This is a genomic window from Mycolicibacterium xanthum (assembly GCF_019710635.1).
Lineage (GTDB): Bacteria > Actinomycetota > Actinomycetes > Mycobacteriales > Mycobacteriaceae > Mycobacterium > Mycobacterium xanthum.
The window spans coordinates 1-55365 of record NZ_JAIFZS010000038.1 but is presented as its reverse complement, the minus strand read 5'-3'; the positions used below and the strand labels follow the sequence as shown (position 1 = coordinate 55365).

Annotated in this window: 55 protein-coding genes and 1 pseudogene; 32 read left to right on the top strand and 24 right to left on the bottom strand. The window is 68.8% G+C overall.

What is annotated here, in order from left to right:
* Positions 1–233: 233 nt before the first annotated feature.
* Positions 234–3170, bottom strand: a complete 2937-nt coding sequence (locus tag JDV09_RS15230; RefSeq protein ID WP_221369976.1) for an aminotransferase — start codon at positions 3168–3170, stop codon at positions 234–236.
* Positions 3167–4042: an alpha/beta fold hydrolase gene (locus JDV09_RS15225; RefSeq protein WP_221369975.1), complete on the bottom strand. Its 876-nt coding sequence runs from the start codon at positions 4040–4042 to the stop codon at positions 3167–3169. The genes JDV09_RS15230 and JDV09_RS15225 overlap by 4 nt, the downstream gene beginning before the upstream one ends.
* A 101-nt stretch (positions 4043–4143) precedes the next feature.
* On the opposite strand from JDV09_RS15225, the gene JDV09_RS15220 reads away from it, so the two are divergent.
* From JDV09_RS15220 to JDV09_RS27295, 12 genes and pseudogenes are all read left to right on the top strand, one after another.
* Positions 4144–4749 carry a TetR/AcrR family transcriptional regulator gene (locus tag JDV09_RS15220; RefSeq protein WP_221369974.1) on the top strand — a complete coding sequence of 202 codons (606 nt, stop codon included), beginning with the start codon at positions 4144–4146 and terminating at the stop codon, positions 4747–4749.
* Positions 4750–4825: 76 nt separating this feature from the next.
* Positions 4826–5120, top strand: a pseudogene (locus JDV09_RS15215) (VOC family protein); the annotation flags it as partial.
* A gap of 184 nt (positions 5121–5304) precedes the next feature.
* Positions 5305–6072 (top strand): MlaE family ABC transporter permease, encoded by a 768-nt coding sequence (locus JDV09_RS15210; protein WP_221369973.1) that lies wholly within the window; start codon positions 5305–5307, stop codon positions 6070–6072.
* A complete protein-coding gene (locus JDV09_RS15205; RefSeq protein ID WP_221369972.1) occupies positions 6069–6923 on the top strand; it encodes an ABC transporter permease in 855 nt (284 codons plus the stop codon). The genes JDV09_RS15210 and JDV09_RS15205 overlap by 4 nt, the downstream gene beginning before the upstream one ends.
* Positions 6924–6925: 2 nt before the next feature.
* A complete protein-coding gene (locus JDV09_RS15200) occupies positions 6926–8374 on the top strand; it encodes an MCE family protein (protein ID WP_221370068.1) in 1449 nt (482 codons plus the stop codon).
* Between the two features lie 48 nt (positions 8375–8422).
* Entirely contained in the window at positions 8423–9463 is a 1041-nt protein-coding gene (locus JDV09_RS15195; RefSeq protein ID WP_372452931.1) for a virulence factor Mce family protein, read from the top strand.
* A complete protein-coding gene (locus JDV09_RS15190; protein WP_221369971.1) occupies positions 9460–10812 on the top strand; it encodes an MCE family protein in 1353 nt (450 codons plus the stop codon). The genes JDV09_RS15195 and JDV09_RS15190 overlap by 4 nt, the downstream gene beginning before the upstream one ends.
* Positions 10809–12194 carry an MCE family protein gene (locus JDV09_RS15185; protein WP_221369970.1) on the top strand — a complete coding sequence of 462 codons (1386 nt, stop codon included), beginning with the start codon at positions 10809–10811 and terminating at the stop codon, positions 12192–12194. Before JDV09_RS15190 ends, JDV09_RS15185 begins: the two co-directional genes overlap by 4 nt.
* The gene (locus tag JDV09_RS15180; protein ID WP_372452930.1) at positions 12191–13345 is read left to right on the top strand and encodes a virulence factor Mce family protein; all 1155 of its coding nucleotides are present in this window, start codon (positions 12191–12193) and stop codon (positions 13343–13345) included. The genes JDV09_RS15185 and JDV09_RS15180 overlap by 4 nt, the downstream gene beginning before the upstream one ends.
* 3 nt (positions 13346–13348) lie before the next feature.
* Positions 13349–14851 carry an MCE family protein gene (locus JDV09_RS15175; protein ID WP_221369969.1) on the top strand — a complete coding sequence of 501 codons (1503 nt, stop codon included), beginning with the start codon at positions 13349–13351 and terminating at the stop codon, positions 14849–14851.
* On the top strand, positions 14815–15573 hold the full coding sequence (locus tag JDV09_RS15170; RefSeq protein WP_221369968.1) for an Rv1363c family protein: 759 nt from the start codon (positions 14815–14817) through the stop codon (positions 15571–15573). The genes JDV09_RS15175 and JDV09_RS15170 overlap by 37 nt, the downstream gene beginning before the upstream one ends.
* A complete protein-coding gene (locus tag JDV09_RS27295) occupies positions 15570–16349 on the top strand; it encodes an Rv1363c family protein (protein WP_221369967.1) in 780 nt (259 codons plus the stop codon). Before JDV09_RS15170 ends, JDV09_RS27295 begins: the two co-directional genes overlap by 4 nt.
* Before the next feature lie 7 nt (positions 16350–16356).
* On the opposite strand, the gene JDV09_RS15160 is transcribed toward JDV09_RS27295, so the two are convergent.
* The gene (locus JDV09_RS15160; RefSeq protein ID WP_221369966.1) at positions 16357–17160 is read right to left on the bottom strand and encodes an SDR family NAD(P)-dependent oxidoreductase; all 804 of its coding nucleotides are present in this window, start codon (positions 17158–17160) and stop codon (positions 16357–16359) included.
* Between the two features lie 24 nt (positions 17161–17184).
* On the opposite strand from JDV09_RS15160, the gene JDV09_RS15155 reads away from it, so the two are divergent.
* Positions 17185–18441 (top strand): WS/DGAT domain-containing protein, encoded by a 1257-nt coding sequence (locus JDV09_RS15155; protein WP_221369965.1) that lies wholly within the window; start codon positions 17185–17187, stop codon positions 18439–18441.
* Here the strand turns inward: JDV09_RS15155 and JDV09_RS15150 are convergent.
* On the bottom strand, positions 18438–19103 hold the full coding sequence (locus tag JDV09_RS15150) for a TetR/AcrR family transcriptional regulator (RefSeq protein WP_221369964.1): 666 nt from the start codon (positions 19101–19103) through the stop codon (positions 18438–18440). The two genes, JDV09_RS15155 and JDV09_RS15150, sit on opposite strands and share 4 nt — an antisense overlap.
* A 63-nt stretch (positions 19104–19166) precedes the next feature.
* Here JDV09_RS15150 and JDV09_RS15145 point away from each other — a divergent pair, with 63 nt between their 5' ends.
* From JDV09_RS15145 to JDV09_RS15135, 3 genes are all read left to right on the top strand, one after another.
* Complete coding sequence (locus JDV09_RS15145) at positions 19167–20603, top strand: carotenoid oxygenase family protein (RefSeq protein WP_221369963.1); 1437 nt, start codon at positions 19167–19169, stop codon at positions 20601–20603.
* A gap of 54 nt (positions 20604–20657) precedes the next feature.
* A complete protein-coding gene (locus JDV09_RS15140; RefSeq protein ID WP_221369962.1) occupies positions 20658–21179 on the top strand; it encodes a DoxX family protein in 522 nt (173 codons plus the stop codon).
* 172 nt (positions 21180–21351) lie between these two features.
* Positions 21352–23145, top strand: a complete 1794-nt coding sequence (locus tag JDV09_RS15135; protein ID WP_221369961.1) for a DUF3556 domain-containing protein — start codon at positions 21352–21354, stop codon at positions 23143–23145.
* Here JDV09_RS15135 and JDV09_RS15130 read toward each other — a convergent pair.
* From JDV09_RS15130 to JDV09_RS15120, 3 genes are all read right to left on the bottom strand, one after another.
* Positions 23135–23926, bottom strand: coding sequence for a FadR/GntR family transcriptional regulator (locus JDV09_RS15130; RefSeq protein WP_221369960.1), 792 nt, complete (start codon positions 23924–23926; stop codon positions 23135–23137). The genes JDV09_RS15135 and JDV09_RS15130 overlap by 11 nt on opposite strands.
* 143 nt (positions 23927–24069) lie before the next feature.
* Entirely contained in the window at positions 24070–25434 is a 1365-nt protein-coding gene (locus JDV09_RS15125; protein ID WP_221369959.1) for an aldehyde dehydrogenase family protein, read from the bottom strand.
* Positions 25435–25436: 2 nt separating this feature from the next.
* Positions 25437–26543, bottom strand: a complete 1107-nt coding sequence (locus JDV09_RS15120) for a phenylacetate--CoA ligase family protein (RefSeq protein ID WP_221369958.1) — start codon at positions 26541–26543, stop codon at positions 25437–25439.
* A 174-nt stretch (positions 26544–26717) separates the two neighbouring features.
* Here JDV09_RS15120 and JDV09_RS15115 point away from each other — a divergent pair, with 174 nt between their 5' ends.
* From JDV09_RS15115 to JDV09_RS15105, 3 genes are read left to right on the top strand one after another with little or no spacing between them, the layout of a single operon-like run.
* Entirely contained in the window at positions 26718–27863 is a 1146-nt protein-coding gene (locus JDV09_RS15115) for a thiolase family protein (protein ID WP_221369957.1), read from the top strand.
* A gap of 5 nt (positions 27864–27868) precedes the next feature.
* Entirely contained in the window at positions 27869–28663 is a 795-nt protein-coding gene (locus JDV09_RS15110; protein WP_255605424.1) for a crotonase/enoyl-CoA hydratase family protein, read from the top strand.
* 33 nt (positions 28664–28696) lie between these two features.
* Entirely contained in the window at positions 28697–29839 is a 1143-nt protein-coding gene (locus JDV09_RS15105; RefSeq protein ID WP_221369955.1) for an acyl-CoA dehydrogenase family protein, read from the top strand.
* Positions 29840–29852: 13 nt separating this feature from the next.
* Here the strand turns inward: JDV09_RS15105 and JDV09_RS15100 are convergent, their stop codons facing one another.
* Both JDV09_RS15100 and JDV09_RS26840 read right to left on the bottom strand, forming a co-directional pair.
* On the bottom strand, positions 29853–30617 hold the full coding sequence (locus JDV09_RS15100) for a fasciclin domain-containing protein (RefSeq protein WP_221369954.1): 765 nt from the start codon (positions 30615–30617) through the stop codon (positions 29853–29855).
* A 459-nt stretch (positions 30618–31076) separates the two neighbouring features.
* The gene (locus JDV09_RS26840; RefSeq protein ID WP_255605422.1) at positions 31077–31259 is read right to left on the bottom strand and encodes a TetR family transcriptional regulator; all 183 of its coding nucleotides are present in this window, start codon (positions 31257–31259) and stop codon (positions 31077–31079) included.
* On the opposite strand from JDV09_RS26840, the gene JDV09_RS26835 reads away from it, so the two are divergent.
* Complete coding sequence (locus JDV09_RS26835) at positions 31218–31352, top strand: hypothetical protein (protein ID WP_255605444.1); 135 nt, start codon at positions 31218–31220, stop codon at positions 31350–31352. The genes JDV09_RS26840 and JDV09_RS26835 overlap by 42 nt on opposite strands.
* A gap of 64 nt (positions 31353–31416) precedes the next feature.
* On the opposite strand, the gene JDV09_RS15090 is transcribed toward JDV09_RS26835, so the two are convergent.
* Positions 31417–32379, bottom strand: a complete 963-nt coding sequence (locus tag JDV09_RS15090; protein ID WP_221369953.1) for an SDR family NAD(P)-dependent oxidoreductase — start codon at positions 32377–32379, stop codon at positions 31417–31419.
* A 64-nt stretch (positions 32380–32443) separates the two neighbouring features.
* On the opposite strand from JDV09_RS15090, the gene JDV09_RS15085 reads away from it, so the two are divergent.
* On the top strand, positions 32444–32971 hold the full coding sequence (locus JDV09_RS15085; RefSeq protein ID WP_221369952.1) for a gamma carbonic anhydrase family protein: 528 nt from the start codon (positions 32444–32446) through the stop codon (positions 32969–32971).
* 134 nt (positions 32972–33105) lie between these two features.
* Positions 33106–33822: a CPBP family intramembrane glutamic endopeptidase gene (locus tag JDV09_RS15080; protein WP_221369951.1), complete on the top strand. Its 717-nt coding sequence runs from the start codon at positions 33106–33108 to the stop codon at positions 33820–33822.
* Positions 33823–33933: 111 nt separating this feature from the next.
* On the opposite strand, the gene JDV09_RS15075 is transcribed toward JDV09_RS15080, so the two are convergent.
* Positions 33934–34755: an enoyl-CoA hydratase gene (locus tag JDV09_RS15075; RefSeq protein WP_221369950.1), complete on the bottom strand. Its 822-nt coding sequence runs from the start codon at positions 34753–34755 to the stop codon at positions 33934–33936.
* 122 nt (positions 34756–34877) lie between these two features.
* Here JDV09_RS15075 and JDV09_RS15070 point away from each other — a divergent pair, with 122 nt between their 5' ends.
* Genes JDV09_RS15070 through JDV09_RS15060 form a run of 3 tightly spaced genes read left to right on the top strand, consistent with a single transcriptional unit; the run spans position 34878 to position 37769 of the window.
* Positions 34878–35972 (top strand): CaiB/BaiF CoA transferase family protein, encoded by a 1095-nt coding sequence (locus tag JDV09_RS15070; protein WP_221369949.1) that lies wholly within the window; start codon positions 34878–34880, stop codon positions 35970–35972.
* Between the two features lie 30 nt (positions 35973–36002).
* On the top strand, positions 36003–36755 hold the full coding sequence (locus JDV09_RS15065; RefSeq protein ID WP_221369948.1) for a 3-hydroxyacyl-CoA dehydrogenase: 753 nt from the start codon (positions 36003–36005) through the stop codon (positions 36753–36755).
* Positions 36756–36770: 15 nt separating this feature from the next.
* Entirely contained in the window at positions 36771–37769 is a 999-nt protein-coding gene (locus JDV09_RS15060; protein ID WP_221369947.1) for an NAD(P)H-dependent flavin oxidoreductase, read from the top strand.
* Between the two features lie 67 nt (positions 37770–37836).
* Here the strand turns inward: JDV09_RS15060 and JDV09_RS26830 are convergent, their stop codons facing one another.
* Positions 37837–37968: a hypothetical protein gene (locus tag JDV09_RS26830; RefSeq protein ID WP_255605412.1), complete on the bottom strand. Its 132-nt coding sequence runs from the start codon at positions 37966–37968 to the stop codon at positions 37837–37839.
* A 425-nt stretch (positions 37969–38393) separates the two neighbouring features.
* On the opposite strand from JDV09_RS26830, the gene JDV09_RS15055 reads away from it, so the two are divergent.
* The gene (locus tag JDV09_RS15055) at positions 38394–39026 is read left to right on the top strand and encodes a class I SAM-dependent methyltransferase (protein WP_221369946.1); all 633 of its coding nucleotides are present in this window, start codon (positions 38394–38396) and stop codon (positions 39024–39026) included.
* A gap of 7 nt (positions 39027–39033) precedes the next feature.
* Here the strand turns inward: JDV09_RS15055 and JDV09_RS15050 are convergent, their stop codons facing one another.
* Positions 39034–39747 carry an NAD-dependent deacylase gene (locus JDV09_RS15050; protein ID WP_221369945.1) on the bottom strand — a complete coding sequence of 238 codons (714 nt, stop codon included), beginning with the start codon at positions 39745–39747 and terminating at the stop codon, positions 39034–39036.
* A 36-nt stretch (positions 39748–39783) separates the two neighbouring features.
* On the opposite strand from JDV09_RS15050, the gene JDV09_RS15045 reads away from it, so the two are divergent.
* A complete protein-coding gene (locus tag JDV09_RS15045) occupies positions 39784–40149 on the top strand; it encodes an Rv1152 family transcriptional regulator (protein ID WP_221370065.1) in 366 nt (121 codons plus the stop codon).
* Positions 40150–40195: 46 nt separating this feature from the next.
* On the opposite strand, the gene JDV09_RS15040 is transcribed toward JDV09_RS15045, so the two are convergent.
* Together JDV09_RS15040 and JDV09_RS15035 are read right to left on the bottom strand one after the other, a co-directional pair.
* Positions 40196–41026: a class I SAM-dependent methyltransferase gene (locus JDV09_RS15040; RefSeq protein ID WP_221369944.1), complete on the bottom strand. Its 831-nt coding sequence runs from the start codon at positions 41024–41026 to the stop codon at positions 40196–40198.
* A gap of 23 nt (positions 41027–41049) precedes the next feature.
* Positions 41050–41568 carry a DUF1697 domain-containing protein gene (locus JDV09_RS15035; RefSeq protein ID WP_221369943.1) on the bottom strand — a complete coding sequence of 173 codons (519 nt, stop codon included), beginning with the start codon at positions 41566–41568 and terminating at the stop codon, positions 41050–41052.
* A 75-nt stretch (positions 41569–41643) separates the two neighbouring features.
* Here JDV09_RS15035 and JDV09_RS15030 point away from each other — a divergent pair, with 75 nt between their 5' ends.
* Both JDV09_RS15030 and JDV09_RS15025 read left to right on the top strand, forming a co-directional pair.
* Positions 41644–42087: a PPOX class F420-dependent oxidoreductase gene (locus tag JDV09_RS15030; protein ID WP_221369942.1), complete on the top strand. Its 444-nt coding sequence runs from the start codon at positions 41644–41646 to the stop codon at positions 42085–42087.
* An 18-nt stretch (positions 42088–42105) separates the two neighbouring features.
* On the top strand, positions 42106–42297 hold the full coding sequence (locus JDV09_RS15025) for a DUF5302 domain-containing protein (protein ID WP_221369941.1): 192 nt from the start codon (positions 42106–42108) through the stop codon (positions 42295–42297).
* On the opposite strand, the gene JDV09_RS15020 is transcribed toward JDV09_RS15025, so the two are convergent.
* The 3 genes from JDV09_RS15020 to JDV09_RS15010 are packed head-to-tail and all read right to left on the bottom strand — an operon-like array spanning position 42294 to position 45475.
* A complete protein-coding gene (locus JDV09_RS15020) occupies positions 42294–43592 on the bottom strand; it encodes an acyltransferase family protein (protein ID WP_221369940.1) in 1299 nt (432 codons plus the stop codon). The two genes, JDV09_RS15025 and JDV09_RS15020, sit on opposite strands and share 4 nt — an antisense overlap.
* A 48-nt stretch (positions 43593–43640) precedes the next feature.
* Entirely contained in the window at positions 43641–44834 is a 1194-nt protein-coding gene (locus tag JDV09_RS15015) for an MFS transporter (protein WP_221369939.1), read from the bottom strand.
* A 38-nt stretch (positions 44835–44872) separates the two neighbouring features.
* On the bottom strand, positions 44873–45475 hold the full coding sequence (locus JDV09_RS15010; protein ID WP_221370064.1) for a TetR/AcrR family transcriptional regulator: 603 nt from the start codon (positions 45473–45475) through the stop codon (positions 44873–44875).
* 252 nt (positions 45476–45727) lie between these two features.
* On the opposite strand from JDV09_RS15010, the gene JDV09_RS15005 reads away from it, so the two are divergent.
* The 3 genes from JDV09_RS15005 to JDV09_RS14995 all read left to right on the top strand — a co-directional run bounded on the left by JDV09_RS15005 (position 45728) and on the right by JDV09_RS14995 (position 48340).
* Positions 45728–47092 carry an aromatic ring-hydroxylating oxygenase subunit alpha gene (locus tag JDV09_RS15005; protein WP_221369938.1) on the top strand — a complete coding sequence of 455 codons (1365 nt, stop codon included), beginning with the start codon at positions 45728–45730 and terminating at the stop codon, positions 47090–47092.
* Between the two features lie 17 nt (positions 47093–47109).
* Positions 47110–47634 carry a hypothetical protein gene (locus JDV09_RS15000; protein ID WP_221369937.1) on the top strand — a complete coding sequence of 175 codons (525 nt, stop codon included), beginning with the start codon at positions 47110–47112 and terminating at the stop codon, positions 47632–47634.
* 103 nt (positions 47635–47737) lie between these two features.
* Positions 47738–48340, top strand: a complete 603-nt coding sequence (locus tag JDV09_RS14995) for a carboxymuconolactone decarboxylase family protein (protein WP_221369936.1) — start codon at positions 47738–47740, stop codon at positions 48338–48340.
* Positions 48341–48415: 75 nt separating this feature from the next.
* Here the strand turns inward: JDV09_RS14995 and JDV09_RS14990 are convergent, their stop codons facing one another.
* The 6 genes from JDV09_RS14990 to JDV09_RS14965 all read right to left on the bottom strand — a co-directional run bounded on the left by JDV09_RS14990 (position 48416) and on the right by JDV09_RS14965 (position 54808).
* Positions 48416–50047 carry a monocarboxylic acid transporter gene (locus tag JDV09_RS14990; protein WP_221369935.1) on the bottom strand — a complete coding sequence of 544 codons (1632 nt, stop codon included), beginning with the start codon at positions 50045–50047 and terminating at the stop codon, positions 48416–48418.
* The gene (locus JDV09_RS14985) at positions 50044–50394 is read right to left on the bottom strand and encodes a DUF485 domain-containing protein (RefSeq protein ID WP_221369934.1); all 351 of its coding nucleotides are present in this window, start codon (positions 50392–50394) and stop codon (positions 50044–50046) included. Before JDV09_RS14985 ends, JDV09_RS14990 begins: the two co-directional genes overlap by 4 nt.
* 257 nt (positions 50395–50651) lie before the next feature.
* A complete protein-coding gene (locus tag JDV09_RS14980; RefSeq protein WP_221369933.1) occupies positions 50652–52406 on the bottom strand; it encodes a sodium/solute symporter in 1755 nt (584 codons plus the stop codon).
* The gene (locus tag JDV09_RS14975) at positions 52403–52777 is read right to left on the bottom strand and encodes a DUF485 domain-containing protein (RefSeq protein WP_221369932.1); all 375 of its coding nucleotides are present in this window, start codon (positions 52775–52777) and stop codon (positions 52403–52405) included. The genes JDV09_RS14980 and JDV09_RS14975 overlap by 4 nt, the downstream gene beginning before the upstream one ends.
* Complete coding sequence (locus JDV09_RS14970) at positions 52770–53585, bottom strand: LytR/AlgR family response regulator transcription factor (protein ID WP_221369931.1); 816 nt, start codon at positions 53583–53585, stop codon at positions 52770–52772. Before JDV09_RS14970 ends, JDV09_RS14975 begins: the two co-directional genes overlap by 8 nt.
* On the bottom strand, positions 53582–54808 hold the full coding sequence (locus tag JDV09_RS14965; RefSeq protein ID WP_221369930.1) for a sensor histidine kinase: 1227 nt from the start codon (positions 54806–54808) through the stop codon (positions 53582–53584). The genes JDV09_RS14970 and JDV09_RS14965 overlap by 4 nt, the downstream gene beginning before the upstream one ends.
* Positions 54809–55365: the final 557 nt, after the last annotated feature.

The window sequence follows — 55365 nt, the reverse complement described above, 5'->3', positions numbered from 1 at the left end:
GCTCGGCGGCCCGCTGGGTGAGGCCGGCGGGCCGCTGGCGTTGGCGTGTGAAGGTGCCTTCACGTTGGGCGGCGAACGTGAAGATAGCTTCACGGGCGGCGAGGCGGCGGCACGGGCGGCGAGGCGGCGGCACGGGCGGCGAGGCGGCGGCACGGGCGGCGAGGCGGCGGCACGGGCGGCGAGGCGGCGGCACGGGCGGCGAGGCGGCGGCACGGGCGGCCGAAACGTGGCGACTACCACCCCTCGGTGAGGACCCGGTCGAGGGTGTCGACGTAGAAGTCGGCGGCCTCGATGTCGATGCACAGCGGCGGCTTGGTCTTCAGGATGTTCTGGTGGTCGCCGGTGGGCTGGATGACGACCCCCAGGTCGAGCATCCGTTCGCAGATCGCCGAGGTCTCCGCGGCGGCGGGCTCCAGCGTCACGGGGTCGCGGATCAGCTCCACCCCGAGGTAGAGGCCGAAGCCGTGCACGGTGCCGACGATCGGGTGCCTGTCGCGCAGCCCGGTCAGCCGGGCCTTGAGGTGCCCGCCGACGTGCCGGGCGTTGGCCTGAAGACCCTCGTCGCGCAGCACGTCGAGCACGGTCATGCCGATGGCGCACGACAGCGGGCTGCCGCCGGTGGACGAGAAGAAGTACCCCTGTCCGGCGAAGGCCTCGGCCACCGCGCGGCTGGTGATCACCGCGCCGAGCGGATAGCCGTTTCCGGTGGACTTGGCGACCGAGACGATGTCGGGCACCGCGTCCTGCTGCTGGAACCCCCAGAACCAGTCGCCGAGCCTGCCGTATCCGACCTGCACCTCGTCGGAGATGGCCAGGCCGCCGCTCTCGCGCACCGCCTGGTAGACCTGCCGCAGGTAGCCGTCGGGCAGCGCCATGCCGCCCGCGTTGCCGTAGACGCTCTCGCAGATGAACCCGGCCGGTGCCCGGCCCTCGGCGACGAGTCCCGCGATGGTGGCGACAGCGTCCCGGGCGTAGCGGAACGCCTCGTCCTCGCGGTACTTCCCGCGGAAGCTGTTGGGCGATTCGACGGTGTGCACCCAGCCCGGCCGGGTGGCGAGGGCGTTCGGGTTGTCCGCGGTCGACGTCGACACCGCGTCGGTGCCGTAGGTCCAGCCGTGGTACGCCTCGCGGACCGCGACGACGTCGCGGCGCCCGGTCGCCGCGGTCGCCAGCCGGATCGCCAGATCGCTTGCCTCCGAACCGGAATTGACCAGGAACACGGTGTCCAGTGGATCGGGCAGCAGGCCGGCCAGCCGCTCGCTGAACTCGACGACGGCCGCGTAGTTGAAGCGGGAGTTGGTGTTGAGCCTGCGCAGCTGATGCGCAGCGGTGTCGGCGATCCGGGGATGCGCGTGGCCGAGCACGGTGACGTTGTTGACCATGTCCAGGTAGCAGCGTCCCGCGGTGGACATCAGGAAGTGGCGCCGGCCGCGTTCGATCTGCGGTGGCGTGCGGTAGTAGAACTCCTGCACCGCAGCGAAACTGGCGTCGCGCCGCGACAGCAGATCGCCGGTGTCGCCGTGCTCGAGCGGCGCCAGCCCGAACAGGGGTCGTGGGTCACGGGTGCGCGCCGACCATCCGGGCCACAACTCGGCCGAGGTGAACGGCGGGGCCGCCGCGGCCCCCGCCGGACGCACGCCGACGTCCACCCGACCCGTGCAGCGCGCCACCGGCCGGCCGGCTTGCACCGTCCCGGTCGCCGCCGCGGTGACGCCGGTGAGGCTGAGCTCGAACTGTTCGCCGCGCAACGTGACCCGGCCGTCGTCGGCGGTGTCGACGGTGCCGTCCCACGGCGCGCTCAACGTCGTGTCGGTGGCCGACCACGCGCTGATCCCGGTGGCCACGACAGCGGGGGAGTCCTGGCTCAGCCGCGGTGCCCGGCTCAGCCGGGCCTCGCCGTAGCGGGTGACGACGAGGGCCGCTCCGCCGTCGAGCAAAGCCCGGGCCGCCCGGTCCTCGACGTCGTCGGGCAGCGCCCCGGACGGGTCGAAGGCCTCGTCATAGACATCGGAGACGGTCGACAGTTCGAGCGTGACGACGCCGGCCGGATCCACCGCCATCAACGGTGCGCGCACCGCGACCGCGCCGGTGGGCGCGGCCAGCCCGAGGTCGGAGCCGATGACCGCGGTCATCACGTCCAGCGGAACCGAGGTGGCGATCTCGAACATCCGCAGCTCGGCGTCGGACTGCTCGGTGATGTAGTCGTTGTCGGGATCCAGCACCGCCTGCTGGGCACCGCTGACGATCAGCACCGCCGTCCGCAGGACCAGCAGCGGCCACACGGCGTCGGCCTCGGCCGCCGACAGCGGCCGTACCGCATGAAACGCGCGGATCGTCGGCAACACCGAGGTCGGTTGCGCACCAACGTGTCCGAGCACCGAGGAGGCGGTGATCGCCAGTTCGGACACCGCCCAGGTGTGGCACAGGTCGCCGAAGTCGATCACCCCGTCGGGGCGTGGGCATCCGCCGTCGTGAGAGACCACCACGTTGGCATCGGTCAGGTCGATGTGCGCCGCCTGGCGCGGCAGCGCGGCATCCAACGGCGCGATCCGTGACCAGGCCTCGCGGGCCGCCGTCAGCAGTCGCCCGCGAAGCTCCGGGTCGGGCACGTATGCACCGAGCTCGTCGATGACCGCCATCCCGAAACGCAGGTCCCACTGCAGAATCCGGTCCAGGCCGGGGTGGCTGAAGTCCCGCAGTGCGCGGCTGACCCGGCCGGCCACCTCGCCCAGACCGGCCGCCGCGGCCGGGGGCAGATAACCCGCGCCGACCAGCGTGCCGCCGTCGAGATACCTCAACAACCGCACGTAGGCGGTCCCGTCCACCACGTCGGTGACCTCACTGCACATCCCGCCGTCGGAGTTGGGGAGTGGTACCGCCACCCGCAACGCGGGCTCGGCGTCGGCGATGAGCTGCGCCGCCGCGTCCTGTGCCTGCAGCTCTACCGCGGTGAAGGCCGGATTGGCCACCTTCAGCACCCCGATGACCGCACCGTCGGGGCCGCTGACGATGAAGTTCTTGTCCTGCTGGCTGCCCAGTGACCGCGCCCGCGCGACGAGGCCGTACCGGGTGGCCAGGATGTTCTCAGCGGCGGACTCGCTGACCTGGGGAGCGGGCAATCCGGGCTGTTCGAGAAAGTTGAAGCCCGTCGTACGGCCCGGTGTGTTCACCGCAGGACGAACTGCACGACGGCGTCGGAGAACGCATCGTTGTCGTCGCCGGCCGCGGTGTGGCCGGCTCCGGAGAGTTCGACGAATTCGGCGCCGGGCACCTTCTCGAGGAAGTCGGCGACCGCCTCCTCGCTGACCACGTCGGACAGCTTGCCGCGGATCAGCAGGATCGGGACCTGCAGCTCCATCGCCGCCTGTTCGAGTTGTTCGACCCGCACGAACGGGTCCTCGTTCGGTTTGGTCAGGAACGCCGGATCCCAGTGCCAGTACCAACGGCCGTTGCGGTGGCGAAGGTTCTTCTTCAGCCCCTCGGCGCTGCGGGGTCTGGTGCGGTGCGGCAGATACGCCGCGACGGCGTCGGCGGCCTGCTCGAGGGAATCGAAACCGTGCACGTGGCTGAACATGAACTCCCGGATCCGGGCGCTGCCGTCCTTCTCGTAGCGCGGCACGACGTCGACGAGCACCAGCCGGACCACCCGGTCGGGCCCGGCCTGGCGGGCCGCCAGGATGCCGGTCAGCCCGCCCATGCTGGCGCCGATGAGCACGACGGGCCTGCCGATCTGGTCGATCACCCGCAACGTGTCGGCGCACAGCGCTTCCACGGTGTAGGTCGCGTCCGGCGAGCGGTCGCTGTCACCGTGACCGCGGCTGTCCAGCGCCACCACGTGCAGGCCCCGGGCGGCCAGGACCTGCCCGGTCTTCTTCCAGGAGAACCGGTTCTGCCCGCCACCGTGCAGCATCAGCACCGACGGGCGGGACTCGTCGAAGCCCACCGTCGCAGCGGGGTCGTTCCACTCGTCGGCGACCAGTGCGAGGTCGTCGTCGGCACCACGAAACATCGTGGTCTTCGGCTCGCTGCGGGTTTTGCTCACAGGCGTCCTCTCGGCTGGCCCCGGGTTATCACGTTACTCAGTTCGGGATTTGTGGCCATCTGGGGTCCCGACCCGGTGCGGAGTCCCTAATATTCTGCTTCGTGCGGGCCGGATCCGACCACGAACGGGATCGACGCTGCATCATCGACGCGGCCTACAGCTGTTTGTTCGAACCGCATACCGGCCCGATCCGGGTGTCGGACATCCTGCGCCGGGCCGGGGTGTCGAGCAGGGCCTTCTATCGGCACTTCGGCTCGAAAGACGACCTGTTCCTGGCGCTGTTGCAGCGGGAGTGCGATGCGCTCGCCGCCCGGGTGGATCGAATCGCCGAGCGGGCGGCGGGCAACCCGTCGGATCAGTTGGCGGCGTGGATCGGCGAGCTGTTCGACCTGTGCGCCGACCCGCAGCTTCGCATGCACGTGACCGTGATCGACTCCGACGAGGTGCGGGCGGCCGCCGGCTACCGCGCGATCCGGGAGCGCTCGCACGCCGACCGCGAACGCTCCCTGGTCGAGATCCTCGCCAGGGGACGGGTCGACGGCTCGTTCCCGCTGGCAGATCCGGAACTGGACGCGGTGGCGATCAGCGCGGCCGTCGGCCGGGTGCTGGCCTCCGAGGTGTTCAACGACCTGCCGGGACTCGAGAAGTCCCGGGCCCGCGTCGTCGGCTTCGCGCTGCGTGCGGTGGGTGCGGTCGACCCGGGCTGACGCCGGGCGATGGCGTCCGCGGCTGCCGGCGGTCTTCTCTCGACCCGTGCCGATCCGACCCCGAGGAGGTCCGCGCATGCCGGCCATCACACCGTCGCTGTGGTTCGACGACGATGTCGAGGACGCGATCTAGCGTTTTCCCCCGCTCGTCGGTCGAGACGCTCACGCGCTACCCCGACGCCAAGCCGGGTAGACCCGGACAGCTGGTGTCCGGGTCGTTCGTCCTGGACGGACAGCGGTTCATCGGTGTCAACGGTGGACCACAGTTCCCGTTCACCGAGGCGGTCTCGTTGACCGTGACCTGCAGCGACCAGGCCGAGGTCGACCGCTACCGGGACCGCCTGCTCGACGGCGGCCAGGGGTCGGGGTGGCCATGTTCGACGATCTGCACGGTCAGAACCGCTGCCCGCTCCGTTTCGTTGGCGCGTCAGATTTTGGTGATATACGGTTCTTCGGCGCGCCCCCGTGTGTAACGTCAGCGACACCCGAACGGGTCCAGGCACGGCCTCGGAGGGCCCAATGACGGTGAGGTGCAAACGAGGGGGGACCTGCTAGATGGTCGCTTCCGGCGTAATCGCCAAGCCCGTGCGCGCTTTCGGTGGGTTCTACTCGATGGCGCTCGACACGTTCGTGGGCCTGTTCAGTCTCCCCTTCGCGTGGCGTGAATTCATCTCCCAGTCATGGTTCGTCGCGCGGGTGTCGATTCTGCCGACGCTGTTGCTGACCATCCCGTACACCGTTCTGCTGACCTTCATCGAAACCATCCTGCTGACCGAGATCGGCGCGGCGGACTTCTCGGGTACCGGGGCCGCCCTCGGCACGGTGCGGCAGATCGGGCCGATCGTCACCGTTTTGGTGGTGGCCGGCGCCGGCGCCACGGCCATGTGCGCCGATCTCGGCGCGCGGACGATCCGTGAGGAACTCGACGCGCTGCGCGTGATGGGCATCAATCCCATCCACGCCCTTGTGGTCCCCCGGGTGCTGGCGGCCACCGTGGTGTCGTTGGCCTTGTCCGCCACCGTGATCCTGGTCGGCATCTCGGGCGCCTATTTCTTCGTGGTGTACATCCAGCACGTTTCACCCGGCGCGTTCGCGGCCGGGCTGACCCTCATCATCGGGGCCACCGACGTGGTGATCGCGCTGGTGAAGGCGGCGTTGTTCGGGCTCTCGGCCGGCCTGATCGCCTGCTACAAGGGGATTTCCGTACGCGGCGGCCCAGCCGGCGTCGGCAACGCGGTGAACGAGACGGTGGTGTTCACGTTCATGGCGCTGTTCGCCATCAACATCGTCGCGACCGCAGTAGCGATCAAGATCACGCTATGACCGTCTCGAAGCCCCACTCCCAGTTCCCCTGGCTGAAAGCCGGGTACCAGGCGGTGGCCGCTCCGTGGGTGCACATCGGGACGCAGACGAAGTTCTACGGCCGCACGCTGCGCTCCGTCGGGTACGTCTTCACCCACTACGGCGTCGAGTTGATCCGCATCATCGCCCAAATGGGCCTCGGAGCAGGGGCGCTGATTGTCATCGGCGGAACGGTCGCGATCGTCGGCTTCTTGACCGTGACCACCGGCGCACTGGTGGCGGTGCAGGGCTACAGCGATTTCTCCGAACTCGGCGTGGAGGCGCTCACCGGTTTCGTGTCGGCATACTTCAACGTGCGGCTGATCGCCCCGGCCACCACCGCCATCGCGTTGTCGGCCACGATCGGCGCCGGCGCCACCGCACAACTCGGCGCCATGCGGATCAACGAGGAGATCGACGCGCTAGAGGTGATGGGTATCCGCAGCATCGCGTTCCTCGCCTCCAGCCGGGTGATCGCCGGTTTCATCGTGGTGATCCCGCTGTACTGCGTGGGTGTGCTGATGGCCTTCTGGGCGGCGCGCTTCGGCACCACCGTGATCTACGGCCAGTCGACCGGTGTCTACGACCATTACTTCAAGACCTTCCTCAACCCCACCGACCTCATGTGGTCGTTCGGTCAGTGCATCGTGCTGGCCGTGATCATCATGCTCGTGCACACCTATTACGGCTACACCGCACGAGGCGGACCGGCGGGAGTGGGGGAGGCCGTCGGGCGCGCGGTGCGCACGTCGCTGATCGTCTCGGCGTTCGTCCTGGTGATGCTCTCCCTGGCCGTCTATGGCCAATCCGGCAACTTCAATCTGGCCGGGTGACCATGGAGCAACAGGAAGAAGGCCTGCACCCCGGTTGGTGGACACTGATCCTCCTGCTGGTCACCGTGGGCGCGCTGTGGCTGACCTATTCGTTGTTCATCGGCTCGTTCAGGTCGTATGAGGCGGTCACGTTGACCTCTGATCGCTCCGGCCTGGTGATGGAGACGAACGCAAAGGTCAAGCTGCGCGGCGTCGTGGTCGGGCGGGTGGCCGCGATCCAGGGTGGCAGCCAGCCGGTGGCGTTGACGCTGGAGATAGACACCGACAAGATCAAGCACATCCCGGCGAACGTCGAAGCCCAGATCCGGGCGACCACGGTGTTCGGCGCCAAGTTCGTCGACCTGGTGTATCCCAGCGATCCGGTGGGACAGCTTCAGGCCGGTCAGGTGATCGAATCAAGGAACGTCACGGTCGAGGCCAACACCGTGTTCCAGAACGTGGTCGACGTGATCAAGCGGATCGACGTGGCCAAGCTCAACAGCACATTGTCCGCGCTCGCCGACGGCGTCCGCGGGCAGGGCGAGCGGATAGGCCAGGCCACCACCGACGCGAACCAGGTTCTGCTCGAGCTGAATCCGCGCAACGAGACGATAGCCGAAGACTGGCGGGTGCTGAAGAACTTCAACGACACCTACAGCGCAGCGGCGCAGGACATCCTGCACACACTCGACGCGCTGAGCACGACCAGCACGACCATCACGAGCGGCGCCGACCAGCTGGATGCCCTGCTGCTGGCCACCATCGGGCTCTCCAACAGCGGCATCAGCCTGCTCGCGCCGAACCAGGCCAACCTGATCAGGGCCATCAACGTACTGGAGCCGACGACCAATCTGCTCTACAAGTACAGCCCGGAATACACCTGTCTGCTCGTCGGCGCGAAAACGCTGCTGGACACCGGCGGCTATGAAGCGCCGGGCGGTAACGGGCGGACACTCGTACTGGACACCGGACTGGCACTCGGGGACGACCCGTACCACTTTCCGGACCATCTGCCCGTCATCGGGGCCAAGGGCGGGCCGGGCGGCAAACCGGGGTGTGGCTCGCTGCCCGACGTGGCCAAGAACTGGCCGGTGCGGAACCTGGTCACCAACACCGGATTCGGCACCGGGATCGACTGGCGGCCCAATCCGGGCATCGGTTTCCCGGCCTGGGCCAACTACCTCCCGACGACCCGAGCGGTGCCGGAACCGCCGAGCATCCGCAACCTGTTCGGCGGGCCCGCGATCGGGCCGATTCCGTATCCGGGGGCCCCGGCCTATGGTGCGGACCTGTACGCGCCCGACGGCACCCCGCTGTGGCCGGGGCTACCACCCGCGCCGCCGCCGATGGCGCCGCGCGAACCCGGGTCGACGCCGGGCTCTGAGCCGTTCATCGTCGCGCACCCGGCGGATATGCAGCCCACCCCGTTACCGCCGGTCCCGTTGCCACGGGAGGCGGCGCCGTCACCATGACCGCCACCGAGTCACCATGACCGCCACCGAGAGGAGAGGTGCCCAGCCATGCCAGGCCTGAATGCCAGGGTTCGACACGACGCAGTGCGTCTTGCCGTGTTCCTGACTGTGTGCCTGCTGGGCGTGTTCGGCTTGTTCGCCGTCTTCGGGCAGATGCGGTTCGGGGAGAAGACCTACGGCTACAAGGCCCTGTTCTCCAACGTGACCGGGTTGGAGAACGGCGACTTCGTGCGCATCGCGGGTGTGGAGGTGGGAAAGGTCGACAACGTCGCGATTCAGCCCGACACCTCGGCGCTGGTCGAGTTCAGCGCCGACGAGTCGGTGGTGTTGACCGAAGGCAGCAGGGCGGTCATCCGCTACGACGACCTGATCGGCGGACGCTACCTCGCGCTGCAGGAAGGGACCGGCAGCACGGCGACTCTCCGGCCGGGCGAGACGATTCCGATGGCCCGCACCGTGCCGGCGCTCGACCTCGACGCGCTGATCGGCGGATTCCGGCCGTTGTTCCAGGCGTTGGATCCCGAGCAGGTGAACGCGCTGTCCGGACAGCTGATTCAAGCCTTGCAGGGCCAGGGCCCGACGATCAACTCGTTCCTGGCTCAGACCGCGGCGCTGACCAGCACGCTGGCCGACCGGGATCAGCTGATCGGCCAGGTCATCACCAACCTCAACGTGGTGCTCGGATCGCTGGGCGATCAGAACGACCAGTTCGCCAAGGCAATCGACGCGCTGGCCGGCCTGATGGAGACGCTCGAGTCCCGCAGAGAGGACCTGAGCAGCGGTCTGGCGTATACGAATGCAGCAGCCTCCAGCATCGCGGATCTGCTCGTGCAGGCACGTCCGCCGTTCGCCAAGACGACTCAGGAAACCGACCGCGCCGCGGGAATCGTGGTGGCAGACCACGAATACTTCGACAACCTGATCAACACGCTGCCGGACGCCTATCAAGCCCTAGCGCGGCAGGGCATCTACGGTGATTTCTTCAGCTTCTACCTGTGTGACATCGTGCTGAAACTCAACGGCAAGGGTGGACAGCCGGTCTACGTGAAGGTCGCGGGGCAGTCCACCGGGAGGTGCGCGCCGAGGTGAGGTCCTTCAGTGAACGCAATCAGCTCGTCATCGGAGCCGTCGGACTGGCGGTGACGGTCGCTATCGTGGCCGGGTCGCTGAACTACGACAGGCTGCCGTTCCTGCAGGGCAACAAGTACTCGGCCTACTTCGCCGAAGCGGGCGGACTGAAAACCGGTGAGGGCGTGCAGGTTTCCGGCTTCGAGGTCGGCGAGGTCAAGTCCATCGAGCTGGATGGACCGCACGCGCTCGTCACGTTCACCGTGGCCAGGGACATCCGGCTCGGTGATCGGACCGAGGCGGCGATCAAGACCAAGGGGCTGCTGGGCACCAAGATGCTCGAGATCACCCCGCGCGGTGAGGACGGACTGGATGGTCCGATTCCTCTGGAGCGCACCACGTCTCCGTATCAACTGCCCGACGCGCTGGGTGATCTCGCGACCACGATCAGCGGTCTGAACACCGATCAGTTGTCGGACTCGCTCCGGGTGTTGGCGGACACGTTCGCCGACACTCCGCCGCAGCTGCGGGTGGCGGTCGACAACGTCGCGCGGTTCTCCCAGACACTCAACGAACGCGATGCCGAGTTGCGCAACCTGTTGGGCAACGCCGACAAGGCGACGACGGTGCTGGCCGAGCGCAGCAACCAGATCGTGGGCCTGGTCTCGAACAGCAACTCACTGCTGGCCGAGCTGCGGAACCAGAGCGCCGCACTGGATCAGATCTCCGGCAGCATCTCGGCGCTGAGCGAACAACTGCTGGGTTTCATCGCGGAGAATCGCGAAACCCTCAAACCTGCGCTGGACAAGCTCAACGGTGTGCTGACGATCCTCGACAACCGCAAGGAACGCCTGCAGAAATCGATCAACCTGCTGCAGCAGTACTCGATGTCGCTCGGTGAATCGGTGTCCTCGGGCCCGTTCTTCAAGACCTACGTCGCCAACCTGTTGCCGGGACAGTTCCTGCAGCCGTTCATCGACGCCGCATTCTCCGACCTCGGTGTGGACCCCAGTGTCCTGCTGCCGTCGGAGCGCACCGATCCGCAGGTCGGTCAACCGGGCACGCCGGCGTTGCCCGTGCCCTATCCGCGGACCGGGCAGGGCGGTGAACCGCGTCTGACCGTTCCCGACGCCATCACCGGCAACCCCGGCGACCAGGCGTGCGGGCCACCCGGTCTGCCGTTGCCCGGCCCCGGCTGCTACCCGTATCGCGAACCGCTGCCGGCGCCGCCGCCCGGCGGGCCGCCGCCGGGACCACCCGCCGAGGCGCCCCCCGGCCTGCAGTCGACGCCGCTACCGACGCCGTTGCCGCTGCTGGTCCCCGCCCCCGGTGAGACGCCCCACCTCGGCTCCGCGGAGGACGGACAATGACACGTTCCGCGCGGATCTTCCTGGGTCTTGCCCTCGCCGTGATACTGGTGGCCGGGGTGGTCGTGCTGTTGCGCACCACCGAGTCGATCAACCGCACACACGTCGTGGCGTACTTCGAGAACAGCAACGGCATCTATGCAGGCGACGACATCAGCATCGTCGGGGTGCCCGTGGGCAAGATCGAATCCATCGAGCCGCAGCCCATGTCGGTCAAGATCTCCTTCTGGTACGACAGCAAGTACGACGTTCCGGCCGACGCCAAGGCGGCGATCCTGTCGCCGACCCTGGTCACGGCGCGGACGATTCAGCTCACCCCCGCCTACACCGGCGGGCCGGTGATGGAGGACGACGCCGTCATCCCACGGGAACGCACGGCGGTCCCGGTGGAATGGGACCAGGTCCGCCAGCAACTGGCGGTGCTTGCCGACACACTGCAGCCGACCGAACCCGGCGGCGTCAGCCCCCTCGGTTCGGCCATCAACACCACGGCCGACAACCTGCGCGGCGAGGGCGCCAACATCCGTGACGCCGTCATCAAGCTGTCCCAAGCGGTTTCGGCGCTGGGAGATCGCAGCACCAACATCTTCTCCACGGTCAAGAACCTGGCCATCCTGGTGTCCGCGCTGCAGGACAGCACCGACGTCATGCGTCAGCTGAACCAGAACCTCGCATCCGTGACCGGGCTGCTCGCCGACGATCCCGGCGAGGTGGCCGGCGCGGTCCGCGACCTCGACAGAGTGGTCGGAGAGGTCCAGACGTTCGTGGCCGAGAACCGGGAGTCGCTGGGCACCACATCGGACAAGTTGGCCGGGGTGACCCAGGCGCTGACCGACAGCCTCGGCGACGTGAAGCAGTTCCTGCACGTGGCGCCCAACACGCTGCAGAACTACGTCAACATCTGGCAGCCCGCCCAGGGCGCGATCAGCAGCGTGCCGATGATCAACAACTTCGCCGATCCGATCTCCTTCCTGTGCGGCGCCGTCCAGGCCGCCTCACGCCTGGGTGCCGAAGAATCGGCGAAGTTGTGCGTGCAGTACCTGGCGCCGATCATCAAGAACCGCCAGTACAACTTCCTGCCGCTGGCGAACAACGTCTTCGTCGGAGCCAGCACCCGACCGAACGAACTCACCTACAGTGAGGATTGGCTGCGTCCGGATTACATTCCACCGCAACCAGTTCCGTCGGCAGGCCCGCAACCGGCCCCGTCGGCAGGTCCACCACCGGCCGCCGGCGCGCCGCTCCCGCCGAGCACGGGTCCACTGTTGCCGGCCGAGGCGATGCCCCCCGCCGTGCCCCCTGCCACGCCGAATCCGGCTGACGGTTTGCAGGGACTGATGGTGCCGGCCGGGCCCACGGGTGAGCCGGGGAGCGTGGGGCCATGATGCGCGTCAAGGTGTTCCGCGCGGCGACCGTCGCGGTGGTGCTGGCCGGGCTGCTGAGCGGGTGTTCCGGTTGGCGGGGGCTGAACTCCATTCCGCTGCCCGGCGTCGAGGGCACGGGCCCGGGGGCGTTCACCATCCAGGCGCAGATGCCGGACGTGGACAACATCGAGCCGAACTCCCGGGTCCGGGTCGCGGACGTCAATGTGGGCCACGTCAGGAAGATCGAACGCCAGGGTTGGCATGCGTTGGTGACCATGCAGCTCGACGGTGACGTCGAGCTGCCGGCGAACGCGACGGCCACGCTCGGTCAAACCAGTCTGTTGGGCTCCCTGCACATCGAGCTGGCACCGCCCACCGACGTCGCGCCCGAGGGCAAGCTGCACGAAGGATCGTTGATCCCGTTGTCGTCGTCAGCGGCATACCCGAGCACCGAGCAGGCGCTCGCCGCGGTGGCCATGCTGCTCAACGGTGGCGGCCTCGGCGAGGTTCAGGACATCACCCAGGCGTTGAGCGTCGCGTTCGCCGGACGCGAAGGTGATCTGCGCAGCCTGATCGAACAGCTCGACAAGGCGATCGGGTACCTCGACGATCAGAAGACCGACATCATCGCCGCGACGGAGAGCCTGAACAACCTGGTCGGGCAGATCGCCGAGCAGAAGCCCGTGGTGGACAGGGCGTTGCAGACGATCCCCGATGCGCTGGCCGTGCTCAGAGATCAGCGCAACAACCTCGCCGACGCGCTGACTCAACTGGGTAGGTTCAGCGCACTGGCCGCCGACTCGGTCAACCAGACCAAGGAGGCGTTGGTCGCCGAACTCGAAGACCTCGGAACGGTCCTGGAGAAATTGGCCGACGCCGGTCCTGCGCTGACCCGCGCGCTGAGCTTCCTGCCCACCTTCCCGTTCCCCAAGGAGACGCTCACCAACTGGATGCGCGGCGATTACGCCAACCTGACGCTGATCCTCGACCTGACGCTGAGCAGGATCGACTCCGGTTTCTTCACCGGAAGCCGCTGGGAGTGCGACCTGACCTGGCTGGAACTGCAGTGGGGCCGCACCATCGGCCAGTTCCCCAACCCGTGCATCGCGGGCGGCCCGGGCACCGCAGGCAACCCGTTGGTCGCTCCGTACCGCTTCGATCAGGGGCCTTAAGCCATGCGTCTGACACGTCGAATCCTCATCCAGATGGCGATCTTCATCGTCATAGCGGCGACCGCGCTGTCGATCATGGTCTTCGCCTACATGCGGCTGCCCGCGCTACTCGGCGCCGGGCAGTACCGGGTGACGGTGGAGCTGCCCGAGGCGGGCGGGTTGTACCAGAGGGGCAATGTCACCTATCGCGGCGTGGAGGTCGGCGAGGTGAAAAGCGTCGAGCTGACCGACACCGGTGTCGCGGCGGTCCTGTCGCTGAATAACGACGTCCCCATCCCCGCCGACGTCGACGCCGAGGTGCACAGCGTGTCCTCCGTCGGCGAGCAGTACGTCCAGCTGCTGCCCCGCAGCGGCGACGGCCCCGTGTTGAAGAACGGTGATGTGATACCGGTGGACCGCACGACGGTTCCGATGGACATCAACACCGTGTTGGACGCCACCAATCGCGGGCTGGAGGCGATACCGCAGGAAAACCTGCAGACCGTCGTCGACGAGGCCTACGTCGCGGTCGGCGGGCTGGGGCCGGACCTGCGTCGGCTGGTCAGCGGAAGCGCCACACTCGCAATCGACGCCCGCGCGAACCTGGACTCCTTGATCACCCTGGTCGACGAATCCAAACCGGTGCTCGATTCGCAGACTGAGACCGGGGACTCGATCCAGGCGTGGGCCCGGAATCTGGCGAACATCACCGGTCAGCTGCAGAGCCAGGACGCGGCTGTCGGCGGTCTTCTCGACAAGGGTCCGGGGGCCGCCGACGAAGTGCGGGCGCTTTTCGACCGGTTGCAGCCGACACTGCCGATCGTGCTGGCCAACCTGGTCAGCGTCGGCGAGGTGGCGGTCACCTACCAACCGAGCCTGGAGCAGCTGCTGGTGCTCTTACCGCAGGGCACCGCGGTCACCCAGGCCGTCGGCGTGCACAAGCGGAACACGAAGCAGGACTACATGGGCGATGCCCTGGTCTTCAACTTGAACCTGGCGATCCCGCTGTTGCCGGCACCGATACCGCTGCCACCGCAGCAGCTGCCGCCGCCCTGCACCACCGGGTTCCTGCCGGCTCAGCAGCGGCGGGTGCCGACGTTCGAGGACTATCCGGACAGGCCGCTGGGCAATCTGTACTGCCGGGTTCCGCAGGATTCCCCGTTCAATGTCCGCGGCGCACGCAACCTGCCCTGCGTGACCGTGCCGGGCAAACGCGCTCCGACCTGGCAGGAATGTGAGAGCGGCGAGGTCTACGTGCCGTTGAACGACGGATACAACTGGAAGGGCGACCCCAACGCGACGGCATCGGGGCAAGCGGTGCCGGACGTGCCCCCGGACATCCCACCTGCAGAATCAGTCCCTCCGCCGGCTCCACCACCGTCTCCGGTGGCGGCCGCTGAATACGATCCGGCGAGCGGCACGTACGTTGGACCGGACGGGCGTGTGTACACACAGGCCAACCTGGCGCCCGGTGCCGCAGAGGAGCAAACATGGCAGACGATGCTGCTGCCCCCGAAGGGGAATTGACGGAGCCGGACTCGGCAGCCGAGGAGACCTCGTCGGGCGGCGTCGAACCCGAGTCGAGCGCAGTCGAGCCTGCGGGCGTCGAGGATGCGCACCCGGCCGGCGAAATCGAGGACTCGGACGACGGAGAGGCCACCGAGGCCGTCGCTGAGACCGAGGACGCTGAGATCGAGTCCGACGAGACCGGGTCCGACGAGACCGGGTCCGACGAGACCGAGGACGCCGATCACGGGCGCGCCCCGATGTCGCACGTCAAGCTCGCGCTGATCGCCGGTCTGGTGGCGGTGCTGGCCCTGGCGGGCCTGACCGGCTGGCTGGGATTCCGCACCTACGAGTCGAATCGCGCCGAGGCGCAGCGCAACCTGTTCCTCCAGGTGGGCCGGCAGGGCGCGCTGAACCTCACGACGATCAGCTTCGAGACCGCCGACGCCGACGTGCAGCGCATCCTCGACTCCGCGACCGGCACGTTCTATGACGATTTCCAGCAGCGCGCCGAGCCGTTCGTGGAGGTGGTCAAGCAGGCCCAGTCCAAGTCGGAGGGCACGATCTCGGAGGCCGGTCTGGAATCGTCGAGCGACGACGAGGCCCAGGTGCTCGTCGCGGTCAGCGTGCGCACGTCGAACGCCGGTGCGCCCGACCAGGCGCCGCGGGCGTGGCGGATGCGGCTTCTGGTGCAGAAGGTGGATGACGGAGCCAAGGTGGCCAATGTGGAGTTCGTGCCGTGAGCAGTGAGAAGACCGAGACCGTGGACGAGACCGGCGCCGTGGACGACGACACCACAGACCCGAAGGACGTCGAAGACACCGGCACCGAAGACGCCGCAACCGACGACACCGCAGACTCGAAGGACGTCGAGGACACGGTCGTCGACGACGAGAAGCCGGCCGACGACACCGCAGAGTCCACCGACGGCGCCGAGTCCACCGAGGAGGCCGAGTCCACCGACGGGGCCGCGGACGCCGAGTCCACCGCGGACGCCGAGGACGCGGCCGCCGAGACCGGCAAGGCCAAGCGCCGGATCGAATGGAAGCGGGTCGTCGCGTTCGGTCTGTTGCCGGCGCTGGCGCTGGTGCTCGCGCTCGGTGCCGGTTTCCTCAAGTGGCGGGACAACACGGTCCGCGACAGCGAGCTGGCTGCGGCGGCGTCGGTGCAGGCCGCCAAGGACAGCACGATCGCGCTGCTGTCGTATGAGCCCGGCACCGTCGAGCAGCAGCTCGGTGCGGCGCGCGACCTGCTGACAGGCGAGTTCCGCGACGACTACACCTCGCTGACCACCGATGTGGTGATCCCGGGTGCCAAGGAGAAGCAGATCTCCGCGGTCGCCTCGGTGCCCGCGGCGGCGTCGGTGTCGGCGGACCCGGACCACGCCGTCGTGCTGCTGTTCGTCAACCAGACGGTGACCGTCGGGGGGGACGCGCCGACCGACACCGCATCCAGCGTCCGGGTCACCCTGGACAAGGTCGACGGCCGCTGGCTGATCTCGGAGTTCGACCCGGTCTGACCGCCCGTCAGGTCCTGGTGCGGCCCGGATGGCTACGCGCAAGTATCGGTAGCAGGAGCCATCGGGGTGCGAGCCGGTACAGCAGCGCGGCGACCCGGTTCGGCGCTCCGGGCACGATCACCGTCGCGCCGCGGGCCAGGCCCTCGACCGCGGTGCGGGCGACGTCGCCGGCCTGCTCCCACAGGAACTTCGGCAGCAGCTTCTCGGCTTCCTCGTCGGGGATGCCGGCCGCCTCGCCGAACCCGGTGCGGACCGGCCCCGGACACAACGTCGCCGCAGTCACCCCGGTGCCGCGCAGTTCCTCGCCCATGGCCTGGGTGTAGGACAGCACGAACGCCTTGGCCGCCCCATAGGACGCCTGCCAGGGCACCGGACCGAACGCCCCGACCGAGGCCACGTTGAGGACCGCGCCGCGGCCACGCGAAACCATGCCGGGGACGAACCGGCCGCAGAGGTCGACCACCGCGGCGACGTCCACCTCGACCAGGCGCAGTTCGGCGGCGGGGTCTACCGAGGCCACCGCACCCAGGTTGGCCAACCCGGCGTTGTTGACCAGCACGTCGACGGTCAGGCCCAGCCCGGCCACCCGGTCGGCCAGCCCGGCGCGCTGCGCCGGGTCGGCGAGGTCGGCGGCCAGCACGTCGGCCCGGCGCAGCGACGTGGCCAGCGCATCGAGGAGTTCGGCTCGCCGGGCCACCAGGATCACCCGATATCCGCGGCGGGCGAACTCCCGGGCGATCTGCTCGCCGATGCCCGAGGACGCGCCGGTGACGAGGACCGCTCCGGTGTCGGACACGGGCGGCAGCGCCATGAGGCAGAGCCTAACGTGGGAGCCATGACGCGCCGGCTCGCGGTGGTCGACGCCCAGATGTACTGGATGTCACGCGCCATTCCCAACGACCAGTTCCTGGTGTACGGCTTCGGCGACGGGTCGGCCGATCTCGAGCCTGCCCTGCGCGATGTCGCCGAACGAGCCCGCGCATGCCCGGAACTGCGACTGCGGATCTCCGATACCGACCCGTTGAGCTATCCGGAGTGGCGGCCCTGCGAGGTCGATGCCGACCGCTTCACCGTGCACGAGCTGTCCGACCCCACGTGGCAGGCCTGTCTGGACGCCGTCATCGCGCTGGCCGGCCATCAGCTCGACCCGCGGGTGATGCCGTGGCGGGTGCATGTGTTCCCGGGCGCCGGCGGTCCGCCGGGAGCGAGATGCAGCGTGGTGGCGGTGCTGCAGATCTCCCACGCGCTCGGCGACGGGCAGCGGTCCTCGGCGCTGGCGGCCCTGCTGTTCGGCCGGGCGGCCGCGGTCCCGCCGGTGCCGGCACCGGCGCATCCGGCGTGGGCGCTGCCGTGGCGCGCGTTCCGGGCGGCCCGGGCGCACCGTGCACTGGTACGTGACACCGGTGCCGGACTGGTTCCCGCCCAGGCGGTTTCGCGGCCCGCGCTGCGCAGCAACGCGCAGCCGATCGGCCGGCGCGCAAGCCGGACGGTGATCCGCGGGCGGCACCGGACATCGGGCGCGACGGTGACCGTCGACGTGCTGGCCGCGGTGTCGGAAGCACTGGCCGGCCATCTGGGTGACCTCGGCGAGGATGCTGCGCTGCTCGGTGCCGAGGTACCGATGGCCAAGGCCGGAACACGCAGGGCCAACAACCATTTCGGCAACGTCGGCATCGGCTTGCACCCCGAGCTGGCGGTGGACCGCCGGCGGGCGGCGATCGAAGCCGAGCTGCATCGGCGTCGTCGCCGCGCGACCCACCCGGCGATGCGTGCCGAGAGCGCGGCCTTCGCCTCGGTTCCGGCCCCGCTGTTGCGCTGGGGCGTCCGGCAATTCGATGCCACCCTCCGATCGGACACCGTCATCGGCAACACCGTGGTGTCCAGCGTGGACCGCGGCCCGAAGGATCTGCACTTCGGCGGGGCCGCAGTGGTTTTCACCGCCGGGTTGCCCGGCCTGTCGCCGATGATGGGGCTGACCCACGGAGTGCACGGCATCGGCGACACGGTCGCGATCAGCGTGCACGCGGCCGAGTCGGCGATCGGCGATATCGACGCCTATGTCGATCGTCTCGACGCGGCGCTCGGGCGCTAGCCGCCGTCGGCTTGAGCGTCGGTCAGCGCCTTCTGCAGTGACCGCACGGCGGCGTCGCGGTCATCGCCCATGCCCACCAGGGTGTCGAGAATCAGCGGGCCCACGATCTGGGTCAGCCCATGGCCTTCGTGGCCGAAGAAGCCCGCCATCTCCAGCAGCACCGCGCCGTGGTTGATGCTCCACAGTCGGCCCGCCACCGCCAGTTCGTCGTCTGTTCGGATGCGGCCCGCCGCCATCATGCGGTGCACACCGCGGCGCAGTGCATCGAACGATTCGGCCCACTCGGTCCGGTTGGTCGCGCTACCGGTGACGGTCAGGTCCGCGCGGAACCGTGCGATCGACGGCGGCGACGCGGCGCCGAACATCAGCTGGTAGCGCTGGGGGTTGTCCAGCGCGAAGCGGCGATAGGCCAGCCCCATCGCGATGAAGTCCGCCACCGGATCGTCGGTGTCGGGGATCTCGGTGAGTGCCCGGGTGAATCGGACGAACACGTCGACGGCGATGGCGTCGAGCAGGCCCGTCATTCCGCCGAAGTGGGTGTAGACCGCCATCGTCGAGGTGCCCGCCTCGGTGGCGACGTTGCGGGCGCTCAGCGCCGCAACCCCGTCGCGCTCCAGGATCGCCACCCCGGCCTCGGTCAATGTGTCGCGCGCGCCGGTCATGCTTGCCATCCTGCCATAACGGTGTTATACCTAACCGGATATAACGTTGTTATAGGGGTGCCAATGGACAATCGCTATCTCGAGGGGGCATTCGCGCCGCTCTCCGAGGAATTCACGCTGACCGACCTCGAGGTGACCGGGAACATCCCCGACCACCTCGACGGGCGATACCTGCGCAACGGCCCCAACCCGGTCGGTGAGATCGACCCGGAGCTCTATCACTGGTTTCTCGGCGACGGCATGGTGCACGGTGTGCGCATCCGCGACGGTCGGGCCGAGTGGTACCGCAACCGGTGGGTGCGCGGCCCGCAGACGGCGCGGGCACTGGGTGAGCGCAGTCCGGTCGGCGACGTCGGCGCGCTCCCGATCGGGGCGAACACCAATGTGATCGGCCACGCCGGCAAGACGCTCGCGCTCATCGAGGGCGGCGCGACCAGCTACGAGCTGACCGACGAGCTCGACACCGTCGGGATCTGCGATTTCGACGGGACACTGGCCGGCGGGTACACCGCTCATCCCAAACGGGATCCCGACACCGGTGAGCTGCACGCGGTGTCCTACAGCATGTTGCGCGGCAACACCGTGCAGTACTCGGTGATCGGCACCGACGGACGGGCGCGGCGGACCGTCGACATCGAGGTGGCCGGTAGCCCGATGATGCATGACTTCTCGCTCACCGAGAAGCACGTGATGATCTACGACCTGCCGGTCACCTTCGACGCCCGCGAGGCGGCGACGATGGCCGTGCCGCCCGCACTGCGCCTGCCGGTGCGGCTGATGCTGTCTGCACTGATCGGCCGAGTCCGGATCCCCGACCCGATCACCGCGCGCAGGCCGGTGGGCTCGTCGACCGACCGGCGGTTGCCGTACTCGTGGAACCCGCGTCATCCGGCGCGGGTGGGGGTGATGCCGCGCAACGGTGGCAACGCCGACGTGCGGTGGTTCGACGTCGAGCCGTGCTACGTCTTTCATCCGATGAACGCCTACGAAGACAGCGACACCATCGTGCTGGACGTGGTGCGGCATCCGAAGATGTTCGACACCGATCACCTGGGCCCCAACGAGGGGCCGGCGACGTTGGATCGCTGGACGGTGGACCTGGCCGACGGCAAGATCCGCGAATCCCGGATCGACGACCGTGGACAGGAGTTCCCCCGGGTCGACGAGCGCCTGGTCGGCAAGCAGCACCGGTTCGGCTACACGCCATCCTTCGACGGCGGCGACTCCACCGACACGCTGATCAAGCACGACCTCGTCGGCGACGCGTCGATCACCCGTCGCTTCGGCGCCGACAAGGCGCTGGGCGAATTCGTCTTCCACCCGTCTGCCGACGATGCCGTCGAGGATGACGGCGTGCTGATGGGTTTCGTCTACGACCGGCCGACCGACCGCAGCGAGTTGGCGATCCTGGACGCCCAGACCCTCCAGGACGTCGCGAGGATCAAGCTTCCGCACCGCGTTCCGGCCGGATTCCACGGCAACTGGGTGCCCGCCGGCTAGCTGCGCGAGGGGGCTGGGCGGCCGCCGCGTGACAGATGGCCTAGATTCTGTTGCATGACTGCCTACGACGTTGGAGTGCTCATCCTGCGGGTCGTGCTGGGCCTGACGATGGCCGCCCACGGCTACAACAAGTTCTTCGGCAAGGGTGGCCTCAAGGGCACCGCCGGCTGGTTCGACAGCATGGGCATGAAGCCCGGGATGTTCCACGCCCGGATCGCGGCGACCACTGAGATGGCCGCCGGCCTCGGGCTGGCGGTGGGTCTGCTGACCCCGATCCCGGCTGCCGGTTTCGTCGCATTGATGCTGGTCGCCGCGTGGACGGTGCACAAGCCCAACGGCTTCTTCATCGTCAAGGAGGGCTGGGAGTACAACCTGGTGCTGGCGGCTTCGGCCGTCGGCATCGCCACCATCGGGGCGGGCAAGCTCAGCCTGGACTACCTGCTGTTCTCCGGTACCGGCTTCTACGACCTGCTGCACGGTTGGTGGGGCCTGGTCATCTCGGCCGTACTGGGCCTGGCCGGCGGCATCGGTCAGCTGGTGATCTTCTACCGTCCGCCGGCCAAGACCGGCGCTTAGCGGTACCTAGCCGCGCGTCGTCGGGCGGGACCGTGCGCCAGTGTGCGGTTTCGTCCGCGGCACGCCGTGGCGAGGGCTATACGAGGGTATAAGAGCGCACACTGGCGGCGCGCTGTCCCAGTGGGTGTGGTTCTGCCTCGGCGTAACTGGAACGCGTTCTAGTCTGGCGGGCATGGGGTTTCTCGAGCAGGATGCTCCCGTCGTCGACTACGCCGAATGGAGCAAGGGGACCCGCGCCGAGAAGATCGTCCCGATGGCCCGGCACTGGGCCGAGGTGGGCTTCGGCACGCCGGTCGTCCTGCACCTGTTCTACGTCGTCAAGGTCCTGCTGTACGTGCTCGGCGCCTGGCTGGTGGTGCTGACCACCGCCGGGATCGATGGGTTCACCAACGTCGCTGGTTGGTATGCCGAGCCGATCGTCTACCAGAAGGTCGTGTTCTACACGATGCTGTTCGAGGTCGTCGGCCTCGGCTGCGGGTTCGGGCCGCTGAACAACCGGTTCTTCCCGCCGATGGGGTCGATCCTGTACTGGCTGCGGCCCAAGACGATCCGGCTGCCGCCCTGGCCGAACCGGGTGCCGCTGACCGCGGGTGACGAACGCACCCCGTTCGACGTGGCGCTGTATGCGGCGTTGCTGGTGGCGTTGCTGGTGGCACTCTTCTCCGATGGCACCGGGCCCATCCCCGAGATCGGCTCGCGGGTGGGTGTGCTGCCGGTGTGGCAGACCGTCGCGATCCTGGCCGTCCTCGCGGTGGCCGGGCTGCGCGACAAGGTGATTTTCCTGGCCGCCCGCGGCGAGGTCTACGGCTCGCTGGCGGTCGCCTTCCTGTTCACCGGTGCCGACATCGTCATCGCCGCCAAGCTGGTCTGCCTGGTGATCTGGCTGGGTGCCGCGACGTCGAAGCTCAACAAGCACTTCCCGTTCGTCATCTCGACGATGATGAGCAACAACCCGGTGTTCCGGCCGCGCTGGATCAAACGCAGGTTCTTCGAGCATTTTCCCGACGACCTGCGGCCGGGTCGGGCGTCGCGGTGGTTGGCGCACTTCTCCACCGCCGTCGAAGGGCTGGTGCCGCTGGTGCTGTTCTTCTCCCACGGCGGCTGGCCCACCTACCTGGCCGCGTTCGTCATGCTGTGCTTCCACTTCGGCATCCTGTCGTCGATCCCGATGGGGGTGCCGCTGGAGTGGAACGTCTTCATGATGTTCAGCGTGCTCGCGCTGTTCGTCGGCCACGCCGGCATCGGTCTCGGTGATCTGGGCAGCCCCTGGCCGATCGTGCTCTTCGCCGTGGTCGCGGGCACCGTCGTGATCGGAAACCTGTTCCCGCGCCGGGTGTCCTTCCTGCCCGGCATGCGGTACTACGCCGGCAATTGGGACACCTCGCTGTGGTGCATCAAGCCCTCCGCCGAGGCGAAGATCGCCGCGGGCATCGTCGCGATCGCCAGCATGCCCGCCGCCCAGATGGAGAAGTTCTACGGCAGCAAGGAGACCGCGGAGATGTACCAGTACATGGGATACGCGTTCCGGTCCTTCAACACGCACGGCCGGGCCATGTTCACCCTCGCCCACCGCGCGATGGCCGGCTCAGGCCAGATTGCCGGCTCAGCCGGCTCAGGTCAGATTGCCGGCTCAGCCGGCTCAGGCGACGAGGAGGACTACGTGCTCACCGACGGCGAGCGGATCTGCAGCACGGCGATCGGCTGGAACTTCGGTGACGGGCACATGCACAACGAGCAACTGATCACCGCCCTGCAGAAGCGCTGCCATTTCGAGCCGGGAGAGGTCCGGGTGCTGCTGCTCGACGCGCAGCCCATCCACCGGCAGCGCCAGGAATACCGTCTCGTCGACGCCGCGACCGGTGAGTTCGAACGCGGCTACGTGATGGTCGCCGACATGGTGACCCGCCAGCCCTGGGACGACACCGTGCCGGTGCACGTGACGTGGTCGGCGTCGGTCAGCCCATGACGTCGCGGACCTTGACGGTGTCCAATCCGGTCAGCAGCAGTTCGCGGGCGGTGTCGAGGTGCCTGCGCCAATGTGCTTCGGCGCCACTGGCGTCCCCGGCCCGCAGCAACTGCATCAGCTTGCGGTAGGACCGCATCAGCGTGTCGTAGTCGGACTTCGACACCGGTCGCCGCTCGTTGAACAGAAACTCGTTGTGGCGCACCGTGATCTCGTGCAGCATCCCCGCGATGATGCTCAACGTCGCGTTGCCGGACAGCTCGACGACCCGGCGGTGGAACTCGCCCGTGGTCTCGGCCAGCTGGCCCGACTGCCAGCCGGCGGCGATGAGTTCCTCCAGCATCGTCTCCAGCTCGGCGAAGGCCGCCTCGTTGCCGGACTCGGCGAGCAGCCGGGCGGCCCTCGGTTCGATGCCCGACCGGGCCGTCATCACGTCGGCGATGGTCGCCCCGGACAGCTCGAGCAGCAGGGCGGCCGGGCGGGCGACGATCTCGGGTCCGGGGACCCGTACCCTCGCCCCGGTGCGCGATCCGCGGCGCACTTCCACCAGGCGCTCAGACTCCAGCACCCGGACGGCCTCCCGCAACGTCGGCCGGCTGACTCCGAAGTGGGTCATCAGCTCGGCCTCGTTGGGCAGGAAGTCACCGTCTTTGAGTTGCCCGTCGACGATCATCCGGCGCAACGTCCCGGCCACCAGCTCGGCGGTCTTCGGGGAGCGCACGGCCGTGCGGGAGGCGCCGGCGCTCGGGCCGATCATCGGTGCCAGCGGGGTGTTTCGGGCCACGGCACCTCCTTGGAATGATCGAGCCGGTCTGCCCGACCGTCGTTTAGCTGTGCAACTCAGTAAACCATGTGAGATTGCCGCAACCCGGCCAGATGGTATCAATGCAGGTCGGCGCGGCGCCGCGCATCGCCGGCGACGCCGGGCTACCGGCTGACGAATCCTTTGTTGCGCATCAGGGCATCGGCCAAGAAGCCGTCGTGCGGGATCTGCGGCGTGCTGTGGTGGGTGGCGACGTCGCCGCGGTAGACGTTGGCCACCGTCGGGTCGTGCACCATTCGGTCGAGCAGCTGCTCGTCGGAGGTGATCGCGGTGATCACCAGGCTGTGCCGCAGCGGCGCCAGGCCGTCCGCGCGCGACCACGGCGCCACCCAGACGCACGGGAACGGCAGTTCGGCCCCCAGGATCCGGGGGTCGGGCCGCTCGAGCAGGTGCACCGCGGGGCGTAGTGCCGCATATCCGTCGCCGAGGTCGGCGACGACCCGGTCGGCGCCGAGCAGTGGGGTGGTGCCCACGGCCGTGGCGCCCAGGTATGCGGCGATGGCACGGGCGTTGTCGATCGGGGCGGTCGGCAGCGCCGCACCAGGGTCGGTGTTGGGCAGTGCCGGCAGCGTGTCGAGCCGGTCGGCCAGTGCCCGGGCCAGCGGCGCCGGGTCGCCCTCGTAGAGCACCGCGGTGGCGTTGACGCAGGCCATCCCGGCCAGCGAGGCGACGGAGTCGACCACCACGTCGAGGTGGTCGCGCCAGTCCTGTTCGGCGGTGATCAGGATCTTGCTGCGGCCGGGCCCGTTGACGAACACGGTCGGGTCCTGCGCGTATCGCTCGGCGACGTCGGTCCCGCCGTACACCAGGGCCAGGTCGGCCGCGCGGACCAGGTCGTCGGCGCCGGTGTGACCCGACGGCAGATAGAGGGCGTCGACGTCGCGAAATCCGGCCCGCCGCAGGGCGGTCACCACCCGGTGGGCGGTCAGCGGCTCGCGGCGGGACGGCCGGACCGCGACCCGGTAACCCAGCGCGAGCGCCTGCGGCCACAGGCCGTGCACCCCGGGGGCGTTGCCCGGCGCGTGCACGGCGAGCACTTCCCCGCGCCGTGCCCACACGCCGCCGCCGGGCTGATCGCGCCAGTCGAGCGTCACCCCGGCGGGCAGCGCGGCGCGTACCGCGTCGAAGGCCGTCGCCAGCGACTCCGCCACGACCTCGGCGCCTGCGCGCGCCACCGGCAGCGGCAGCCCGGAGGCCCGGCAGGTCAGATCCACGTAGCCGGCGAGGTCGAGCCCCGCGATCCGCGTCGAGGAGAAGATCTCGGCCGCACGGGTCAGCGCGGCCGCCCGCTCGGTGATCGGCAGTGGTGCGGCCCGGCGCTGTGCGGCCACCGATCTGGTGACGTAGAGCCGCGGCACCACGGCCAGGTCGACCAACGGGGTACCGCGCGGGTCGGTCACGAGTTCGCGGGTGCGCGTGCGGTATTCGCCGTCCGGGCCGAGTGCGTCGACGACGGGGACGCCGGCCACGGTCAGTACACGCCCTCGATCACCGGCGCCCCGTCGAACACCGCGACCGGCGCCACCTCGCTGACCGAGTCGCCGATCTGTCCGGCCGGGCCGGGCATCCGGATCGCGGTGTCGCGCTCCAGATTGTTGGGGATGAACATGCCCTTGCTGAGGTGGTTCATCACCACCCGGCCCCGCTCGCCGTAGTCGACCTGCCGTCCGGTGTCGGGGTCGACGACCCAGAACACCACATAGGGCGAGCGCGGGTCGAAGATCAGCGCGTCGCCGTGGATGCGGGTGGCGGCCTGGGACAGGATCATCGTGCTGCCGAACGCGACGGCGATGTCCGCCCCGGGAAAGATGCCGCGGAACAGGTCCATGGTGTCGGCGTCGACGTGCGCCCCGCTGAGCAGGATGTAGCGGATCCGGCGGTTGACCAGGGCGGTGAGCTCGTCGTCGCCGGCGATCGCCTCCAGCAGCGGCGGGGTGGCGTGCAGGTTGGCCACCGTCTGGGTGCGCAGGATGTCGCGGGCCTGGTCGAGCACGTGTCCGACGTAGTCCGCGATCGTCGCGACGGCCGCGGCGTCGCCGCGTAGCGCCAGCTTCTTCACCCACCGCGGGTCGAGGTCGATCGCGTGGAACACCGACCCGAGGCGCTCGGCCACCGCGCGGTCGAAGTGCCCGACACCGTGTGGGCCGCCGGGCATCATGCACAGCAGTCCGGCGCCGGCCACGAACCCGCCCGCGGTGAAGTCCTCGACCTGCCAGCGCGTCACCTGCTCGAGCCAATCGGGCAACTGGGCGGTGCGCTTCGCGGCGCCGGTCGTGCCGCCCGATTCGAAGACCCGGGGGACCGGCGGCGGGCTGCCGTACCCACGGGGCACGAGGTCCTCGACGGGGGCGTCGCGCAGCTCGTCGACCAGATTGGGGAACCGGCGCAGGTCGTCGTAGCTTCGGATGTCGGTGATCGGATCGAAGCCGAGCCTTGGCGCTGCGCGCAGCCAGAACGGCGAGCCGGTGTCCTCGCTGAAGTGCCAGGCCAGGACCGCCTCCAGGTAGGCCTGTGCGGCCGGCGGGTGCGTGCGGGGAACGTCGAGCAGACGATCGGATGGATCGGTGGACGACTCCATCCGGTCATCTTGACGCAGCCCCGCGGGCCGGGTCGTCGCCGCCGGTGAGCGTCAGTTTTCCGGTCGGTGAATTCGTGGGGGCGCCCGCAGTCACCGTCTACCAACCAGTAGGTTGACCTAGTAAACCTTGTTCTATTACGTTCGGGGTACACGACACGTCGAAGGAGAACTCCCATGGCTGAAGCCGTCATCGTCGAGGCTGTCCGCTCACCGGTCGGCAAGCGCAACGGCGGATTGTCGGGTGTACACCCGGCCGAGCTGTCGGCGCAGGTGCTCAACGGTCTGGTGGAACGGGCCGGGGTGGACCCGGCGCTGGTCGACGACGTCATCTGGGGCTGCGTCATGCAGGCCGGCGAGCAGGCACTCGACATCGGCCGCACCGCGCTGCTGACCGCCGGCTGGCCCGAGTCGGTGCCCGGCGTGACCGTGGACCGGCAGTGCGGTTCCAGCCAGCAGTCGGTGCACTTCGCGGCCGCGGGTGTGGTGGCCGGCCACTACGACGTCGTCGTCGCCGGTGGCGTCGAGTCGATGTCGCGCACCCCGATGGGCTCCTCGCTGGCCAACGGCGGCAACCCGTATTCGGCGGGGTTCAAGAACCGCTACAGCCAGACCCCCAACCAGGGCATCGGCGCGGAGATGATCGCCGAGCAGTGGGGCCTGGATCGCACCATGCTCGACCAGTTCTCCCTCGACTCGCACGAAAAGGCTGGCGCGGCACAGGATTCCGGCGCGTTCGACGATCAGATCGTGGCGATCAAGGATGCCGAAGGCGGCACGGTGCTCAAGGACGAGGGCATCCGCCGTGGCACCACGCTGGAGAAGATGGGCCAGCTCAAGCCGGCGTTCAAGGAGGACGGCGTGATCCACGCCGGCAACTCCAGCCAGATCTCCGACGGCTCGGCGGCGCTGCTGTTCATGTCCGCTGACAAGGCCAGGGAACTGGGTCTCAAGCCGCTGGCCAGGGTGCACACCGCGGTGCTCGCGGGCGCCGATCCGGTCATCATGCTGACCGCTCCGATCCCGGCCACCCAGAAGGCGCTCAAGCGTTCCGGCCTGACCATCGACCAGATCGGAGCGTTCGAGGTCAACGAGGCCTTCGCCCCGGTGCCCATGGCGTGGCTGAAGGACATCGGCGCCGATGAGAAGAAGCTCAACCCCAACGGCGGGGCGATCGCATTGGGTCACCCGTTGGGCGGCTCCGGCGCCCGCATCATGACGACGCTGCTGTACCACATGCGCGACAACGGAATTCAGTACGGGCTGCAGACGATGTGCGAGGGTGGCGGCCAGGCCAACGCCACCATCCTGGAGCTGCTGTGACCGAACTGGCTGACGTGGCCCCCGGCGCCCTCGTCGAGCGCCGGGGCAACGTCATGGTCATCACGATCAACCGGCCGGAGGCCCGCAACGCCATCAACTCCTCGGTGTCCATCGCACTCGGCGATGCGCTGGAGGAGGCGCAGCACGATCCCGAGGTCCGGGTCGTCGTGGTCACCGGCTCGGGGAACAAATCCTTCTGCGCCGGAGCCGATCTCAAGGCGCTGTCGCGGGGCGAGAACATCGGTCATCCCGATCGGCCCAAGTGGGGGTTCGCCGGGTATGTGCGGCATTTCATCGACAAGCCGACGATCGCCGCGGTCAACGGCACCGCGCTGGGCGGCGGTACCGAGCTGGCGCTGGCCAGCGACCTCGTCGTTGCCGGTGAGAGCGCGAAATTCGGTCTGCCCGAGGTGAAACGGGGTCTGATCGCGGCGGCCGGCGGTGTTTTCCGGCTCGTCGAGCAGATCCCGCGCAAGGTCGCGTTGGAGATGATGTTCACCGGTGAGCCGATCACCTCGGCCGACGCGCTGAAGTGGGGCCTGATCAACCAGGTTGTGCCGGACGGGACCGAACTCGACGCCGCGCTGGCCCTGGCCGAACGGATCACCGTCAACGCGCCACTGGCGGTGCAGGCCAGCAAGCGCGTCGCCGTCGGCGCCGACGACGCCGTGGTCGCCGCCGACGAGCCGGGCTGGACACGCACGATGCGCGAAGTGGCGGTGGTGTTCAGCTCCGAGGATGCCAAAGAGGGGCCGTTGGCGTTCGCGCAGAAGCGCCCGCCGGTGTGGAAAGCCCGGTAAGCCAAGTAGGCCAAGACAAGTGAGGAATCATCTATGAAGCGCACGATCTACGACGCCGAGCACGAAGCGTTCCGCGACACCGTCCGCGGTTACATCGAGAGTGAACTCGTCCCCAACTCCGAGAAGTGGGAAGCCGAACGCATCGTCGACCGGTCGGCCTACGTCGCCGCCGGCAAGCACGGGTTGATCGGGTTCAACATGCCCGAGGAGTACGGCGGCGGTGGGAGCGACGACTTTCGGTTCAACGCGATCATCGACGAAGAGATCGCGAAGGCGGGCGTGCCCGCGCCCGCGCTGAGCCTGCACAACGACGTCGTCGGTCCGTATTTCAAGGACCTGACCAACGACGAGCAGAAGCAGCGGTGGCTGCCCGGCATCGCCAGCGGCGAGACGGTCATCGCGGTCGCGATGACCGAACCCGGCGCCGGCAGCGACCTCGCGGGCATCCGCACCTCTGCGGTCCGCGACGGCGACGACTGGATCGTCAACGGCTCCAAGACGTTCATCTCCTCGGGCATCAACTGCGACCTGGTCGTCGTGGTGTGCCGCACCGACCCCGAGGCCGGGCACAAGGGCTTCACACTGCTGGTCGTCGAGCGCGGCATGGAGGGGTTCACCCGCGGTCGCAAGCTCGACAAGATGGGCCTGCACACCCAGGACACCTCGGAGCTGCACTTCGAGAACGTCCGGGTGCCCAGTGCCAACGTGCTCGGTAAGGAGGGCCGAGGCTTCTACCAGCTGATGCAGAACCTGCCTTCCGAGCGGCTCTCCATCGCCATCAGCGCGATCGCCGGGGCGCGCGAGACCTGGCGTCAGACGGTGCAGTATGCCAAGGACCGCAAGGCCTTCGGGCAGCCGATCGGCAGCTTCCAGCACAACCGGTTCCTGCTGGCCGAGATGGACACCGAGCTCGAGATCACCGAGTGCTACATCGACCGCTGCCTGCAGGGCGTCGTCGACGGCGAGTTGACCGCCGTCGAGGCCGCCAAGGCCAAGTGGTGGGCCACCGAGACCGCGAAGAAGATCGTCGACCAGTGTGTGCAGCTGCACGGCGGCTACGGCTACATGATGGAGTACCGCGTCGCCCGCGACTACGTCGACGGCCGCATCCAGACCATCTTCGGTGGCACCACCGAGATCATGAAGGAGATCATCGGCCGCGACCTGGGCCTGTAGCAGGGAAATCGCGTCAGGCCTCGGCGGTTTCCGCGGGCAGTGGCGTGGCCGACGTGGTCGGCGAGGCCGGTGACGACTCGGCCGGGGTTTCCGTCGACTCGGTCGGGGTCTCGGTGGCCTCGGTCGAGGTTTCCGTGGGTTCGGCGGAGGTCGTCGGCTCCGGCGTGATCGGTGCGGGCGCCTCGGCCGGATTCAGCACGTTGTCGATGATGTAGATCCGGGCGTTCTGTGCCGGAATGCCGCCGCACAGTACCTTGGTGGTCTCGTTGACCGAGATGTCGCCGCCTGAGCCGGTCACCTCGACCTCGGTGCCCTCCTGGGTCGGGCGCTGGCCCTTGACGTCGTCGGGGCCCAGCAGGCCCAGGAACTCGTGGTAGTACACCAGCGTGGTCAGCGCCGCCGGGTCGGTGCGCAGCATCTCGAGCTGATCGGGCGGCAGCGCGGCGAACGCCTCGTTGGTCGGCGCGAACACCACATAGGGGCCGTTGTCGAGCATCGCGGTGATGTCGACCGCCGGGTTCAGCCCACCGGAGATCGCGGAGTTGAACGAGCTGATCTGCGGAATGCTGGCCAGCGCCTGGCTCACCGGCAGGTTGGCCAGGCTCTTCCAGTTCGGTATGGACTCCTTGAAGGCGCCGCAGTCGGGACCCTGCGGGTCGGGGATCTCTGCGACCGGGGTGGTCGGCTCGGCATAGGCGCTGACGGCCAGCGGAACCGACAATGCGATCGCGGCGGTGCTCAGAGCCACGCCGATGGCCTTGCTGGTGCGGGTGTTCACGTAGTGCTCCTCACGCTCTTCAGGTCGCCTGGCATGGTAAGGGCACGAATTGATGACGGCCAAGTCGTGAGGCGCCCGTCACACCGGGGTGCGAGCACCCCGATTCGGCGGGCCGCGCTCATCATCGTGCTCGATCTGACTATCGCAACGGCGCATGCCGGCCGTTACCGGGCGCGGTGCCTCACACCTCCCCGGGCACCAGTGCGGCGACCACCTCCGCCAGCTCGTCGGCGGTCTCGCGGAACGTCGCCGATCCCGAACCGGCCCGCACCATAGCGCCCACCAGGCCGAACTCCAGCGCCTCGGCAACCTCCGGCCAGGCCCCCGAGCGCAGCACGGTGCGCACCCGCCGGCGCAGCTCGGCGTGGATCCGCCGGCGGATCGCCCGCACCGACGGCTCGCCGGTGATCAGCGCGCTCGAGCACGCCGCGGCCAGCCCGGGTTCGTCGGCCATCAGCATCACCAGCTGTTCGAACAGTGCGACGACCCGTGCCCGGGACGGCTGCCCGACATCGACGGACAGCGGGGCGTCGCGCAGCAGGCCCAGATACACCTCGGCGACGATCGCGTCCTGGACCGGAAATAGGTGCACAGTGCGGAATGGGGGACACCGGCCCGCTCGGCGATCCGGCGGGTGGTCAGGTCGGCGAACGCGGTGTCGCGCAGCAGCAGCACGGTGGCGTCGATTACCCGCCTGACCACGTCGTGGTCGTCGCGGTCACCGTAGGACCGTAGATAGACGACGTTCGAGGGCGGCCCACCGGATGGCTCGGCCGTGCCGCTCACCCGCGGGCCCCGTTCACATCGTCGAGCCTAGACTCGGCACACCGGGTGCGCAGAGCCGCTCGGAGCGCTCCCACAACGCCAGCGCACGGGACTCGTCGAGCGCATAGGGGGCGGCCCGGCCGAGCCGGCAGTCGGACAGGTACACCCCGCCTTCGCCGTCGAGCTCGTCCGTCACCGCCGCCCACACCTGTGTGGCAGCCCCCCGGTCGGGGGTGGTGAAGTCGCGGGCGACGTCGACCCGGGACGCCTCGGGGTCGCGTTCGGCGGTCCGCACGCCGCCCAGGGCGGTGAAATCTTCGGCGGTCATGTGGCGCGCCAGCGACGTCGCCACGATGCCCGGGTGCACCGCGAAGGCGCGCACCCCGTGGTCGCGCAGCCGCCGATCCAGCTCGACGGCGTGCAGCACGTTGGCCGTCTTCGACGCGCCGTATGCGGCGAACTTGTCGTAGCCGCGCTGCTGCCAGTTCGGGTCGGCGAGGTCGATGTCGCTCATCCGGTGCCCGTCCGACGACAGCACCACCACGCGGGCGCCGTCGGCGGCCATCAGCGTGGGCAGCAGCAGCCGGGTCAGTTCGAAATGCCCCAGATGGTTTGTGCCGAAGTGGGTTTCGAATCCCTCGGCGGTGTGGCCGAACGGTGTGAACATCACGCCCGCATTGTTCATCAGCACGTGCACGGTCGGCGTCAGGTCCGAGATGGCGGCCGCGGCCGCCGCCACCGAGGCCAGCGAGGTCAGGTCCAGGTGCACCGGGGACAGCCGCGCCCGCGGCACCTGCTCGCGCACCCAGGTCTCGGTGCCGGCGACGTCGGCCGCGTTGCGCGCGGCCAGGATGACGTGTGCTCCCGCGGTGGCCAGCGCCCGCACCGACTCGCGGCCCAGCCCCGACGACGCCCCGGTGATCACGCACGTCTTGCCGGACAGGTCGACACCCTCGACGACGTCCAGGGCCGACGGTGCTGATGGTGTTGACGTCATCCCGCGAGGATCGCATGCGCCCTGCCCGGCCCTCGCGGGTGCCCTCGGTCCTACCATGGCGGCCATGCCGGAGCCGCTGATCCTGTCCGTCGCCGGACGTACCCCGCAGTTGGATCCCGACAGTTGGGTGGCGCCCAACGCCACGCTGGTCGGACACGTCGTGCTGACCGCCGGGGCCAGCGTCTGGTACGGCGCGACCCTGCGGGCCGAGGCCGAGCCCATCGATATCGGCCCGGGCAGCAACGTCCAGGACGGCGTGACCATCCACGTCGACCCCGGCTTCCCGGCCCGGGTGGGTGCGGGCGTGACCGTCGGACACAACGCGGTGCTGCACGGCTGCACCATTTCCGACCATTGCCTGATCGGCATGGGGGCGGTCGTGCTGAACGGTGCCACCGTGGGAACGGGGTCGCTGATCGCCGCGGGGGCCGTGGTGTCCCAGGGCGCGTTGATCCCGGCGCGGTCGATGGTGGCCGGGGTTCCGGGACGGGTGCGCCGGGAGCTCACCGACGACGAGGTGGCCGGCATCCGGACCAACGCCGTGCTGTACCAGGAGCTGGTCAAGGTGCACCGTGACGCGGGCAACGCCTAGGCCGGTTGGGTTGCCGGCTCGTCGGGGTACTGACCTACCGTGAATCCCGTGCGCACACTGGTCGCCGGAGCCACCGGCTGCATCGGTTCGCGCCTGGTCACCGTGTCCGGTCTGGTCCCGAAGGTGAGCCCGGCGTGACCCCGCCGCGGCGACCCGGCCTGCCCTCCGAGCTGTACGGGATCGCGCGCAACCGGGCCGCACCGCACGACGAGGCGCCGTCGGTCATCCGGCGCCGCAAGGTCGTCGTCTTCGCGGTGCTGTTGGTCGGCGGTGCACTGCTCGGCTACTCGTTGAGTCGCTCGCCGGGCGATGAGACGTTCATCTGGCTCACGTTGGCGCTGGCGGCGGTCTGGTCCATCGGGGCGTTCGCGTCAGGCCCACTGCATCTGGGATCGGTGCGATTCCGGGACCGCAGCCAGCGGCCCGTCATAACCGGCACGCTCGTCGGGCTCGGGCTCGGCGCCGTCTTCGTCGCCGGCGCGCTGGTATGCCGCCAGATCCCCGGCGTGCGGGAATACATCACCAGGGTGCTGGAATTCTCCAACGCCGGACCGCTGGTGCTGATCGTGTTCATCACGGTCATCAACGGTGTCGCCGAGGAGCTGTTCTTCCGCGGCGCGATGTACACCGCGCTGGTCGGATACCGGCCCGCGCTGGTGTCGACGTTGCTCTACGTCATCGCCACCGCGGCGACCACCGGGAACCCGATGCTGGGCTTCGCGGCGATCATCCTGGGCGCGGTGTGCGCGCTGGAGCGGCGCGCGACCGGGGGAGTGCTGGCGCCGATGCTGACGCATTTCTTCTGGGGGCTGATCATGGTGCTCGCGCTGCCCCCGATCTTCGGCCTCTGAGGCGCGCCGTTCACGGTGCGGTCAGCACCCCGGCGGGTGGCGACTATCCGTTCAGACTGCGCCGGCGGCGGGGAAGTTCGAGTGGGGTCCGCCGTGGACGCAGTCTGAACGTCAGGAGTCGGTGAAGGTCGCCGGCCGGCGCTGCTGGAAGGCCTTGGTGCCTTCACGGAAGTCGTTGGACTCCAACAACACCAGCTGGCCGGCCTTCTCGCGTTCCAGCGCACCCTCCAGCTCGGTCAGCGTGGCAGCGTTGATCGCGTCCTTGGTCTTGCGCAGCGCCACCGCGGGCCCGGATTTCAGCGTGCCGATCACCGCGTCGGTTCCCGCGGCGAACTCCTCGGCCGGGAAGACGGCGCTGACCAGACCCCAGTCGTAGGCCTCGGTCGCCGAGATGCGCTCGGCCAGCAACGCCATCCGCATGGCACGGATGCGGCCGACCGCGGCGGCGATCAGTGCCGAGGCGCCGCCGTCGGGCATCAAGCCGATCTTGGTGAACGCCAGCATGAAGAACGCCTTCTCCGATGCGAGCACCACGTCGCAGGCCAGGGCCAGCGAGACCCCGACACCGGCGGCGGCACCCTGCACGACGGCCACGGCGGGCTGCGGCAGGTTCACGATCGCGCGGATACAGCGGTTGGCGGCGTCGAGCACGTCGGCCGGAGTTCCCGCCGCGCCCGGGTTGGCGTGGTCTTCCTCGCTGATGCCGGCCCCGGAGGAGAAGCCCCGGCCGGCCCCGCCGATGCGCACCACCCGCACCCGGGGGTCTTCGGCAGCGCGCTCGAGCGCCTCGGCGAAGGTGGCCAGCATCGGTGCGGTCAGGGAGTTCAGGCTCTCGGGTCGGTTGAGCGTCACCGTGAGCACGCCGTCGTCGAGCGCGACCGTCAGGTCGTCGATCGCCGGGTAGCTGCCGGTGAAGGTGTCGGTGGTCGTCATGCACGTCCCCATGAATTCAGGGAGCATCCCTCGCGCCGATGCCCCGTGGGCGGTCCGACTTGGTTATACAAGTAAGCTATGTCGGCGGTCAACCGAGCGATTCTGACGAAGGGCGGTTAGGCATGGCTGGACCACTGCAGGGACTGCGGGTCGTGGAGCTCGCCGGCATCGGCCCCGGCCCGCACGCCGCGATGATCCTGGGTGACCTCGGAGCCGACGTCGTGCGGGTCGAGCGACCGGGCAAGGGCCCGGGACCGGCCACCGATCCGGGCAACGACTACCTGCTGCGCAACCGCCGTTCGGTGGCCGCCGACCTCAAGAGCGAGGAAGACCGGGCCATGGTCCTGGGCCTGATCGCCAAGGCCGACGTGCTCATCGAGGGCTTCCGGCCGGGCGTCACCGAGCGGTTGGGTCTCGGCCCGGACGACTGTGCCGAGCTCAATCCGCGGCTGATCTACGCCCGGATGACCGGCTGGGGTCAGGACGGGCCGCGGGCCCAGCAGGCCGGACACGACATCAACTACATCTCGCTCAACGGGGCGCTGCACGCGATCGGTCGCGCCGGGGAGCGGCCCGTACCGCCGCTGAACCTGGTCGGTGATTTCGGCGGCGGCTCGATGTTCCTGCTCGTCGGCGTGCTCTCGGCGCTGTGGGAGCGGGAGCACTCAGGTACCGGCCAGGTGGTCGACGCGGCCATGGTCGACGGCTCCAGCGTGCTGTCGATGATGATGTGGGCGTTCCGTGGGATGGGTATGTGGAGCGACGAACGCGGAGTCAACATGCTCGACACCGGCGCACCGTACTACGACACCTACACCTGCGCCGACGGGCGCTACGTCGCCGTCGGTGCGATCGAGCCGCAGTTCTACGCCCAGCTGCTCGCCGGGGTCGGACTGGATGCGGCGGAGCTGCCCGACCAGAACGACATGCGCCGCTGGCCCGAGCTGCGGGCGCGGCTGACCGAGGCCTTCGCCGCCCACGACCGCGACCACTGGGCCAAGGTGTTCGCCGGCACAGATGCCTGCGTCACCCCGGTGCTGTCGTTCGCCGAGGTCGAGTCCGAGCCGCACAACACCGAGCGCGACACGTTCTACCGCGAGAACGGATACCTCTACCCGGCACCGGCTCCGCGGTTCTCGCGCACCGCCCCGGCGGCGCCCAAGCCGCCGGGTGTTCCCGGTGCGGACACCGAAGCTGTTCTGCAGGAATGGGTTTAGGAAAGTCAAGGACAAGAAAGGAACCGATCTGTGGAGATCAAGGACGCCCTGGCGGTCGTCACCGGAGGTGCATCCGGTCTGGGGCTGGCGACGACGAAGCGGCTGCTGGACCGGGGCGCCTCGGTCGTCGTCATCGACCTCAAGGGTGAGGATGCGGTCAAGGAACTCGGCGCACGTGCCAAGTTCGTCGAAACCAACGTGACCGACCCCGAGCAGGTCGGTGCCGCGCTGGACGCCGCCGAGGAGATGGGCCCGCTGCGCATCGACGTCAACTGTGCCGGGATCGGCAACGCGGCCAAGACGCTGAGCAAGGACGGGCCGTTCCCGCTGGACGGTTTCAAGAAGGTCGTCGAGGTCAACCTGATCGGCACCTTCAACGTGATCCGGCTGGCGGCCGAGCGGATGGCCAAGACCGAGCCGATCAACGGTGAGCGCGGCGTCATCATCAACACCGCGTCGGTCGCCGCCTTCGAGGGCCAGATCGGGCAGGCCGCCTACTCGGCGTCCAAGGGCGGTGTGGTCGGCATGACCCTGCCCATCGCGCGCGATCTGTCCCGTGAGCTGATCCGCGTGGTGACGATCGCGCCCGGGCTGTTCAAGACTCCGCTGCTGGGCTCGCTGCCCCAGGAGGCGCAGGATTCGCTGGGCAAGCAGGTGCCGCACCCGGCCCGCCTGGGTGACCCCGACGAGTACGGCGCCCTTGCCGTGCACATCGTGGAGAACCCGATGCTCAACGGCGAGACCATCCGCCTCGACGGCGCCATCCGGATGGCTCCGCGGTAGACCAGAAAGAGAGAAATGGCATTGAAGACGAAGTTCACCGAGGCGTTCGGGGTCGAGCATCCGATCGCGCAGGGCGGTATGCAGTGGGTGGGTCGTGCCGAGTTGGTGGCCGCGGTCGCCAACGCGGGCGCATTGGGGTTCATCACGGCGTTGACTCAGCCGACCCCGGCCGATCTGGCCAACGAGATCGCCAAGACGCGCGATCTGACCGACAAGCCGTTCGGTGTGAACCTGACCATCCTGCCGGCGATCAATCCGCCGCCCTACGACGAGTATCGCCAGGTGATCGTCGACGCCGGCATCAAGATCGTCGAGACGGCGGGGTCCAATCCGGCGCCGCACCTGCCGATGTTCCACGACAACGGCATCAAGGTGCTGCACAAGTGCACCTCGGTGCGGCACGCGGTGAAGGCTCAGAGCCTCGGTGTGGACGGCATCAGCATCGACGGGTTCGAGTGCGCGGGGCATCCCGGTGAGGACGATATTCCCGGTCTGGTGCTGATCCCGGCCGCCGCGGACAAGATCGAGATCCCGATGATCGCCTCGGGCGGCTTCGCCGACGCACGCGGGCTGGTGGCCGCGCTGGCGCTGGGTGCCGACGGCATCAACATGGGGTCGCGGTTCATGTGCACGGTGGAGTCCTGCATCCACCCGAACGTCAAGGAGGCGATCGTCGCCGGCGACGAGCGGGGCACGGAGCTGATCTTCCGCAGCCTGCACAACACCGCCCGGGTGGCCTCCAACGTGGTCTCGCGCGAGGTGGTGCAGATCCTCAAGGACGGCGGTCAGTTCGATGCCGTCAAGGACCTGGTGGCCGGTGTGCGGGGGCGGCGGGTGTTCGATGAGGGGGATGTCGATGCCGGTATCTGGACCGTGGGAACGGCCATGGGACTGATCAACGACATCCCGACCGTCGGGGAACTGGTCTCGCGGATCGTCTCGGAGGCGGAGAGCCTGATCAATGGACGTCTCGCGGGGATGGTCACGGCCTCAGCGCAGCCGGCGTCCGTCTGAGGTCCGCGCCGCAAAGAGCACGAGAGCACGAAAAGAGGAACGCGCGCCCCACGGGGCGCGCGTTTTCTCATACGGCGGCTTTGAGGGCCATCTCGTCGTCGAGCTGCTCCGAGGTGTCGCCCTCGACCAGGTAATCACCGTGGTAGAGAGCCTCGAAGTCAACCTTGATGACATCAGCGTTGGTGTCGTCGATCCACATGTACTGAACAGTAACCATCACCTTTAAGGAATCTTTGAGTCTCGTTTCGGAAAATGGTGGCAATTCTTACCGCCGGGTAGGGTCCGCAGGCTACCTGCGGGTAGCAATCATGACGGCGGGTCGTTGAAGTGGAGCGCAGCACCAGCAGGCCCTCTTCGGCGGGGCCGGTCAGCGGGCCGGCGTCCGCGTTCGGTCGGGTGGCCGCATCGGCCGAGTTCGTCGATTCGGGTGAGTCGAGCGCAGGGTCGATGTTCATGACCATGCCGACCCGGTGCGGCGGCGAAACTCATCGCTACCGTGGAGTGATGTAGAAGGGTTCGCCGGCCGTGTGCTGAGGTCGGTGTGTTTCGGCCACATCGTGTCCGGCGGCATCCGGCCGTCCGACACGTCACAGGACATCGCCAACTGGCTCAGGGAGGTCGTCGATGACCGACGCAGTAGACAATCCGTTCTTCGCGCGACTGTGGATCACGATGTCGCGCCACGAATCCGAAGCGATCCGCCGGCTGCGCCGCCGGAACCTGGCCGGGCTGTCCGGCCGGGTGCTCGAGATCGGCGCGGGCACCGGCACCAACTTCGAGTTCTACCCCGACACCGTCACCGAGGTGGTGGCCATCGAGCCGGAGCGGCGGCTGGCCGAGTTGGCCGAGAAAGCGGCCGCCGAGGCGCCGGTGCCGGTGCGGGTCAGCACCGAGACGGTCGAGCACTTCACCGACGACGAGAAGTTCGACGCCGTGGTGTGCTCGCTGGTGCTGTGCTCGGTGGAAGATCTGGAAGGCGTTGTCGACGAGCTGTTCTCGCTACTGCGACCCGGTGGTCAGCTGCACTATCTGGAGCATGTCGGAGGGTGGGGGGCACGCGCCCGGTTGCAGCGGTTCGTCGATGCCACGTTCTGGCCCCGGCTGTTCGGCAACTGTCACACCCATCGTCACACCGAGGAGGCGATCGCCGGGGCCGGCTTCCAGGTCACCAGCGCCACCCGGAAGTGGACCCTGCCGTCCTGGGCGCCGATACCGGTCGCCGAGTTCGCGATCGGGGTGGCCGCCAGGCCGTCCTGACGCCCCGTCAGCCCAGCAGTGCCGGCAGTCGCTGCAGCAGCCCGGGCAGGGCGCTGGACGCCGTCTCCCGCAGCGTGAGCGTCGCACTGTCCGACAGTGGCGTGCGTTCGGGGTTGACCTCGATGACCGGCGTGCCGTGGGCCACCGCCAGCTCGGGCAGCCCGGCCGCCGGATAGACCACCGACGAGGTGCCGACGACGACCACCAGATCGGCGTTGACCACCGCGTCGACGGACCGCTGCCAGGCCTCGTCGGGCAGCGGTTCACCGAACCAGACCACGTCGGGCCTGATCAGGCCACCGCACCGACAGCGCGGCGGATCGACGGATTCGAGGGCCTCCGGCATGTCCGGAACCTCGTCGGTGTATACGGATCGGCAACGGTCGCAATGGAATTCGAAAAGACTGCCGTGCACGTGGTGCACCCGGCTGCTGCCGGCCCGCTCGTGCAGGTTGTCCACGTTCTGGGTGACGACGTGTACCTGGGCGTAGTCCTCCCATGCCGCCACGGCGCGGTGGGCGTCGTTGGGATCCACGGTGCGCATCATGTGGTGGCGCCACAGATACCACGCCCACACCCGGTCGGGATGGGTCTGCCAGCCGTGTGAACTCGAGATCTCGTAGGGATCGACATGGGCCCACAGCCCGGTCTCGACGTCGCGGAACGTGGGTACGCCGCTCTCGGCGGAGATCCCCGCACCACTGAATACCGTCACCTGCACCACACCAAAGTAGCGGCTATGAGTGATACTGGGCACGTGGCCGAGTTGGGGGATTGGGTACGCGTAGATCCGCACGCTGCCAGGCCGCTCTTCGATCAGCTCAGGACCCAGATCATCGCCGGTATCCGGGATGGGGAGTTGGAGCCGGGCACCCGGTTGCCGACGGTTCGTGAGCTGGCGAGTCAGATCGACCTGGCAGTCAACACCGTCGCACGCGCGTACCGCGAATTGGAAGCAGCGGGGATTCTCGAGACCAGGGGGCGCTTCGGCACCTACGTGGCGCGCTCAGATCCCGCCGATGCGGCGATGGCGACGGCCGCGAACACGTATGTGTCCGCGGCGCGCGCCCTCGGCGTCGGCAAGGGTGAAGCGATGCGCTACGTCGAGGCGGCGTTCGGCTGAGCCGAACAATCGGGCAGCGCTGGCTGACCAGCGTGTACGCGCCCGCTCAGCCGAATTCGAGCAGCGTCGTCGTCGGGCGGATGGCATCCAGGAGGGGCACCCGATAGACGGTCCACAGCAATGAGTTCATGAGCCGCCCCCGGGCGCGGGTGGCCGCCAGATCGTGCACCGCGCGTACCCCGGGAACGGTGTTGACCAGGTCGGCGACCTCGGCGACGGTCAGCGTGAACGGCATCGGGGGAACGCGGAAGCGACGTGACGTGCGCATGCCGCGACGCGTGAGTGCGGCGAACGCCGCCGGCGGCAGATCGAACATCATCTGCCCACCCGGGAACCGGGCCGCGCACTCGGTGATCAAGGCCATCGCCTCCTCGGGCTGCAGGTACATCAGCAGGCCCTCGGCGGTGATGAACACCCCGCCGTCGGTGTCGACCCGGTCCATCCAGCTGAAGTCCAATGCGGACTGCGCGCACATCTGCACCCGCTCGGAGGGCGGCAGCAGCTTGCGGCGCAGCTCGACCACCGGGGGGAGGTCCACGGTCAGCCACCGAAACCGGTCACCGACGTCGGCCGCCTCGAGCCGATGGAAGCTCGTCTGCAGCCCCTCGGCGAGCGCGACCACCGTCGCCTCGGGGTGGTCGAGCAGGTAGCGCCGCGTGTACTTGTCGAACAGCAGGGCGCGCAGGGCCATGTCCTGGCGGTTGGTGTGGCCGAACTTGGCGAAGTCGACGTCGATCGAGTCGACCAGGCGGATCGCCATCGGGTCGTCGATGAGCCCATCGGGCCTGCGTGCCTCGTTGGCACGCACGATCAGCGTCAGCAGCGCGGTCTCCGAGACCTTGGTCAGATCTGTGGTGTGCTTGGCGGTGGTTGTCATCGGTGTCCCAATCCGTGCGTGCGTCAACCGCGCAGCACCTTGTCGATCGTGCGTATGTTGCGTGTGGTGGTCGACGACTTGTAGCGCTTCTTGCCCATCGTCTTGCCCATCGCGCTGTCGCGGGTGGTCTCCCGGGCCACCTGCCAGTAGATGACGCCGACGCCCGGCTGGATCCGCTCGCCGGGTCCGCCTTTCAGGTCACCGAGTTCCCGGAGCACGTCGTCGTCGCTGACGAACGTGATGTAGGAATGGTGACCGTCGACGTCGCGCTCGAACGGGTAGTCCGCCGAGATCCGGGCGACGGTGTCCAGATCGTAGGCGAGCACCCATGCCTCGTAACCGAATCGGTCGCGCAACGCGGCCTCGGCCTTCTTCCGGACGGTCTCGGTCCCGGCCCTGCTGTCGAGCAGGACGTTGCCGCTGGCCAGCACCGTCTTGACGTCGGTGAAGCCGGCCTCGGTCAGGGCTTCGGCGACGGCGGCCATCTTCAGGTTCACCCCGCCGACGTTGACTCCGCGCAGGAACGCGGCGTAACGGGTCATCGGGGTGTCGTCGATCGGGTGTTCGGGCCCATCGGTTCGATCATCCCAGACCCGCGTTCGTTCTAGGCTCGTGGGATGACGCGCGATGTCTTCGACGACAAACTGCTGGCGCTGATCGCCGGGAACTCCCTCGGCGTCCTGGCCACCCTCAAACGGGACGGACGACCCCAGCTGTCCAACGTCGCCTACCACTTCGACCCCCGCGCGCTGACCATCTCGGTGTCGATCGCCGAACCGCGGGCCAAGACCCGCAACCTGCGCCGCGATCCGCGTGCGGCCATCCACGTCAGCTCCGACGACGGCTGGGCCTACGCCGTCGCCGAGGGCGACGCCGTGCTGACCCCGCCGGCCGCGGACCCCACCGACGACACCGTCGACGGTCTGGTCGAGCTGTACCGCAACATCAGTGGCGAACACCCCGACTGGGACGACTACCGCCGGGCAATGGTCGACGATCGCAGGGTGCTGATGACTCTGCCGATCAGCCACGTGTACGGGATGCCGCCGGGGCGGCGCTGAACCGACTACGCTGCTGTCATGGCAACCAGGGGATCGGCGGGTGCGGAGGAGTCCGAAGAGGACGACAACAAGCGCAGGTTCCGCGAAGCGCTGGCGCGCAAGAACGCGAAATCGGCTGGCGGATCGGCGCACAAGGACGGCGGAGCCAAGCAGCCGCGTGCGCACGGCCCCGTCGAGAACCGTCGCGAGTTCCGGCGCAAGAGCGGCTAGCTCGGCCGATCACCGGCCAGGGCGCGGGCGGCGGCCAGGGCCGCCAGCATCACCGCGACGCAGTACAGGCCGTGGTCCTTGAGTCCCCAGCCGACGGAGGCCAGGGTGGCCGCTCCGGCGACGCACAGCAGAGTGCCCACCACCGCGCTGCGGGTCCCGGGTCCGGCGACGTGGCCGCCGTCCCACAGCGGCAGCGGACGGTTCTCCAGCGGCCTCAGCACCACGAATGCCACCGCGACCGTGACCGTCACGACGAGCAGTTGCAGCACCGACAACACGACGAAGTCCGGCGCGGCCGGATCGAACCTCGGGTGCCCGAGGTGGTCGAACACCAGATGTACGGCCAGCAGCAGCGGCATGTGCCAGAGGTACAGCGTCATCGCACCCGAGTTGCCGATCATGGTCAGCCACCACACCCGTTGCCGGTGGGCCCATCTCGAGATCGCGGGTGCGGCGGCAATCGCGAACGCGCACAGCATGATCGCGTGCCCGGCCAGCAGCAGCGACGGAGGGAACATGTTCTTCAGGTGCTGGGTCTCGATGCCGACGAGGCTGAGCTCGTAGGGCCCGAGGACGACCAGTGCGAGGTCGACGGCGAACGTCGCGGCCGCCACGACGAGCGCGTGCCGTGCCGAAAGCAGTCCGCGCCGGTAGGCGACCCCGAACATGCCGGGGATCAGCCACACGATGAGGTTCAGGTAACCGACGCCGGGCCACACGTCGGTGGTGATGCGGACCGCGTCGACGACAGCGACCACGGCGTAGGCCGCGGCGACCCAGACCGCGAACCGGATTGGGGTGGTGATGCGGTCGAGCACCGGCACCGCCGCGAGCACCAGCACGTACGCGCCCAGGAACCACAGCAGTTGGACGGAGATGCCCGCGATCGGTTCGTAGACATGCACCGGAAGCAGCGGGCGGAGCGCCACCAGCGTCACCGCCCAGAACGCCAGATAGGCGAAGACCGGCCGGTACAGCCGGGTACACCGGCGCATCAGCCAGTCCCCCCAGGACGCGCCGGGGGTCCACGATCGCACCGACGCCGCCACCCCGGCGAAGAAGAACAGCGGCATGACCTGGAAGACCCAGGTCAGCGCCTGGAACACCGGAGCGGTGGTGAGCAGGTTGTCCCAGATGAACACCTCGTCTCGCAGCGTGCTGGTCGCCATCACGGTGTGTCCGGCCACGACACCGATCAGCGCGGCGAGCCGGATGACGTCGATCGCGCGGTCCCGGTCGGGCGGGGTGCCCGATTCGACCTCGGCGGGGCGCGGAAACAGCGCGGTGACGCTCATGGGTGCGAATCTATGTGCGCGTGCGACGGGGTGCCTGAGTAGATCCACTCAGGCATTCCGATACCGCGCCTCGCGTGCCAGGATGGCGGCCAGGCACGCCGACGCGAGGGCGGCGACCGCCACCGCGAAGGTCACACCGGCGGTGCGCAGCCCCCAGGCCTGTGCGGCCAACCCCTCGCCGACAACCGGCAGCGACAGGGCGACATAGGCGACCACGAAATACGTCGAGCTGACCTCGGCGCGGCGATCCACCGGCGTGTGCTCGGCCACTGCGGCCAACCCGCGACCGAAGCTGATGCCCTGACCGATACCGGACACCAAAGCGGCGGCGATCAATCCCGTCAGCGAGGTGAACTGCAGGGCGGCGGCGAGTATCACCATGCCCGCCACCAGGATTGCGCAGCCCAACGCCACCGCTCTCGCGGGGTCCGTCCGCGTCGTGGCGATCTGCGCGCCGGCCGAGGCGACGAAGATCGCCCCGGCCATCAGCCCGGCGACGGCATGGTTGCCGACACCGACTATCTGGGCCAGGAACGACGGCGCCACGGCGGTGAACAGCCCGAGGACCGCGAAGCCGGCGAACGCGGCCAGGCCGGCGATCACGAACACCCCGCGCGCCTGCGCCGGAACCGACAGCCGCTGCACGCCAAGCCGGCCGGTGCGGGGGGAGGTTTCGGGCACCAGCAGGACGGCGACCCCGGCGAGGGTGGCCAGCGCGAGGTGCACGACGAAGCTCAGGTGTAGCGGCTGTGGTGCGTACTGGACCAGCAGGCCGGCCAGCACGGGGCCCGCGCCGAGCCCGCCGATGTTGGCGACGGTGGCCACCGCTGCGGCGCGGTGACCCCATGCCGGCGGCGCCGCCTCGATGACCGCAGCGGTGGCCGTCCCGGTGAACAGACCGGCCGACAGTCCCGACAGCACCCGCCCCACCAACAGTTGCGGCACCGAGTCGGCAGCCAGGAAGACCAGCGCGCTGGCGACCGCGAACACGACCCCCGCGAGCAATACCGGTCGGCGCCCGAGCGCGTCGGACCACCTGCCGAACGCCAGCAGCGCGAACAACACCCCGCCCGCGTACGTCGCATAGATGACCGTGGTGGTCAGCACCCCGAAATCCATGTGCTCGGCGTAGAGCGCGTACATCGGGGTAGGCAGCGTCGTGCCCGCCATCACCGCGGTGAACGCGTAGGCGAGCAGCAACATCGGATAGCGGCGCACGTGTGCCTCAACGTCGGCCGGCATCGGTTCGCTTCCCGCCAAGCGGTGCGGGGCCGCGGCGCTCAGGTGTCGGCGGGCACAATGCTCGACGCGACGAGTTGGAGATACGGGCGGTACAGGTCGACCTCGTCGAGGTAGCTGCCCAATGTGACACCGTCGTTGACGGCCAGGATCACCCGGGCCAGCGACTCGGCGGGGATCGTCAGCCGTGCCCCCAGCCTGGCCACGCCCTTGCTGATGAACTCGCCGAGCGACCGTACCGTCTCGCGGCGCTGCTCGGCGAGGCGTTCCCGCGCCTGCGGATTACGCAGGAGGAACAGCGTGAGCTCGTAGTTGAGCGCGGCGCGCAACGGGTCGCTGCCGGCTTCGCGCCACCGCCGGGACAATTCGTCGACGTCGAGATCGCCGAACTCGCGGAACGATTGGATGACCTCGGTGAAGATCTCCAGGAAACGGTCGCGCTGGCGGTCGATCACCGCGAGGAAGAGCTCCTCCTTGGCGCCGAAATGCGAGTAGATGGCACCCCGGGTGTAGCCGGCGGCGTCGGCGATGTCCTCCAGCGCCGACGCGGTCAGACCCTTGCGGGCGAAGGACTCTTCGGCGGCATCGAGCAGGAGGTTGCGGGTGTGCTCGAGGCGCCGCTCCCTCGTCCACCGTTCCGGCACCGATTCATCCTGCCATATCCGGGCGGCGGACCTGGCCATGTTGACACCTGCCTCGTAACTGGTTGCCGGACAGCGCGATTCAAAATCACGGCGGCTCCCGCCGATGACGCCCTGCCGGCCGCCAGGATCCCCGATGGATGTGACTACAACCACATTTATACATGCTTGTATATCTAATGCACAAGCGTATATCGTGATGGCCATCACATGGTGTCCTGTTCGGTGGGCGCCTTTCCCGCGAGGAGGTTCGACATGACCCAGGCGACGAGGCCCGGCCGGTGGGTGGAGCCCGATTCAGGGATCGGGCTCGGTCTCGACGACGTCGGGCCGGGCACCTTCGGCATGCAGATCTCGACGGATCGCTACACGTCGCACGACTACGCCGAGCGCGAGCGCGAGCGGATCTGGATGCGGGTCTGGCAGATCGCCGGGCGCGTCGACGAACTGCCGGAGCCCGGCGACTGGAAGCAGTACCGGATCATGGACCAGTCGTATGTGATCGTGCGGGGCAAGGACGGCGAGTTGCGCGGGTTCGTCAACGCCTGCCGTCACCGCGGGAACATGCTGTGCACCGCGAACTCGGGAAATGCCAAGCGCGGCTTCCTATGTCAGTACCACCTGTGGTCCTACGACCTGGAGGGCAAGCTGCGCGGGGTGTTGCGCGAGAACCTGACCGGCCAGGTCGACAAGACCGACAACTCGTTGCTTCAGGTCTCGGTCGACACGTTCGGCGGGTTCATCTTCCTCAACCCCGACCCCGGGGCAGCGCCGTTGCGCGACTTCCTGGGGCCCGAGGTGTGCGAACTGCTCGAGCCCTACCACCTCGACGAGATGGTGACCGTGATGGACGTCCGGGAGCCGTTGGAGTGCAACTGGAAAGTCGTGATGGACGCCTTCGAGGAGGGCTACCACATCAATGGAATCCACCCTCAGCTGCTCGCCGTGCTGGCGATCGATCCGGAAACGGCGCGCTATCGCTTCTTCCCGGATCACAGTGTGGCGGTGGCCCCGTTCGAGGTGAAGGGCGCCAGCGCGGAGAAGCAGGTCGAGGGGATCCTGAACCTGCCGGACACCTTCCCGTCCACGGTTGCGGTGATGCCGCGGTTCCAGGAACTGGTCGCCGACTACCGCAACGACGATGGGTCGGTGGACTTCCCGTCCGGCGTCACCGCCCGAAAGCTGCTCCAGCAGGCGACCCGGGACACCCTCACCGGCATGGGCCTCGACGTCAGCGGGCTCACCGACGATCAGATGAGCGACAACCAGGGGTGGGTGCTGTTCCCGAACTACTTCATGACCGTCCGCGCCGGTGAATGCCACGTCATCATGTCGGAGCCGCACCCCGACGGCGATCCCAACCGCTGCGTCTGGCACGTCAGCAGCTACATGTACCTGCCCCCCGAGCACCGCGACGCGTTCCGGGTCGGCCTGACCGATGTGGACGAACCCGGCAGCTACAAGTATTTCGAAGCGCTGCAACAGGATTACGAGCAGATGCCGCGCCAGCAGCTCGGTCTGCGCAACAGTCGCCTCGACCACATGTCGCTGGTGCGAGAGGAAGTCGTCATCGGCCACTACCACTCGGTGGTGGACCGCTACATGGCCGACAAAGCCTGACCAGGAAAGGACCCTCAATGAACATCGAGGAACGTATCGCGCACCACCGTCGGATGGCCGAGGCCTACCGCGACGCGTACCTGCGTCAGGGAGTCCAGGCCGGCGAGGCCTTCGCCGACGCGTGGAAGTTCGCCGAGGACGGGGTCTACGTGTCGCCCTACTTCACCGGCGACCAGGTGTTCAAGTTCAGCGAGTTCCCGGAGGACACCGCACGGGCCTCCACGATGGAGGCCAAGGCCTACTCGCTGACGTTCCCGGACTGGAAGCCCGCCGATTTCCGGTACTGGCCGGCCGAAAACGGCGTGGTCATGAAGACCCGCTGGGAGGGCACCACCCGCGAAGGCGTCCGAATGGGCTTCTACTCCTACAGCTTCATCGAGACCAACGAGGCCGGCGAGCTGACCCGCTGGGAGACCCACGTCAACGACGAGTACAACGCGTTCCTCGATGTCGCCATCGGAGTGCACGGCCCGTTCCACGGCACCGGCGAATACGTGGCCGCGCTGGAACGCCGCCTGGCCGAGGCCGGTGTGTCGGTGTGACCCGCGCCGACGACGGCAAGGTCACCCAAATCGACGACTATCTGCAGATGACCCCACTGGCCCCCGAGATGCTGCGGGGCATGGACGAGGTCGGCGTTTCCCAATGACCGCCGACGACACGACGGACGCCCTGCTGACGCCGCTGGGCGCAGACGAATGGGGCGACGACGAATACGCGGCGTTCGGGGTGCTGCTCGGCATCCCGGGGGAGAAGGTGCCGCGGGCGGGATCGGGGCACGCCTTGGACCCGCTGAACTTCGACATCATCGGCCTGCTGGCCCGGCATCCGAAGATGGCCGGCGCCTTCCTGACCTTCAACGGCTTCCTGCTGCAGCGGGGCGAGCTGTCGCTGCGGCTGCGCGAGCTGGCGGTCCTGCGGGTCGCGGCCACCCGCCGGTCGGCGTTCTTCTGGGGGGAGCACAGCAGGGTCGCGCTGGACGGTGGCGTGCCCGAGGCAGACATCGCCCGGCTGGCCGCGGGCAACGACGGTTTCACCGGCACGGATCTGCTCGTTTTGCAGGCGACCGATCAGTTGCTCGCCGACGGCAGTCTCGACGAGCCGACGTGGGGACGGCTCGTCGAGGCGGTGGGCACCAGGGCCGCGATGGAGGTGATCTTCGTCGTCGGTACCTACGCGATGCTCGCGACGGCGTTCCAGACCTGGGGTCTGGCGCCGCCGGAGGGCAGCGCGCCGCTGCCGGACTGAGCCACTCCGGAACGGCAGAACTCGCACCGACAGGGCCGTCGGTGCGAGTTCTGTTTCTCTCGTTGAGGTTCCGCGCTAGTGAGCGACCGCCTTCTCGGCGCCGATCCCGGTCAGCGAGCGCACCTCCATCTCCGCGTTGACCTTCGGATCGCCGCGGTCGGGCGAGGTCAGCGTGCCGACGATGGCCAGGATGAACGCCAGCGGGATCGAGATGATGCCCGGGTTGGCCAGCGGGAACCACGCGAAGTCCGCACCGGGGATCATCGCCGAGGACGATCCGGACACCGCGGGGGAGAACACGATCAACACCAGCGTCGAGATCAGGCCGCCGTACATGCTCCACAGCGCGCCGCGGGTGTTGAACCGCTTCCAGTACAGCGAGAACACGATCGTCGGCAGGTTCGCCGCCGCGGCGATCGCGAACGCCAGCGCCACCAGGAACGCCACGTTCTGCCCGTTGGCCAGGATGCCCAGGGCGATGGCGAACACGCCGAGCACCACCGCGGTGATGCGGGAGACCCGCACCTGCTCGTCCTCGGTCACCTTGTGCGACTTCATCACGCTGGCGTAGATGTCGTGGGCGAACGACGCCGACGCGGTGATGGTCAGGCCCGCGACGACCGCGAGGATCGTCGCGAACGCCACCGCCGAGATGATGCCCAGCAGGATCACCCCGCCCAGTTTGAAGGCGAGCAGCGGCGCCGCCGAGTTCACTCCGCCCGCTGCGCCCAGGATGGTGTCCGGGCCGACCAGGGCGGCCGCGCCGTAGCCCAGCACCAGGGTGAACAGGTAGAACGCGCCGATCAGCGCGATCGCCCACACCACCGAGCGCCGCGCCTCCTTGGCGGTGGGCACCGTGTAGAACCGCATCAGCACGTGCGGCAGGCCCGCGGTGCCCAGCACCAGCGCGATGGCCAGCGAGATGAAGTTGATCTGCGAGGTCAGCGAGCCGCCGTAGCGGGCGCCCGGGGCCAGCACGTCGCGTGCGGCGACCGCTTCCGACGAGCTGCCGCTGATCGCAGACTGTGCGGCGCCGAGGATCTCGGAGAAGTTCAGCCCGAACTTGCTGAGCACCATCAGCGTCATCAGCGCCGCGCCGGTGATCAGCAGCACCGCCTTGATGATCTGCACCCAGGTGGTGCCCTTCATGCCGCCGACCAGCACGTAGACGATCATCAGGATGCCGACCACCGCGATCACGATGGACTGCCCGCCGCGGCTGTTGACGTTGAGCAGCAGCGCCACCAGGCCGCCGGCGCCGGCCATCTGGGCCAGCAGGTAGAACAGCGACACCGTCAGGGTGCTGGTGGCGGCGGCCAGGCGCACGGGCTTCTGCTTGAGGCGGAAGCTCAGCACGTCGGCCATCGTGAACTTGCCGGTGTTGCGCAGCAGTTCGGCGACCAGCAGCAGGGCCACCAGCCAGGCGACCAGGAAGCCGATCGAGTAGAGGAAGCCGTCGTAGCCGTACACCGCGATCGCCCCGGCGATGCCGAGGAAGCTGGCTGCGGACAGATAGTCACCGGCAATGGCGATGCCGTTCTGCGGGCCGGAGAATCCGCGCCCGCCGGTGAAGAACTCGGCGGCCGTCGCGTTCTTCTTGCTGGCCCGGATCACCACGATCATCGTCACGACGACGAACAGGCTGAAGATGCCGATGTTGGCTGCCGTGTTGCCGACGGCTTCGGACTGCGCCAGGAGGGTTGTCATTTCATCTCGCTTTCCAGTTCGGCGCGGATCGCCTCGGCGCGCGGGTCGAGGACGCGGTTGGCGAACCGCACGTACAGCCCGGTGATCAGGAACGTCGAGACGAACTGGCCGAGCCCGATGACCAGGCCGACGTTGATCTCCCCCCACACCTTGGTGGCCATGAAGTCGTGGGCGAACGCACCCAACGCCACGTAGAGGGCGTACCAGAGGAGGAATATCGCGGTCATCGGGAACACGAAGCGGCGCAAGCGGTTCCTGAGGTCCTGGAATTCAGGGCTGGCCTGGACCTCCAGGTATCTCTCGCCGCTGATCGCCTCCGGGCGAATGGGCAGGTCGGTTTCGGACACCTTGTCCTCGCTTCCTGGCTGATGTGAACGGGCTCTCCGGGAAAAGTAGTTGAGACGTGAGTCACAGATCCAGCGTTTGCGCAGGTGACACGGTGAGGTCGGGGACGCCTGCGGTGAGCGGTCGGTCGGCGACGACGAACGGCGGGCGGGTCGATGTGCCCAGCGGACCGGGCCGGTCGTCGCGCAGGCGCCGATCGCCGCTCCCGGTTGGTGTGCCGCGAGACCACTTTTTGCAGCGTGGCTCTCGCACTTCGGCGCTATCTGGACGGCAGGCGCTCGATACCCATTCCGAGGTGCTCCGGCACGTGCATGCGCGCGAAGATCTGCGCGACGTCGGCGGGGATGCGCGCCCGGGTGACGCGGCTGACGACGATCATCGTCGCGAAGGCGAGCGGAACACTGACCGCCGCCGGATAGCCGATCAGCACGCCCGGCCAGCCGCCGAGGGCCTCGGCGTCGACACCGCCGGCCACCTCCACGGTCACCGCGACCCCCGACAGCAGGCCCCCGACGGCCAGGCCGCAGGCGGCGCCCAACGCCGTCAGACCGCGCCACCAGATGCCCAGCACCAACAGCGGGCACAGCGTCGAGGCCGCCACCGCGAACGCCAACCCCACGCTGCGGGACAGTTCCAGGTCGCCCGAGGTGGTCAGCGCCAACGGAATCGGAATCAACCCGCCCACCACCGCCGCCCACCGGAAGTCGCGCACCCGGCCGGGCAGCACGTCGGTGGCCAGGGCCCCGGCGAAGCTGACCAGCAGTCCCGACGACGTCGCCAGGAACGCGGCGATCGCACCGGCGGCGACCAGGGCCGCGAGCAGTTGGCCGGCCACCCCGCCGACCGCCGAGGCCGGGGCCAGCAGCACCGCCGCGTCGGCGTTTCCGGTGATCAACAGCTGCGGCACGTAGAGCCGGGAGAACACCCCGAGCAGCATCGGGAACAGATAGAACAGCGAGAGCAGCGCGATCACCGCAAGCGCGGTGCGCCGTGCGGCCCGGCCGTCGGGGTTGGTGTAGAAGCGCACCAGCACGTGCGGCAGGCCCATCGCGCCCAGGAAGGTGGCCACCATGATCGAGACCACCTGATAGAGCGGGTGATGCCCGCCGAACCCGCCGCCGGAGGCGATCCACTCGCCGCCGGTGCTCGGCGCCCCCGCCACCACCGGCGTCGCCGCGCCGCCTGCCAGGTGCAGGGTGCTGCCAGCGCCGAGGGTGTGCTGCCCGGGGGCGTCGAACTTCGCCTGCTCGACCGGCCTGCCGTCCAGGGTGCCGGACACCGTGACCCCCGCGGGGGTGGTGACCTGAACGACGACGTCGGTCTCGATCGCCACCGTGGTGGCCTGCTGCACGGTCGGCGGCAACGGCCCACCGAGCGCGAAGCCGTCGCCGGCGCCGTGGTCGCTGACCAACAGTGCGGTCAGCGCCAGCGCCGGGATCGCCACCGCGGTCAGCTTGAGCCAGTACTGGAACGCCTGCACGAAGGTGATCGATCGCATGCCGCCGGCCACCACGTTGGTGATGACGATGGCGCCGACGGCGACCGGCCCCAGCCACACCGGTGTGCCGAGCAGGGTTTTCAGTGCCAGCCCGGCACCTTGGTACTGCGGTACCAGATAGAAGATGCAGATCACCACGACGACCAGCATCGCGATCTTGCGCAGCCGCGCCGAACCTAGCCTGAACTCGGCGAAGTCCGGGACGGTGTAGGCCCCCGACCGGCGCAGCGGCGCCGCCACGAACAGCAACAGACCCAGATAGCCCGCGGTGAACCCGACCGGGTACCACAGCGCGTCGGCACCGTACTTGGCGATCAGCCCCGCCACGCCGAGAAACGAAGCCGCGGAGAGATATTCCCCCGAGATGGCCGCCGCATTCCACTGGGATCCGACCGTGCGGGAGGCGACCAGGAAGTCGGACGTGGTGCGGGAGAACCGCACCCCATAGGCGCCGATGGCCACGGTGGCCACCGCCGCGGCGAGCAGCGCGGCCGCCGTCAGCGGTGAACCGGTCACGGCTCGGCGTCGACGACGCCGACGAAGTCGCGCTCGGCCTGCTCGGACAGCCGGATGTAGAACCAGCCGATGCCGTAGAGCAGCGGATACACCAGCACCGCGAGCACCAGCCAGTTCAACCGGATGCCGAACACCGTCACCGCGGCCAGGCCCGGGAACAACGCGTTGAGCAACGGGATCGCACCGATCAGACCCACCACCACCAAGGCCAGTCGCAGCGCCAGCCCCAGTTGGGCGCGCATCAGTCCGCGCACCAGCGCGTCGCCGACCTGCGTCTGCTCCTGGACCTCGATCCTGGTGCGCACCATCCGGGCGCCACGGCGGTGGGCGAGCACCACCCGCTGCCGCTGAGGCCGTTCCCCGCTAGTCATCGGCGCTCCCGGCCGGCCGCAGGCTGCGCATCGGATTGCGCACGACCCGGTCGCGCAACTCGCGGGCCTGGCGGCGGCTCACCGGCAACTCGACCGCGGGCGAGGCGCCGTTGGCCCGCAACCGGACCAGCACCGCGCCGTCGGTGGTGCGCAGCCCGGTCACCAGCCGCAGGGCCACCAGGTAGGAGCGGTGCACCCGCTGGAAGCCGTGGTCGCGCCAGCGGGTCTCGAGGGTGCTGATCGGAATCCGCACCAGGTGCGATCCCGACGCCGAATGCAGCCGCGCGTAGTCACCCTCGGCCTCCACCCAGCCGATGCTGTCCCGGGGAACCAGGTGGGTGACACCGCCGACCTCGGCGGGGACGACGTCGGATTCCGTTTCCCGGAGCGGGGTTTCGTCCCTGGCCGCGGTGGCGGGTTCCTCCGGTGGGGGTGCGGTCTGCGCGGTCGCCACCCGGCGCACGGCCTGGTCGAGACGGTCCTCGCGGATCGGCTTGAGCAGATAGTCGACCGCGCCGACGTCGAAGGCCGCGACGGCCTTGTCGTCGTGCGCGGTGACGAACACGATCGCCGGGCGGTGCGAGAAGTTCGACAGCACGCCCGCCAGCTCGATGCCCGACAGGCCCGGCATGTTGATGTCCAGGAACACCGCGTCGATGGTGCGCTGGTTCAGTTCACGCAGCGCCGAGGTGGCGTCGTTGGCGCGGAACACCTCCCCGACACACGGGTGCCGGTCGAGCAGGAAGGCCAGTTCGTCCAGCGCCGGGGCCTCGTCGTCCACGGCGAGCACTGTGAGTGGCTTGGTCACGATTTGCCCACCCCGAACACACCTCCGCTGGCCCACACACCTGACCGGAACTTCGGCACCCTCATCACCACCTTGGTGCCTGCGCCGAGCGCCGTCTCGACCACCAGACCGTAATCGTTGCCGAAGGCCGCGCGCAGGCGATGATCGACATTGGTCAGGCCGACGTGTGCGGAGTCGCCCTCGGTCACCGGGGCGCCGTCGGACAGCGCGTCGCTCGGGCCGGCGCGCAGCGCGTCGGGATCCATTCCGACGCCGTCGTCTTCGACCGTGATGACGCAGTCGGACCCCTCGTCGCGGGCGATCAGCTCGATCGATCCGCTGCCGCGACCCGCGAACCCGTGCCGCACCGCGTTCTCGACCAGGGGTTGCAGCGCCAGGAACGGCACCACCACGTTGAGCACCTCGGGCGCCACCTGCAACGTGACCTTCAGTGCCGTCCCGAACCGGGCCCGTTCGAGAGTCAGATAGCGGTCGATGTTGCGCAACTCCTCGGCCAGCGTGGTGTATTGGCCCGCCGCGCGGAACGAGTAGCGGGTGAAGTCGGCGAACTCCAGGATCAGCTCGCGGGCGCGGTCGGGGTCGGTGCGCACGAACGACGCGATCGTGTTGAGCGCGTTGTAGATGAAGTGTGGGCTGATCTGGGCGCGCAGCGCCAGCACCTCGGCACGGTCCAGCCGCGCCCGCGAAGCGTCGAGTTCGGCGAGCTCGACCTGGCTGGCGGCGTAGCGGGCGACCTCACCGACTGCACCCAGCATTCCGGGGGCCGGTGAGCGGGTTGTCACGACGACGAGCACACCGAGCATGTCCCCGGCCTCGGCGAGCAGTGGCTGTGCGACCACCGTTGAGGTTCGGGTGTGGGTCAGGACGCGGCGTTCCCCGGAGATCGCCTGCCGGGCGGCGTCCTGGCACTCGGCCGGCACGTCGTCGCCCCAGACGGCGCCGTCGGCGGGGTCACGGGCCAATAGTTCGGCCTCGGTGTCGTAGAGCGCCAGACCGTCGGTGCCGGTGAGACCACGCAGAAACGGCGCGGCGGTCTCGGCGGACTCCGTGTCCAGACCGCGGCGCAGGGCGCGGGCGGCCAGCGAAGCGGTGTGCAGCGCAGCGTGCACGGCGCGTTCGGTCGGGGTGGACACCACCCGGCGGGTGCGCACGGCGAGCACCACCGCGGCGACCGCGAGCAGGATCAGTGCGACCATCAGCACGATTGCGAGCTCGCCGGGCATCTCTTGATTCTGCTCCTCGCGCGCGCCTATCCGATTCTGCCCGTGGCGTGCGCGTGTCTGGCTTTACGTGCCTCTTGCCCGCTTGCGTCGTCAATCCGAAGGGTGCGATGTCGAAAGCGCGGCTGGTACGGGAACCTGGGGCCTGCCGGAACCGCCGGACGGGTCACCGACTTCCGCAATCGCATGCAGAGCCGCAGCAATCGTGGATTCGATTCCGCGGTCGGTGTCGGTCGCGTCCCGGAAGGGCCAGACCTGCGGTCTCGCGAGTGTGGGCTCAGCCGTGGAAGTCGTGCATCGCGAACAGGATCCGCGGCTTCCCCGCTCGTTGACCTGTTCGTTCAGTCAGTCGCGTGGATCATTGTTCTCAAAGACTCGCCTGCGCAGCCGCGGACGCTGTGGTGCCCGGAGGCGTATTCATGCCCGTGACGGTTCGTAGAACTCACCGCGCGAGGCGGGCCGCCGATGACGGGCCGGCTCTAGTTGGTGTCTGGTGGTGGGGGTTGGTAGGGGTCGTACCACCACCAGTCGGCGTGTTCGCCGGTGGGTCCGGGGTAGGG

What these genes read in the sequence shown, in the direction of transcription:
- JDV09_RS15210 (WP_221369973.1), top strand. Translation starts at nt 5,305, where the DNA reads ATGGTCGCTTCCGGCGTAATCGCCAAGCCCGTGCGCGCTTTCGGTGGG.
- JDV09_RS15205 (WP_221369972.1), top strand. Translation starts at nt 6,069, where the DNA reads ATGACCGTCTCGAAGCCCCACTCCCAGTTCCCCTGGCTGAAAGCCGGG.
- JDV09_RS15200 (WP_221370068.1), top strand. Translation starts at nt 6,926, where the DNA reads ATGGAGCAACAGGAAGAAGGCCTGCACCCCGGTTGGTGGACACTGATC.
- JDV09_RS15195 (WP_372452931.1), top strand. Translation starts at nt 8,423, where the DNA reads ATGCCAGGCCTGAATGCCAGGGTTCGACACGACGCAGTGCGTCTTGCC.
- JDV09_RS15185 (WP_221369970.1), top strand. Translation starts at nt 10,809, where the DNA reads ATGACACGTTCCGCGCGGATCTTCCTGGGTCTTGCCCTCGCCGTGATA.
- JDV09_RS15180 (WP_372452930.1), top strand. Translation starts at nt 12,191, where the DNA reads ATGATGCGCGTCAAGGTGTTCCGCGCGGCGACCGTCGCGGTGGTGCTG.
- JDV09_RS15175 (WP_221369969.1), top strand. Translation starts at nt 13,349, where the DNA reads ATGCGTCTGACACGTCGAATCCTCATCCAGATGGCGATCTTCATCGTC.
- JDV09_RS15170 (WP_221369968.1), top strand. Translation starts at nt 14,815, where the DNA reads ATGGCAGACGATGCTGCTGCCCCCGAAGGGGAATTGACGGAGCCGGAC.
- JDV09_RS15160 (WP_221369966.1), bottom strand. Translation starts at nt 17,160, where the DNA reads ATGGCGCTGCCGCCCGTGTCCGACACCGGAGCGGTCCTCGTCACCGGC.
- JDV09_RS15155 (WP_221369965.1), top strand. Translation starts at nt 17,185, where the DNA reads ATGACGCGCCGGCTCGCGGTGGTCGACGCCCAGATGTACTGGATGTCA.
- JDV09_RS15150 (WP_221369964.1), bottom strand. Translation starts at nt 19,103, where the DNA reads ATGACCGGCGCGCGCGACACATTGACCGAGGCCGGGGTGGCGATCCTG.
- JDV09_RS15145 (WP_221369963.1), top strand. Translation starts at nt 19,167, where the DNA reads ATGGACAATCGCTATCTCGAGGGGGCATTCGCGCCGCTCTCCGAGGAA.
- JDV09_RS15140 (WP_221369962.1), top strand. Translation starts at nt 20,658, where the DNA reads ATGACTGCCTACGACGTTGGAGTGCTCATCCTGCGGGTCGTGCTGGGC.
- JDV09_RS15135 (WP_221369961.1), top strand. Translation starts at nt 21,352, where the DNA reads ATGGGGTTTCTCGAGCAGGATGCTCCCGTCGTCGACTACGCCGAATGG.
- JDV09_RS15120 (WP_221369958.1), bottom strand. Translation starts at nt 26,543, where the DNA reads ATGGAGTCGTCCACCGATCCATCCGATCGTCTGCTCGACGTTCCCCGC.
- JDV09_RS15115 (WP_221369957.1), top strand. Translation starts at nt 26,718, where the DNA reads ATGGCTGAAGCCGTCATCGTCGAGGCTGTCCGCTCACCGGTCGGCAAG.
- JDV09_RS15105 (WP_221369955.1), top strand. Translation starts at nt 28,697, where the DNA reads ATGAAGCGCACGATCTACGACGCCGAGCACGAAGCGTTCCGCGACACC.
- JDV09_RS26835 (WP_255605444.1), top strand. Translation starts at nt 31,218, where the DNA reads ATGGGGGACACCGGCCCGCTCGGCGATCCGGCGGGTGGTCAGGTCGGC.
- JDV09_RS15090 (WP_221369953.1), bottom strand. Translation starts at nt 32,379, where the DNA reads ATGACGTCAACACCATCAGCACCGTCGGCCCTGGACGTCGTCGAGGGT.
- JDV09_RS15085 (WP_221369952.1), top strand. Translation starts at nt 32,444, where the DNA reads ATGCCGGAGCCGCTGATCCTGTCCGTCGCCGGACGTACCCCGCAGTTG.
- JDV09_RS15075 (WP_221369950.1), bottom strand. Translation starts at nt 34,755, where the DNA reads ATGACGACCACCGACACCTTCACCGGCAGCTACCCGGCGATCGACGAC.
- JDV09_RS15070 (WP_221369949.1), top strand. Translation starts at nt 34,878, where the DNA reads ATGGCTGGACCACTGCAGGGACTGCGGGTCGTGGAGCTCGCCGGCATC.
- JDV09_RS15060 (WP_221369947.1), top strand. Translation starts at nt 36,771, where the DNA reads ATGGCATTGAAGACGAAGTTCACCGAGGCGTTCGGGGTCGAGCATCCG.
- JDV09_RS26830 (WP_255605412.1), bottom strand. Translation starts at nt 37,968, where the DNA reads ATGTGGATCGACGACACCAACGCTGATGTCATCAAGGTTGACTTCGAG.
- JDV09_RS15055 (WP_221369946.1), top strand. Translation starts at nt 38,394, where the DNA reads ATGACCGACGCAGTAGACAATCCGTTCTTCGCGCGACTGTGGATCACG.
- JDV09_RS15040 (WP_221369944.1), bottom strand. Translation starts at nt 41,026, where the DNA reads ATGACAACCACCGCCAAGCACACCACAGATCTGACCAAGGTCTCGGAG.
- JDV09_RS15035 (WP_221369943.1), bottom strand. Translation starts at nt 41,568, where the DNA reads ATGACCCGTTACGCCGCGTTCCTGCGCGGAGTCAACGTCGGCGGGGTG.
- JDV09_RS15030 (WP_221369942.1), top strand. Translation starts at nt 41,644, where the DNA reads ATGACGCGCGATGTCTTCGACGACAAACTGCTGGCGCTGATCGCCGGG.
- JDV09_RS15025 (WP_221369941.1), top strand. Translation starts at nt 42,106, where the DNA reads ATGGCAACCAGGGGATCGGCGGGTGCGGAGGAGTCCGAAGAGGACGAC.
- JDV09_RS15020 (WP_221369940.1), bottom strand. Translation starts at nt 43,592, where the DNA reads ATGAGCGTCACCGCGCTGTTTCCGCGCCCCGCCGAGGTCGAATCGGGC.
- JDV09_RS15015 (WP_221369939.1), bottom strand. Translation starts at nt 44,834, where the DNA reads ATGCCGGCCGACGTTGAGGCACACGTGCGCCGCTATCCGATGTTGCTG.
- JDV09_RS15005 (WP_221369938.1), top strand. Translation starts at nt 45,728, where the DNA reads ATGACCCAGGCGACGAGGCCCGGCCGGTGGGTGGAGCCCGATTCAGGG.
- JDV09_RS15000 (WP_221369937.1), top strand. Translation starts at nt 47,110, where the DNA reads ATGAACATCGAGGAACGTATCGCGCACCACCGTCGGATGGCCGAGGCC.
- JDV09_RS14995 (WP_221369936.1), top strand. Translation starts at nt 47,738, where the DNA reads ATGACCGCCGACGACACGACGGACGCCCTGCTGACGCCGCTGGGCGCA.
- JDV09_RS14990 (WP_221369935.1), bottom strand. Translation starts at nt 50,047, where the DNA reads ATGACAACCCTCCTGGCGCAGTCCGAAGCCGTCGGCAACACGGCAGCC.
- JDV09_RS14975 (WP_221369932.1), bottom strand. Translation starts at nt 52,777, where the DNA reads ATGACTAGCGGGGAACGGCCTCAGCGGCAGCGGGTGGTGCTCGCCCAC.
- JDV09_RS14965 (WP_221369930.1), bottom strand. Translation starts at nt 54,808, where the DNA reads ATGCCCGGCGAGCTCGCAATCGTGCTGATGGTCGCACTGATCCTGCTC.